The sequence below is a fragment of the Vibrio lentus genome, assembly GCF_030409755.1.
GTDB classification, from domain to species: Bacteria; Pseudomonadota; Gammaproteobacteria; order Enterobacterales; family Vibrionaceae; genus Vibrio; species Vibrio lentus.
In genome coordinates, this window is sequence record NZ_JAUFQE010000002.1 from 2,364,054 (window position 1) to 2,421,724 (window position 57,671).

Annotated in this window: 56 protein-coding genes (2 of these 56 cut by a window edge); 14 read left to right on the forward strand and 42 right to left on the reverse strand. The window is 43.4% G+C overall.

Annotation, left to right across the window (positions count from 1 at the left end):
- Positions 1 to 225, forward strand: partial view of a phosphatase PAP2 family protein gene (locus QWZ07_RS18895; RefSeq protein WP_192852265.1) — the end only. 897 nt of this gene lie to the left of the window's left edge; 225 of the gene's 1,122 nt are visible here — the last part of the coding sequence; its start codon lies off the left edge, out of view; its stop codon occupies positions 223 to 225.
- Here QWZ07_RS18895 and QWZ07_RS18900 read toward each other — a convergent pair.
- Entirely contained in the window at positions 212 to 1,141 is a 930-nt protein-coding gene (locus QWZ07_RS18900; protein ID WP_192852266.1) for a LysR family transcriptional regulator, read from the reverse strand. The genes QWZ07_RS18895 and QWZ07_RS18900 overlap by 14 nt on opposite strands.
- A 100-nt stretch (positions 1,142 to 1,241) precedes the next feature.
- Here QWZ07_RS18900 and chrA point away from each other — a divergent pair, with 100 nt between their 5' ends.
- Positions 1,242 to 2,387 carry a chromate efflux transporter gene (chrA, locus tag QWZ07_RS18905; protein WP_102339866.1) on the forward strand — a complete coding sequence of 382 codons (1,146 nt, stop codon included), beginning with the start codon at positions 1,242 to 1,244 and terminating at the stop codon, positions 2,385 to 2,387.
- A 113-nt stretch (positions 2,388 to 2,500) separates the two neighbouring features.
- On the opposite strand, the gene QWZ07_RS18910 is transcribed toward chrA, so the two are convergent.
- The 14 genes from QWZ07_RS18910 to QWZ07_RS18975 form a co-directional block, all read right to left on the reverse strand.
- Entirely contained in the window at positions 2,501 to 3,517 is a 1,017-nt protein-coding gene (locus tag QWZ07_RS18910; RefSeq protein WP_076668210.1) for a tetratricopeptide repeat protein, read from the reverse strand.
- Positions 3,514 to 4,485, reverse strand: a complete 972-nt coding sequence (locus tag QWZ07_RS18915) for a type II secretion system F family protein (protein WP_017110450.1) — start codon at positions 4,483 to 4,485, stop codon at positions 3,514 to 3,516. The genes QWZ07_RS18910 and QWZ07_RS18915 overlap by 4 nt, the downstream gene beginning before the upstream one ends.
- 3 nt (positions 4,486 to 4,488) lie before the next feature.
- The gene (locus QWZ07_RS18920) at positions 4,489 to 5,454 is read right to left on the reverse strand and encodes a type II secretion system F family protein (RefSeq protein ID WP_017110451.1); all 966 of its coding nucleotides are present in this window, start codon (positions 5,452 to 5,454) and stop codon (positions 4,489 to 4,491) included.
- 10 nt (positions 5,455 to 5,464) lie between these two features.
- Entirely contained in the window at positions 5,465 to 6,916 is a 1,452-nt protein-coding gene (locus QWZ07_RS18925; RefSeq protein ID WP_065676105.1) for a TadA family conjugal transfer-associated ATPase, read from the reverse strand.
- Positions 6,917 to 6,948: 32 nt separating this feature from the next.
- Complete coding sequence (locus QWZ07_RS18930; protein ID WP_017076273.1) at positions 6,949 to 8,163, reverse strand: AAA family ATPase; 1,215 nt, start codon at positions 8,161 to 8,163, stop codon at positions 6,949 to 6,951.
- Between the two features lies 1 nt (position 8,164).
- Entirely contained in the window at positions 8,165 to 8,665 is a 501-nt protein-coding gene (locus tag QWZ07_RS18935; protein WP_017076274.1) for a TadE family protein, read from the reverse strand.
- Complete coding sequence (locus QWZ07_RS18940) at positions 8,665 to 9,093, reverse strand: TadE/TadG family type IV pilus assembly protein (protein WP_065110856.1); 429 nt, start codon at positions 9,091 to 9,093, stop codon at positions 8,665 to 8,667. The genes QWZ07_RS18935 and QWZ07_RS18940 overlap by 1 nt, the downstream gene beginning before the upstream one ends.
- A gap of 2 nt (positions 9,094 to 9,095) precedes the next feature.
- Entirely contained in the window at positions 9,096 to 10,361 is a 1,266-nt protein-coding gene (locus tag QWZ07_RS18945) for a pilus assembly protein TadG-related protein (protein WP_192852267.1), read from the reverse strand.
- A 14-nt stretch (positions 10,362 to 10,375) separates the two neighbouring features.
- Complete coding sequence (locus tag QWZ07_RS18950; protein ID WP_029225220.1) at positions 10,376 to 10,645, reverse strand: hypothetical protein; 270 nt, start codon at positions 10,643 to 10,645, stop codon at positions 10,376 to 10,378.
- Complete coding sequence (locus tag QWZ07_RS18955; protein ID WP_102513058.1) at positions 10,635 to 12,092, reverse strand: type II and III secretion system protein family protein; 1,458 nt, start codon at positions 12,090 to 12,092, stop codon at positions 10,635 to 10,637. The genes QWZ07_RS18950 and QWZ07_RS18955 overlap by 11 nt, the downstream gene beginning before the upstream one ends.
- Before the next feature lie 8 nt (positions 12,093 to 12,100).
- Positions 12,101 to 12,850 (reverse strand): Flp pilus assembly protein CpaB, encoded by a 750-nt coding sequence (gene cpaB, locus QWZ07_RS18960; RefSeq protein ID WP_017076279.1) that lies wholly within the window; start codon positions 12,848 to 12,850, stop codon positions 12,101 to 12,103.
- Entirely contained in the window at positions 12,843 to 14,192 is a 1,350-nt protein-coding gene (locus tag QWZ07_RS18965) for a DUF8689 domain-containing protein (RefSeq protein ID WP_102517678.1), read from the reverse strand. The genes cpaB and QWZ07_RS18965 overlap by 8 nt, the downstream gene beginning before the upstream one ends.
- Positions 14,193 to 14,231: 39 nt before the next feature.
- A complete protein-coding gene (locus QWZ07_RS18970) occupies positions 14,232 to 14,762 on the reverse strand; it encodes an A24 family peptidase (RefSeq protein ID WP_192852268.1) in 531 nt (176 codons plus the stop codon).
- 170 nt (positions 14,763 to 14,932) lie between these two features.
- A complete protein-coding gene (locus tag QWZ07_RS18975) occupies positions 14,933 to 15,121 on the reverse strand; it encodes a Flp family type IVb pilin (protein WP_192852269.1) in 189 nt (62 codons plus the stop codon).
- Positions 15,122 to 15,313: 192 nt separating this feature from the next.
- Between QWZ07_RS18975 and QWZ07_RS18980 the strand changes: the two genes are divergently transcribed.
- Together QWZ07_RS18980 and QWZ07_RS18985 are read left to right on the forward strand one after the other, a co-directional pair.
- Positions 15,314 to 16,057, forward strand: coding sequence for a helix-turn-helix domain-containing protein (locus tag QWZ07_RS18980; protein WP_065103026.1), 744 nt, complete (start codon positions 15,314 to 15,316; stop codon positions 16,055 to 16,057).
- Positions 16,058 to 16,140: 83 nt separating this feature from the next.
- Positions 16,141 to 17,829, forward strand: a complete 1,689-nt coding sequence (locus QWZ07_RS18985; protein ID WP_065110850.1) for an AMP-binding protein — start codon at positions 16,141 to 16,143, stop codon at positions 17,827 to 17,829.
- Between the two features lie 122 nt (positions 17,830 to 17,951).
- On the opposite strand, the gene QWZ07_RS18990 is transcribed toward QWZ07_RS18985, so the two are convergent.
- The 4 genes from QWZ07_RS18990 to QWZ07_RS19005 all read right to left on the reverse strand — a co-directional run bounded on the left by QWZ07_RS18990 (position 17,952) and on the right by QWZ07_RS19005 (position 21,126).
- Entirely contained in the window at positions 17,952 to 19,334 is a 1,383-nt protein-coding gene (locus QWZ07_RS18990; RefSeq protein WP_192852270.1) for a vWA domain-containing protein, read from the reverse strand.
- Between the two features lie 11 nt (positions 19,335 to 19,345).
- Positions 19,346 to 19,903, reverse strand: a complete 558-nt coding sequence (locus QWZ07_RS18995; RefSeq protein ID WP_017108786.1) for a TadE/TadG family type IV pilus assembly protein — start codon at positions 19,901 to 19,903, stop codon at positions 19,346 to 19,348.
- 11 nt (positions 19,904 to 19,914) lie between these two features.
- Positions 19,915 to 20,409, reverse strand: coding sequence for a TadE/TadG family type IV pilus assembly protein (locus QWZ07_RS19000; RefSeq protein ID WP_065103024.1), 495 nt, complete (start codon positions 20,407 to 20,409; stop codon positions 19,915 to 19,917).
- A gap of 525 nt (positions 20,410 to 20,934) precedes the next feature.
- On the reverse strand, positions 20,935 to 21,126 hold the full coding sequence (locus tag QWZ07_RS19005; RefSeq protein WP_192852271.1) for a hypothetical protein: 192 nt from the start codon (positions 21,124 to 21,126) through the stop codon (positions 20,935 to 20,937).
- A 99-nt stretch (positions 21,127 to 21,225) separates the two neighbouring features.
- Between QWZ07_RS19005 and QWZ07_RS19010 the strand changes: the two genes are divergently transcribed.
- Positions 21,226 to 22,131 (forward strand): LysR substrate-binding domain-containing protein, encoded by a 906-nt coding sequence (locus tag QWZ07_RS19010; protein WP_017108783.1) that lies wholly within the window; start codon positions 21,226 to 21,228, stop codon positions 22,129 to 22,131.
- A 56-nt stretch (positions 22,132 to 22,187) separates the two neighbouring features.
- Here the strand turns inward: QWZ07_RS19010 and QWZ07_RS19015 are convergent, their stop codons facing one another.
- On the reverse strand, positions 22,188 to 22,394 hold the full coding sequence (locus QWZ07_RS19015) for a DUF1127 domain-containing protein (protein ID WP_102279507.1): 207 nt from the start codon (positions 22,392 to 22,394) through the stop codon (positions 22,188 to 22,190).
- 103 nt (positions 22,395 to 22,497) lie between these two features.
- On the opposite strand from QWZ07_RS19015, the gene QWZ07_RS19020 reads away from it, so the two are divergent.
- Complete coding sequence (locus tag QWZ07_RS19020; protein ID WP_065110847.1) at positions 22,498 to 23,448, forward strand: LysR substrate-binding domain-containing protein; 951 nt, start codon at positions 22,498 to 22,500, stop codon at positions 23,446 to 23,448.
- Positions 23,449 to 23,493: 45 nt separating this feature from the next.
- A complete protein-coding gene (locus QWZ07_RS19025) occupies positions 23,494 to 23,706 on the forward strand; it encodes a VF530 family protein (RefSeq protein ID WP_017106559.1) in 213 nt (70 codons plus the stop codon).
- A gap of 222 nt (positions 23,707 to 23,928) precedes the next feature.
- Here QWZ07_RS19025 and fusA read toward each other — a convergent pair whose 3' ends face one another.
- Positions 23,929 to 26,016: an elongation factor G gene (gene fusA / locus QWZ07_RS19030; protein WP_017106964.1), complete on the reverse strand. Its 2,088-nt coding sequence runs from the start codon at positions 26,014 to 26,016 to the stop codon at positions 23,929 to 23,931.
- Positions 26,017 to 26,250: 234 nt separating this feature from the next.
- The gene (gene radA / locus QWZ07_RS19035; protein ID WP_017106963.1) at positions 26,251 to 27,633 is read right to left on the reverse strand and encodes a DNA repair protein RadA; all 1,383 of its coding nucleotides are present in this window, start codon (positions 27,631 to 27,633) and stop codon (positions 26,251 to 26,253) included.
- A gap of 161 nt (positions 27,634 to 27,794) precedes the next feature.
- On the opposite strand from radA, the gene QWZ07_RS19040 reads away from it, so the two are divergent.
- Positions 27,795 to 30,143, forward strand: coding sequence for a PilZ domain-containing protein (locus tag QWZ07_RS19040; protein ID WP_192852272.1), 2,349 nt, complete (start codon positions 27,795 to 27,797; stop codon positions 30,141 to 30,143).
- Positions 30,144 to 30,269: 126 nt separating this feature from the next.
- Here the strand turns inward: QWZ07_RS19040 and serB are convergent, their stop codons facing one another.
- On the reverse strand, positions 30,270 to 31,250 hold the full coding sequence (serB, locus tag QWZ07_RS19045; RefSeq protein ID WP_017108778.1) for a phosphoserine phosphatase: 981 nt from the start codon (positions 31,248 to 31,250) through the stop codon (positions 30,270 to 30,272).
- Positions 31,251 to 31,359: 109 nt separating this feature from the next.
- On the opposite strand from serB, the gene QWZ07_RS19050 reads away from it, so the two are divergent.
- On the forward strand, positions 31,360 to 31,971 hold the full coding sequence (locus QWZ07_RS19050) for a YtjB family periplasmic protein (protein WP_017108777.1): 612 nt from the start codon (positions 31,360 to 31,362) through the stop codon (positions 31,969 to 31,971).
- A 219-nt stretch (positions 31,972 to 32,190) separates the two neighbouring features.
- Here QWZ07_RS19050 and deoD read toward each other — a convergent pair whose 3' ends face one another.
- The 7 genes from deoD to QWZ07_RS19085 form a co-directional block, all read right to left on the reverse strand.
- Positions 32,191 to 32,910 (reverse strand): purine-nucleoside phosphorylase, encoded by a 720-nt coding sequence (deoD, locus tag QWZ07_RS19055; RefSeq protein WP_192852273.1) that lies wholly within the window; start codon positions 32,908 to 32,910, stop codon positions 32,191 to 32,193.
- A 63-nt stretch (positions 32,911 to 32,973) separates the two neighbouring features.
- Positions 32,974 to 34,194 carry a phosphopentomutase gene (locus tag QWZ07_RS19060; RefSeq protein ID WP_065111283.1) on the reverse strand — a complete coding sequence of 407 codons (1,221 nt, stop codon included), beginning with the start codon at positions 34,192 to 34,194 and terminating at the stop codon, positions 32,974 to 32,976.
- Between the two features lie 76 nt (positions 34,195 to 34,270).
- Positions 34,271 to 35,599 carry a thymidine phosphorylase gene (deoA, locus tag QWZ07_RS19065; RefSeq protein ID WP_029225893.1) on the reverse strand — a complete coding sequence of 443 codons (1,329 nt, stop codon included), beginning with the start codon at positions 35,597 to 35,599 and terminating at the stop codon, positions 34,271 to 34,273.
- Positions 35,600 to 35,837: 238 nt separating this feature from the next.
- Positions 35,838 to 36,614, reverse strand: coding sequence for a deoxyribose-phosphate aldolase (deoC, locus tag QWZ07_RS19070; protein WP_017080007.1), 777 nt, complete (start codon positions 36,612 to 36,614; stop codon positions 35,838 to 35,840).
- A 520-nt stretch (positions 36,615 to 37,134) separates the two neighbouring features.
- Positions 37,135 to 38,397: a NupC/NupG family nucleoside CNT transporter gene (locus tag QWZ07_RS19075; protein WP_017108773.1), complete on the reverse strand. Its 1,263-nt coding sequence runs from the start codon at positions 38,395 to 38,397 to the stop codon at positions 37,135 to 37,137.
- 204 nt (positions 38,398 to 38,601) lie between these two features.
- The gene (locus QWZ07_RS19080) at positions 38,602 to 39,414 is read right to left on the reverse strand and encodes a TatD family hydrolase (protein WP_192852274.1); all 813 of its coding nucleotides are present in this window, start codon (positions 39,412 to 39,414) and stop codon (positions 38,602 to 38,604) included.
- Complete coding sequence (locus QWZ07_RS19085; protein ID WP_192852275.1) at positions 39,395 to 39,550, reverse strand: DUF5363 family protein; 156 nt, start codon at positions 39,548 to 39,550, stop codon at positions 39,395 to 39,397. Before QWZ07_RS19085 ends, QWZ07_RS19080 begins: the two co-directional genes overlap by 20 nt.
- Before the next feature lie 243 nt (positions 39,551 to 39,793).
- Between QWZ07_RS19085 and QWZ07_RS19090 the strand changes: the two genes are divergently transcribed.
- On the forward strand, positions 39,794 to 41,368 hold the full coding sequence (locus QWZ07_RS19090) for a hypothetical protein (RefSeq protein WP_192852276.1): 1,575 nt from the start codon (positions 39,794 to 39,796) through the stop codon (positions 41,366 to 41,368).
- Positions 41,369 to 41,463: 95 nt separating this feature from the next.
- Positions 41,464 to 42,177 carry a hypothetical protein gene (locus QWZ07_RS19095; protein WP_192852277.1) on the forward strand — a complete coding sequence of 238 codons (714 nt, stop codon included), beginning with the start codon at positions 41,464 to 41,466 and terminating at the stop codon, positions 42,175 to 42,177.
- On the opposite strand, the gene QWZ07_RS19100 is transcribed toward QWZ07_RS19095, so the two are convergent.
- The 6 genes from QWZ07_RS19100 to ubiT form a co-directional block, all read right to left on the reverse strand.
- Positions 42,174 to 43,004 carry a LysR family transcriptional regulator gene (locus QWZ07_RS19100; RefSeq protein ID WP_192852278.1) on the reverse strand — a complete coding sequence of 277 codons (831 nt, stop codon included), beginning with the start codon at positions 43,002 to 43,004 and terminating at the stop codon, positions 42,174 to 42,176. The two genes, QWZ07_RS19095 and QWZ07_RS19100, sit on opposite strands and share 4 nt — an antisense overlap.
- A 106-nt stretch (positions 43,005 to 43,110) precedes the next feature.
- Positions 43,111 to 44,691, reverse strand: coding sequence for a peptide chain release factor 3 (gene prfC / locus QWZ07_RS19105; RefSeq protein WP_012604694.1), 1,581 nt, complete (start codon positions 44,689 to 44,691; stop codon positions 43,111 to 43,113).
- Between the two features lie 171 nt (positions 44,692 to 44,862).
- Complete coding sequence (gene rimI / locus QWZ07_RS19110) at positions 44,863 to 45,318, reverse strand: ribosomal protein S18-alanine N-acetyltransferase (protein ID WP_102559743.1); 456 nt, start codon at positions 45,316 to 45,318, stop codon at positions 44,863 to 44,865.
- Positions 45,311 to 45,709 carry a DNA polymerase III subunit psi gene (locus tag QWZ07_RS19115; RefSeq protein ID WP_192852335.1) on the reverse strand — a complete coding sequence of 133 codons (399 nt, stop codon included), beginning with the start codon at positions 45,707 to 45,709 and terminating at the stop codon, positions 45,311 to 45,313. The genes rimI and QWZ07_RS19115 overlap by 8 nt, the downstream gene beginning before the upstream one ends.
- Before the next feature lie 155 nt (positions 45,710 to 45,864).
- Complete coding sequence (locus QWZ07_RS19120; protein WP_099165241.1) at positions 45,865 to 46,368, reverse strand: GNAT family N-acetyltransferase; 504 nt, start codon at positions 46,366 to 46,368, stop codon at positions 45,865 to 45,867.
- Positions 46,352 to 46,879 (reverse strand): ubiquinone anaerobic biosynthesis accessory factor UbiT, encoded by a 528-nt coding sequence (ubiT, locus tag QWZ07_RS19125; protein WP_065103009.1) that lies wholly within the window; start codon positions 46,877 to 46,879, stop codon positions 46,352 to 46,354. The genes QWZ07_RS19120 and ubiT overlap by 17 nt, the downstream gene beginning before the upstream one ends.
- 257 nt (positions 46,880 to 47,136) lie before the next feature.
- On the opposite strand from ubiT, the gene QWZ07_RS19130 reads away from it, so the two are divergent.
- From QWZ07_RS19130 to QWZ07_RS19140, 3 genes are all read left to right on the forward strand, one after another.
- Positions 47,137 to 49,176, forward strand: a complete 2,040-nt coding sequence (locus tag QWZ07_RS19130) for a bifunctional diguanylate cyclase/phosphodiesterase (RefSeq protein WP_017108765.1) — start codon at positions 47,137 to 47,139, stop codon at positions 49,174 to 49,176.
- A gap of 180 nt (positions 49,177 to 49,356) precedes the next feature.
- Positions 49,357 to 50,370: a ubiquinone anaerobic biosynthesis protein UbiU gene (gene ubiU, locus QWZ07_RS19135; protein ID WP_016784927.1), complete on the forward strand. Its 1,014-nt coding sequence runs from the start codon at positions 49,357 to 49,359 to the stop codon at positions 50,368 to 50,370.
- 18 nt (positions 50,371 to 50,388) lie between these two features.
- Positions 50,389 to 51,267: a U32 family peptidase gene (locus QWZ07_RS19140; RefSeq protein ID WP_017108764.1), complete on the forward strand. Its 879-nt coding sequence runs from the start codon at positions 50,389 to 50,391 to the stop codon at positions 51,265 to 51,267.
- Between the two features lie 85 nt (positions 51,268 to 51,352).
- On the opposite strand, the gene QWZ07_RS19145 is transcribed toward QWZ07_RS19140, so the two are convergent.
- The 6 genes from QWZ07_RS19145 to truB form a co-directional block, all read right to left on the reverse strand.
- Positions 51,353 to 52,690 carry an MATE family efflux transporter gene (locus QWZ07_RS19145; protein WP_192852279.1) on the reverse strand — a complete coding sequence of 446 codons (1,338 nt, stop codon included), beginning with the start codon at positions 52,688 to 52,690 and terminating at the stop codon, positions 51,353 to 51,355.
- Between the two features lie 94 nt (positions 52,691 to 52,784).
- Positions 52,785 to 53,192: a MarR family winged helix-turn-helix transcriptional regulator gene (locus QWZ07_RS19150; RefSeq protein WP_029225890.1), complete on the reverse strand. Its 408-nt coding sequence runs from the start codon at positions 53,190 to 53,192 to the stop codon at positions 52,785 to 52,787.
- A 142-nt stretch (positions 53,193 to 53,334) separates the two neighbouring features.
- Entirely contained in the window at positions 53,335 to 54,258 is a 924-nt protein-coding gene (gene nlpI, locus QWZ07_RS19155) for a lipoprotein NlpI (protein ID WP_192852280.1), read from the reverse strand.
- A 124-nt stretch (positions 54,259 to 54,382) separates the two neighbouring features.
- On the reverse strand, positions 54,383 to 56,503 hold the full coding sequence (gene pnp / locus QWZ07_RS19160; RefSeq protein WP_009847538.1) for a polyribonucleotide nucleotidyltransferase: 2,121 nt from the start codon (positions 56,501 to 56,503) through the stop codon (positions 54,383 to 54,385).
- A gap of 379 nt (positions 56,504 to 56,882) precedes the next feature.
- The gene (gene rpsO / locus QWZ07_RS19165; RefSeq protein ID WP_004734493.1) at positions 56,883 to 57,152 is read right to left on the reverse strand and encodes a 30S ribosomal protein S15; all 270 of its coding nucleotides are present in this window, start codon (positions 57,150 to 57,152) and stop codon (positions 56,883 to 56,885) included.
- Positions 57,153 to 57,370: 218 nt separating this feature from the next.
- Positions 57,371 to 57,671: the end of a tRNA pseudouridine(55) synthase TruB gene (gene truB / locus QWZ07_RS19170; protein WP_102299795.1), read on the reverse strand. Its footprint extends 653 nt past the window's final position; only the last 301 of its 954 coding nucleotides appear in the window; the start codon falls outside the window, past its right edge; the stop codon is at positions 57,371 to 57,373.

Here is a 57,671-nt window from a genome sequence, read left to right on the forward strand (position 1 = left end):
ATGCATGTAACCATATCCGTTCTGATTGCAATGACATCATTCAAATTGAATAAAAAACTCGGTTACATAGCTTGGATTTACGCCTTCTTTATTCAGGTTGGCTCGGTACATTTGGCATGGCATTACGCTGTTGATGGTTATGTGGGTGCAATACTGGTTGTAGCTCTCTGGCATTTGATCGGTTACTTACTCCGAAGGAACACACCCTCAATTACTCGGCAGTAATAACAATCTCAACAGCTTGAGAAATCACTTTTCTCAAGTGAGTATTCTTGTCGTCTAATTGCTTTCCCTTACGATAAACAAGCTGTATATCAAAATCAGGGACGTCTATTGGCGGGGTGACAGCTATCAGTGAACTGTCTATATTAGGGGCGTTTCTAGCGACTAGCTTAGGCACAATACACAATAGCTTTCTTCCACTTATCAATCGTTTTACGGTTAAGAAGTTACTCGATGCGATTGCCACTTTTCTGGTGTAACCCAACTCAGACAATTTAGTATCAACTGTCGTTTTTAAGGCACCACTAGGAGACACTAAGGCGTGCTCCACAGAGACAAATGATTGCAGTGACATAGGCAACTCAATATCCAAAACGGATGCATCAAGCAAACAAACATGCTGCTCGGTGTAGAGAAGTTCTGTGTCATACAATTTAGGCACTTCACCAAAGCTGCCTATCGTAATGTCTAGCTTAGCCTCTTCAAATACCTGCTGGTAATTGGTTCGATTAACGTTAAGAAATGCAACTTGAGAGTTTGGCGAAGCTTGTTTAATAAAATCGAAGATCATTGGGCCAAACATCTGTTCCGCGTAATCGGTAAGTCCGATCTTCCAGCTGCCTTTATAACTATCAACTTCGAACCTTTTGGACAACAGAACTTCAGATTGAATAGTATTAAGCAACGCATCGACGGTGCTTGATAATTCAATCGCTCGTTCGGTCGCTTCCATCTTGCTACCAACTCGTTCAAATAAAGGATCATCAAACAGCTTTCTCAGTCTTTGTAAGCTATGACTCATCGCTGATTGGCTGACATAACAACGTTCAGCTGCCTTGCTTACACTGTTTGTTTTATATAGAGCTTGCAGTGCAATCAATAAGTTAAGGTCAATTCCTTTCCAGTTAAAATCAGCCACAAATCAATCCCATATTATTCATAGTTATAATTAAAACAATTAATTTGAATCATAGTTCAACTCCACCTAAATTACGCTAAACATTTATCTGGAATCGATCATGCTTTCAATTTTTAAAACCTTTTTCTGGCTTGGCTGGATTAGCTTTGGTGGACCTGCGGCACATATTGGCTACTTCCGCAAAACCTTTGTTGAGAAACTGAATTGGTTATCCGACGAAGAGTACGGGCAAATTGTCGCCCTAAGTCAATTTCTGCCGGGTCCAGGCTCAAGTCAGGTTGGCTTCGCGGTTGGTTACAAAAAAGGTGGCTTAACCGGTGCGATTGCCGCATTTGTAGGCTTCACCTCCCCTTCTGTCATCCTAATGTTGATATTGGCCTTAGCGAGCAACCAGTTGTTGGAAGCACCGCTTTTCATTTCAATCATCCACGGACTTAAGCTACTCGCGGTCGTGGTTGTAGCTGACGCCACTTTCGGCATGTACAAAAACTTTTGCCAATCAAAGATAGCAACAGCACTGTGTGTGATCACCGCGATTGTTCTACTTTTGATTCCTGGGATCTGGCCTCAAGTCTTAGTGCTCCTATTTGCAGCAATCATTGGCAGCAAATTCTTAACCTCACAAGACTTAAAAACAACGCCTTCGACACATAAGATAACCATAACGCCGCTTGTTATTTTTGTAGCACTATTGGTTGGTTTACCTCTGTTCAGTGCATATTCTCAAGGCATCGAAGTGTTTGGGTTATTTTACCAAGCAGGCAGCTTAGTCTTCGGTGGCGGTCACGTGGTTCTTCCGCTGCTACAGAATGGTATTGGAGACCAACTGTCTCAAGATACCTTCCTAACAGGCTATGCTGCTGCGCAAGCGGTTCCTGGCCCGATGTTTACGTTAGCGACTTACCTCGGTTATGTGTTAATGCCATCGGCACCGATTACAGGTGCACTGCTCGCAACAATTGCGGTGTTCTTACCGGGCTTCTTATTGCTACTGGGGGTACTGAAGAACTGGCAGGCAATTGCGAGTAAACCTTTGGTGGCTGGTGCTCTTACCGGTGTGAATGCAGCAGTTGTTGGTCTATTACTTGCAGCTCTATACCAACCCATATTCACAAGTGCAGTGAGCAGCGGCATAGACTTCGCTCTGATCATTGTTGGCGTGTGGTTATTGAAAACAATGAAGATGCCGATTGTAGGTTTAGTTGGTACCTTTATCGCAGCCGGTGCGATGCTTAACTATTTATAATTACTTAGATACCAAACTGAGTTACAAATAATAGCCCCTGATAAGGACACTCATCAGGGGCTAATTCATTTGTGCTATTTACCATAAGGAGAGTAACTTTTCATAGAACAACACTATATTGGTGTGCTCGCCTTCATTTCTCTCACCTCGGCTAAGGCTCGATTTAGGTTTTCATTGGCGATTTTGTAATACGAAGGTTTTTTGTCGATGGCTTGTTGAAGGTAAGGAATCGCTTCATCAGGTCGACCTTGAATAATTAAAAAGTAACCAACATTATTCAGAGCTTCCGGCGCATCCATATGACGCATAAACACATTTATGGCTTTTTTCACATCCCCGGATGCCAAATAGATAAGTGCAAGGTTGTTTTGAGCCTTCTCATTATTAGGTTCGATCTCTAAAGCAGAACGCGTGTATTGGTACGCTTCTTTGTAGTTGCCGTACATGTAATGGGAGTAACCCATGTTCAGTAAAGCCTTCACTGAAGTCTTATCGATAGTGAGAGACTTTTTAAAATATTCTTGGGCTATCTGATGTTTACCATCTACATCTTCTAAGACTCCGATTCCCATGTAAGCCAAAGCAGGAGACATACTATCAACCTTCAAACCCGCTACTTCACTTTGACTTAACGCTTGGTAGTTTTTAATCGTGCTACTACTTTTTAAGCGAACTTGGTCTGCATTGATCGCTTTAAAGAAGTAGCTTCGACCTTCATCTGTACGGCGTTGTTTGGTATATAAAACACCTAACTGCTCTAATACTTCAGTATGCGCAGGGTTAAAATCTAATGCCGCCAAATACGCTTTTTCAGCGAGTGCGTAATTACCTCTCGATGAGTGAATTCGACCGATCGTAAATAGCGTTTTATCGTGAAACTCTTGTTCAGGAAAAGACAGAGATCGGATGTACTCATAAAGAGCTAAATCGATGTTGTTATCTCTAAGAGCGACATCACCACGCATGATTGCTTCTTTTTCACTGACCGGCGGATCGTCACTGGTTAAGGTGTCAATTGGCTTCCCCGAATACAATTCGGCATCAAACTGATTGGTTGGCTCATCAGAAGAAGCGCAACCGAGAATTACTAACGGCAGTAAAAGTAAAACCATTCTATTCATTCGCATCATAAACTCGCTCCTGGAGATGTCAGTGCATCCATTACAATCATCATTCCGGGGCCAAGAGCAACGATAAAGAAGCAAGGCCAAATGAACAACAACATGGGAAATAGCATTTTTGTGGGGATTTTCGCTGCAATTTCTTCCGCAGCTTGTTGGCGTTTGTCTCGAAAATCTTCAGTATAGTCACGTAAGGTTTGAGCTAAACTCCCCCCCATTCTTGAAGCATGCGAGAGCAAAGAAACAAGCCCTTCCAACTCACGAAGCCCCGTTCGTTCAACGAGTTGACTCAAAGCATCAGGCATGGTCACACCTGCTTGTATTTTGGCAAATACCGTATCAAGTTCATCGGCAAGTTCGGGTTGTGAAATGTATAACTCGTTAGCGACACGCCCTAGCGCAGCATTAAAACCAAGACCTGATTCAGTACACACCACTAAAAGATCTAAAGCATCAGGAACCCCATTTCTGATTTTTCTCTGCCTCTCTTTTTGCATTTTACTCAATATAAAATTAGGTAAGAATGTGCCGACAAAAATACACGTCACAATCAGCAAATTGTTATAACTATCACCTATGTCTAAATAAAACACTGTGAATGCACAGACAAACCCTATCAAAGTTGAAAGCACTTTGAAGGCATAAAATACAGAAAGTGCGCTTTTTTCATGGTACCCAGCATGCATTAACTTTTCTGAATACGTTTCGTTGTCCTTTTTGTTCCCTCGCCCAATGAATGGCGTCAACGACTCCAAGGTGTTAGTGAAGTCGTAAGGTTTGCGACTACTCGAGTGACTGCTTCCTGAAATTTGCTTTAGTTTTTTATCCAACGGGGAACGAGTACCAACAAAAATAAAGCCAAGGGTAAGAGTCAGTAACATAGTGGTCAGCAAAATCATTCCGTACAACAGAGTTTGACTGCTGATACCGAACTCAGAGAGTGTTTGTTTCCATACTTCTAAATCAAAGAATTCCATAATCTATATCTCGATATTTATAATTTTTCTTATCCACAATGCCCCAATCGCCAACAAAATCACGCCGACACTGACCATAGATATACCTCTAGGATCGCTGTACAAAGGCTCGATGTATTCAGGGTTTACGAATTTAAGACCGAAAAATAGGGCGAAAGGAGAAAGCGTCAGTATCCAAGCAGAAAGTCGACTCTCAGCGGATAGAGTTTTGATCTTTCTTTCTAGCTTAAAGCGGGCTCTTAATACTTCAGATACTTTTTGTAGATTCTCAGAGAGATTCCCCCCCGTTTCTTTCTGCAACATGACAGCACTTGAGAAAGCCAGCATCGATACCGTCGGTACTCTTTCTGTCATTTGTAAAATAGCGAGCCTTAAGTCGTAACCATAGTTCAGTAAGTTATAGGTATTCTTAAACTCAACCCCAATAGGCTCTGGCATCTCTTCGCCAACCTCATTGAAAGACTGGACCAATGGTTGACCGGCTTGTAAGGCCCTCCTGATAATATCCAAGGCCTCTGGTAGCTGTTCTTCAAAGCGTGCCATTCTGTAAGTCACTCGGTTTTGTACAAACAGATAAGCGATGACCCAAACAAAGACAAAAGCGGCAACACAAATGAACCACACCTGATTGAAAACCAAAGCAATCAAAGCCAATAACGTTCCGCACAAAAATACGATTAATAAGAAGCGGCTTAATGTGAGCTTGAGACCTGCTAACTCAAGCATGCGCTTTAGATCGGCAAAGAAAGGAATAACGATCAACTTCCGATCGAGTGGTGATAACTCTTTGTTGTAATGTTCTTTTAAGAGAGACAAGCTCTCTTCATCAATATTTCTTTGCGTCTCTTTTAAGCGACGAGATAACTCTTTGTGCTTGGCTTTTTTCCCGGCAGCTGGCAATAACAAGGCTTGCGAAATAAACAACACTGCGACAAACAATAGGGCCAACGATACAGTTACGTTATCCATAATCGGCTCCTCAACTATGTGATTCGGTAAAGAGCTCAAACGGCAAGTCAAGACCACGCTTAACTAACTGGTCGTGAGACTGAGGAACCACACCGGTTGCAGTGTAATAACCTAAGATATTGCCATTCTCGTCGATACCTTGACGCTGGAAGTGGAAGATCTCAGACATAGTGATAACCTCTCCTTCCATCCCGTTGATCTCTTGGATACTTACCATCCGACGCTTACCGTCTTCTTGTCTCTCCATTTGAACCACTAAATGAATAGCAGAAGCGATCTGTGCTCTGAGGTTTTTCGTTGAAATATTCCAACCCGCCATTGAGAACATATTCTCAACACGGCTTAGTGCATCACGAGGTGTATTCGCGTGAATCGTGGCAAGTGAACCATCATGACCCGTGTTCATCGCCGCTAACATATCAACCGCTTCGCTACCACGCACCTCCCCGACAACAATACGGTCAGGTCGCATACGCAAAGTGTTTTTTACCAGCTCTCGCTGACTAATCTCACCTTTACCCTCAAGGTTTGCTGGGCGTGTTTCTAAACGAATCACGTGTGGCTGTTGCAGTTGTAACTCTGCGGAATCTTCTATGGTAATAATCCGTTTATCTCTAGGAATAAACCCAGAAAAAATATTCAACGTCGTCGTTTTCCCTGAACCTGTACCACCAGAAATAAGGATATTGAGCTCACCTTTTACGGCAGCTTCAATGAACTTTGCCATTTGTGGAGAGGCTGACTTGTATTCCAGCAGATTATCCATGGTTAGGCTGTCTACCGAAAAACGTCGTATAGAAACGGAAGGGCCATCTAAGGCCAAAGGGGGAATAATGGCATTCACTCGTGAACCATCAACTAATCGAGCATCCACCATCGGCGACGCTTCATCAATCCGGCGTCCAACCTGACTAACGATACGATCAATAATGTTTCTTAAGTGACGATCATCTAAAAACGTATACGGTGTTTTTTCTAATTTTCCTCGGCGTTCGACATAAACACTTTTAGGTCCGTTAACCAAAATATCGGACACCGTTTTATCGGCTAATAATGGTTCAAGTGGACCAAGGCCGAATACTTCATCTTCAATTTGCTTGATGACTCGCTTACGCCCCTCAGCACTTAATGCGTGGCTTTGGTCATCCGCCATTAACTGAACGATCGCTTCATGAAGGTCTACTTTGGCGCGCTCTTTATCCAGACTAGAAAGTAGCCCTAAATCTAATGTTTCAAGTAGCTGTTTATGAAAGTAGTGTTTAATCGACAGTTCCTGCTCTAAGACTTTTTTCGCCTCATTCACCGACTTCTCTTGCTCTTCACTCGCCTCTAAACTCTTAGCTTCATGAGATACGTTAGCTACTTTCTGAATGAGGGGCGATACAACGCCGTCTTCCTCTTGGGAAAACTGTTCTACTTTCTTTTCAAACTCCGGATTAATATTTTTTCGTTTAAAGAACATAACGATCCCTCATATATGCTGTAACAAACATGTTATGAAAATATTTTTTTAAGCCAACCTTTCTCTTCTTGTTCTGGCGGAGAAAGGATATGAGACAAATCAATAATCGACCGTGTAATCGAGCTCTTTTTCTTCGATTCAACCAACGGCAAACCTAAATTGGCGCTCTCAAGAGCCACCTTAAAATCATTAGGCATTAAATGGATGTCATGCTTTCCAACGGTTTGTTCTATGTCTGTTAGCTTGATGGTTTGTCGCTTTTCATAACGATTCACAATGATCTCAATTGAGTCCTGCTGCAACCCGTACTCAAACTTGAGCGTTCGAATTAATCGATTACTATTTTTAACCGAAACCAAGGTTTGTTGAGCAACAAGTAACACCTTAGTCGCAGGAGAGATGGCCGATGCAAAAATATGATCCAACCCTCGAGAAAAATCGATAATAATATAGCGATAGAAGCGACGTAATACGGGCAGTAACTTCCCGATTTTCTGAGCATGTTCATAATCATCTGCGTTATTTTCATGCTTGAAACTTAAAACGTGTAACCCTGATGTGTGCTTATTCACCAAGCTACTCAAAGACATCTCATCCAAGTCATTGGAGCTATCGATAGCATCTGAGATGCTGTAGGTCGGCGTGATATTCAAATATTCAGGAATAACACCAAACTGGAGGTCAATATCGAGCAACAGCACCTCATTCGGATGATAACTTGCTATTTCTACGGCAGTATTGAGCGCTAAGGTTGTCGCCCCCATACCACCTTTAGTGTTGATAAATAGGAACACTTCTCCGTAGCTCGAATTTTCGATTTTCTCCGCCGCTGTTTTCTTTAGTAAGGGGAGAAGACCAGAAATAGATATATCGTGAGACAGAAAATCCGAAGCACCGAGTCTTAGCGCTATTTTTAATGACCCATTGTCACTTTCATCACCAAACACAACCAAAGATAAATCATGCTCTTCTAACTGCAGATTGTAGCTTTGCAAATCCACCATTTTCTGAGCCCAGCCACCGCTTGCTTCAACAAAGATTAAATCTGGGGCATCAATATTTTTCACATACTCTTCAGTCATACCTAACAAAGAAAAAGACTCAATATGCACGTTTCGACAACGTTTCAATTGCTGTCTCATATGAGCATGAAAATTCTCATTGTTATAAATCAGCCATACATTCAAGTTAGTTTTAAGGCGAATCGCATCGTCTTCATTAGGTAAAATATCAATTGCTTCGCCCATGCTACTCACCCTGTATTTGTTTCGGACATCTTGTCCTAGTATTTGAATTCGCTCTTATCACACCTAAGTTCTCAGACGGTAAAATTGTCTCAAATGCAGGTGCAGCCAAAAAACCATTCGTTCCTAAAAAGCTTAGGTTACTGATCAGTTGAATGCCATAACCTGTCGCTCTTGCTCGTACAAACTTAATCGCACTCAGGTTTGCTTCCAGATCAGAAGTAATCTCAGCGCCTGCAGCATCCAAATACGCAACCTCCAAATTACTATCACTAAAGCCTAATATGGGTATATCTTCTACAACAACCCCTGCAATATTATCGCGATCCAACACGTAACAAACGGTGGCTAATCTTGCTGCTTTTCTTGTCGCTTCGTTCACTATTTGCAGGGAAAATACATAAGCCCCCAAGGCGACAATCAAAAAAATCAGCAAGAATATCAACCAAGAAACAATCGTAAACTCAATGATGGCTAAACCGTTTTGTTTCTTGATTAACTTCATCAGAAAACCCTCATCACGGACGATACGCTCAAAGGAACCGATAAACTTTCCGATGAAAATGGTATAGATAAAAAGTGCGGAACATAGTTGTAATTAACCGTTACTCGCACGTAACTATCACCAGAAGGAGGGGTAATTGTCACATCAGAAGTGACAAGGCTCGAGAGTATTGCAGTACCGACTGTATTCTTCCCATAAACCACTATATTTTGAATTTCTGCAGTAGGCGCTACTGTTCCACCTTGCGTTCCATAAACCTCAGTAACCGCATAACGGGCCCCATTTTGAACAGATTTGGAGATGATGTTGTAGTGGATTAAAATGTTTCCCAGCTCAAGAACCAACACCAAGAAAAAGAGTAACACCGGTGTCGCAATCATCATTTCAATCGCAGCAAAACCTTGCTGTTTTTTGAATTTACTATTCATAACTACGACCCCTCTCCATCAGGATCCTTATACAACACAATCGTATATGGACCTTCAGTGGATGACTCTGAGCCACTAGCGCCACCAGCGACACTGCAAGAGTGTATAAATTCACCAAACACAGCAGGCGTGCCAGAATTGTTTGTTGGCGCTTTTTGCAATAAGAAGAAACACCCTATTTTCTCTACAGTAAAAGTGGTTACTCCACCACTTTTCCCTGAACAGTCGACCATAGGAATTGGGAGGATACGTCGCCATGCAGTGCCATCGGAAACGCAACCAGAACCGTTATTTGCAATGCATGCGTTTGTAGCGGCCTCATATTGCGCATAGGTATAAGAACCATCAAAGTCTATATCGCCCGTTTTGCTGTCTATCGTAATTTTAGAACTAGGTTCTGCTGTTACGTAATCGGAAGGATAATCTGAACTCGCCAATCCTCCACCGTAATCACCAAAACGAGTGTTCAGCCCTTGACCTGTGGGGCCAACCGTTCCTCCGGGCTTAGTTGTGACATCATCGCCAATCGCAACTGAGTAATCATAGTATCCAGCCAAAGCTTCTCTAACTGTGCTCCCTCCAGATCCAAAGTCCAGCAAGTGGTAGTTACCATTCCCCATCTGAGACAGCTTTTTGTCCCCGACTTTAAGCGCCTGAACACTACCGACTTCATAACCAAATACGTTGGTAATTTCCGCGCCAGTAGTATCGTGATAGCCATCTTCATTTACATCATTATCTGAGGTGCCATCACCAATACACACTCCAATCGGTACAATGTTGTTTACGACTTGTTGACCAGAACTTGGCCCTGCAACAGCGGTTGCAGATACACTTTTGGCCAAGCCAAACATCTGAATAAAGAATTCATCCATATCCAATGAACTGACATTTACTCGCACATAAACATCATCGTCAGCGCCGAACGTTGCCACTCCAACAAAATCTTGCGGATCATTCGAGTACTCTACGGTTACTACTGCAGTCGAAAAATCAAATTCATGATTGCCAGAAGACCCCGCCATTGCATTTAATGTTGATGTAACTTCTGTTGATACCGCAGTCTGATTTTTGCTGTTATCTAAAATCGTCGCTGCTGCTAAAGCCGCTGAATCAACCGCATTCTGTAGGCGAGTTTTATTCACTAGCATATGATTTATATCCACCGCTAAGGCAGATACGGCTAGGAAAACTAACAGCGCAATGGTCACAAATATGACCACCAATCCGCCCTGTTTTTTAGGCATTCTTGATACTTGATACAACATAAAGTACCTCCAAACTAATTAAAGCTCTTTAAAACCTGGCTGCTACTTCCGGAGAGTTCTTCATCACCTTTACCCACATACTTATCGTACCCAGCTTGCATGCGCTCCCCGGTACCATCAGGTAAAACCTGCAAGTTCTCTTGAGTCGCATTAGGGTTATACGTTTGTTCTGCTTGCAGCTTAGCAACCGACTGACCCAAAGGTGCGTCATTCGCGCAACCCGCTAATAGAATGACGAGAAAGACCATCATTGTTCTAATCATATCTATCTCCTTATAAATCATGACCAAATGAACCTTCACTGCCACCATCAGTTGGCGCGATTCCTTTGTCTGAATTTGTATTGCTGCTGTCTTCAGAATCAGAAGGCTCAGCAATGTAAGCACTTCTACCTAATAAGTAATATTCCAGGTCATTAGGATCTACAAAGGCATCAGTTGGCAGCGCGATTTTACTTCTATCCACCGGTTTGGCGAGTCGAGGTGTGACAAGAATAACAAGCTCGGTTTCACCCGATATGTATTCCTGACTATTGAAAAGCTGACCTAAAATCGGCACATCACCAATACCCGGCATTTTGTTACTGACATCTCGTACATTCTCACTCAACAACCCTGCGATACCGATAGTTTGGCCATCAGCAAGCTCAAGCGTAGAAGATGCACTTCGACGTGTGATTGGTGGGATAAAATAAGTCGCATTCGTAGAACCAGGATCGATAGTCAATGAACTGCTGTTAGCTATCTCACTCACATCAACCGCTAGGTTAAGATTGATTTTTTTATCGCTGAGTACGGTAGGTATGAATTTCAACCCGACACCGTATTCCTTGTACTCAATGGTAATTCCATCATCGTCGGGAACAGGAATAGGAAACTCACCACCCGCTAGAAACTCAGCTTTTGAGCCACTCAATGCGGTTAAGTTTGGCTCAGCTAATACCTTAGCCACGCCGTTTTGCTTCGCGACATCAAGAGCAAAAGTAAACAAGGTATTACTATCGATGAAAGAACCTAAAATCCCGTAATCGGTAGAAGTTGGGATATCGAAAATTGGCGTTGCGCCCAATACACCAGCAGGGACTGATGAAGCGCCCCACGAAAAATTAGAACCACTGGTTTGGAAGAAATGGAAGTTAGCATCGAACTTTCTCACTAAGCTTCGCTGAACCTCGGCTACCGTCACTTCAAGCATAACTTGTTGTGCGCCACCAATAGACATCAAGTTGATCACACCCGTTGCGGCTGCTTGCTCACTACCACTCTCTTTAGCATCATCCGCTGCTTGTCCTGCCGCATAAGTTTCGGCAATTCGCATCGCTACATTCATTTTTTGTTGATTACTGATTTGCCCACTTAACAGCAAACGGTTTTGCGCACTATGAACCTCAATCGTCTCATCTGGAAGAAACTCGTATAGCTTTGACTTTAAGCTATTAAGATCATGGGTAACTTCGATGTTAATCGACTCAATCAACTGACCTCGCGAATCCCAAGCCATCAAATTTGTCGCCCCTAATTTTTTACCAATTAAGAACAACTCATTAGATTTCAAAATCACAATATCTAAGACTTCAGGATCACCAAGAGAAACCTTCGCCGCTTTTCCCGACAGCACCACATGCGTAGATTTGTGATGTGGAACCGTGACCGTTTTTCCCGTCTGCAGAGCAGCAACACTGGCTGCCGAAAAACAAATCAGGCTAAAAACACACGCTAATAATATTTTCATATCTCACCTCAATCCTTGACGCGCACACTAGATGTTTCTGTACCTTTGATAATGGTGACACTTGGTCTAGGCACATATCGACGAACCACTTTTTTCTCTACTTCATGTGGATTTCTCAAGGTCAGCTGAATACTACCTTTGCTTTTAGCCGTGAGGAGTTTCTCAGCCTCTTTTGGCGTCATCTCAAGTGTTACCGCACGAACGATAATCGGACTGTTCTCTTTCGTTTTAGCCGTTTGGTCTACAGCCAAAACCTTAATGTCTTTTAATACCGTTTGAGTCGCTGCGGAATTTTTTCCGTAAGAAACAGTATTGAGAATATCAACCTTATTCCCCGGTAATAAGAAACCAGCCACACCAATAACATCATCAACACGTATCGTTACTGCACGTTTATTTTCAGGAATAAGAGCAGCAAGTGTTGACCCTTCTCCTGGCACAGTAAAACGTAACTTATGAAGTACCTCTCCGGCATAAATGGTATTGGCGACTACTTTGCCGAGCAGTTCTGTTTTATCCGAATAGTTGTTTTCATTGATCCAATCAACTTCCATCAACTTGGTTGTTAAATATTGCTCTTCAATTATGGTTCCAGCTTCAATTTCTTGAGATGCCACTACAACCGGATGACGCTCAACTTGCTCGACTTCAATCGTCGGTTGAACTTGATTGTCCATCCATTGTTTAGCGAAAAATACAGCGGCTAAACCGAATACTACGGACAGTAAAAACAGTAGGAAAACTTGACTCTTATTCATTATTCTCTTCCTCGTGTCCATCAGAGGTAAAATAGACTTTCCATGCCATGGCTAGAATGTCGAATGTGATAACGGGTGGGAGTTGCTCAAACGAAAGAATGTCTTTGCTAATACCAACAAGGTCTTTCGGTAAACAAGGGAAAAGCGGTACTTTGTGCAGCGTATGCATTTGAGACAAACGCTCAAAGAAACCATCTTGCAGCTCTATATCTTTATCAACAGTTACGCTCACCCACAGAGCTTCATAATCTTGCTGATTCAGAGGCTTGAATTCTATTTTGTAGCCCAAGCGACGCAGAAAGGCAGGGTCACTGATCTTTTCAGGATTCAAATTGGTAGAAAATGCGAGCGTTAAAACGAATGGCATGGTGATCTGTTGTCCATTCGGTAATGACAGGTGATCAAAGAAGTATTCCATTGGTACGATCCAGCGGTTGAGCAAAGCATCCACCGGCATGGGTTGGCGCCCCAGATCATCAATAACAAAAATGCCGTTATTAGCCATCATTTGTAAAGGTGCTAACCAAACGCGATTGTGCTCGGAGTGATTTACCTCAAGCATATCCATGGTGAGCTCTCCACCCACTTGGATATTAGGACGTTCACAATTGAGCCATCGCTTATCGTATTGATCTCGGAGTGAAACAGTTTGCTCACTACCATTACGATCTAACGGGGTATGATGTTGCGCTGAAAAAACCTTAATAACATTTCCTAGCGCATAAACGGCATAGGGGATAAAAACTGAAGTATGAAGCGCATTTACGATACGAGACGCAACAAAAGTCTTACCTGTACCAGCGTGCCCATACAACAACAGCGCCCTACCCGAGTTTATTGCCGGCCCTAACACGGAGATCATTTTTTGTACGCCGTAAACATCACTCAATGCAGCTTCCACATCAGGGCGAGTAACAAGCTCTGCCCTTAAATCTTGTTGCTCTACAATTTCAGTATATTGTTTGAGAGAAACAGGAACTGGACCTAAATAAGCATCTCGTTTGAACGCAAGGTCGGCCTCTTCTAAGCCTTTTTCTGACAAGGAATAACGCACATGACTATGAGAAGACGACTCCAAAGACAAAGTAGAAGTAGGTTGGAATACTTCGATAAGGGATTTATTTCTGAGTACCGCAAGTCCGTTTTCAACAATATGTGTCACTACACACAAATAGTTAGAAAGTTCCAGCACATCAGATTTAGGGTAAGCGGATAAGTGCTTGAGCAACAAGTTTTCAACAACAACCTCAGGAACACCAAGCATTTCAATGGAAGTCGGAACCACAGGAGCTGATATTTGAGGCTTTAAATTGCTCGGGGAAGGTATCCCTCTCATATCCATATGTCCTCTCCAACACATCGACTAGTGAATTAGTTTGATCTATGTAAAATAACTGTACATCGCTAAACCTATTACAACTGAAGGAGCAAATGGCATGGTTACTTTATTTGAGTAACGAGAATGCACAACAGGTTCACCTTTAATATCAGGTGATATCCCGCTAACTAGCATTAGTTTTTCTTCAAAGTATCGTCTAACTGTCATCTCACTATTATTGGCTCGATTATAAAGTAAATATAATGTTCCTATTATTCCGGCAGCGATGAGTATGTAATAAGACACATCAAGCAATGAGCCCCACCCAATATACAACCCAATAACACCTAATAATTTTACATCCCCTGCAGACATGGCCCTCAGAAAATAAAAAATCAAACCTGAACAGAAAAGAACCACAGCACCTATTAATGACGCAACCAATGCATCTAAAGAAAACCCACTATTTAACACTGATAAAAAGTATAAAAACAAAAATAAAAACAGTACCTTATTTGGTATACGATGTTTCTCAACATCGTATACCGAAACAATAATAAGCAATGCCCAGAACACTAAAGATTCACTTATCATTAATTTAGATACCCGCCACAATAGAAAGAAACTTACTGATTAGAGCAGTTGCTATTCCTGAAAAGATTATCCAAGCGAGGATGACAAGTGAAGCAGCTCCAATGACATATTCCACCACAGTTAATCCTTTCTGACGCCCCACTCTTTTAAGGTTCATTTTTGGTAGGCTCTTATGAGGAGCTAGTCGTACTAATTTGATCAACGATTGTACTTAGTTTCGTTGATAGCGCAGTACCAATACCAGTAAATATTGTCGTTAACCCCAATACGAGCATAGCTGCACCAATTACGTATTCAATGACAGTAAGACCTTCTTCATCATTCATGAATTCTTTACAATTTTTCAAAAACTTACTCATGAGAATCTCTCCTTGATTTACATTACAGGTTTATTTACCTGTAAACTAAATCTAGAGCTGAACAATATATTCGGTTAGGATTTTCTTGCCATTTACTTGCACTTTTTTGTGGTGCTTCTAATCTATTTAATAAATACCATTTTTACATTTATTTCTTACTGTTTATTTTGATATGACACAGGTTCAATACCCATGGAAATAATAACACCACTACTTTCTGATATAGACAGTGATTTCAACTCAATTATTACCAATAAAATTAGTCATTACTTCCCTATTGAGAACTATAAACAAGATATATCTATAATCAGTAACTTAGATGTAAGGTTAGTATTCTATATATTGAATCGAACGGATGAACTTCAACTACTTACAATGGCACTGTCTATTTGTGAAAACCTAAACAAGCGAATAGTCATTATTTGTTCAGGTAAGATACCTAATATCGTGCGAAATCATAAGAATATATTCTTTGTTATCGAAACGAGCAGTAATCATCTGACCAGTAAGTTCGAAGAACTACAGCGTAAAACGCAACATATCTTCGAGCCTCACTTTGATCTCGACCGAGATACCAACAACAATAATCAACTACCTGCAAAGTTGTTTACCTCTGAAGTCGTTAACTTTGTTATGGACAACATCAACAAAGAAATCAGAGAAACCGAGATAGCGGAAAAGTGCCATTGTTCAACAACCTACTTTTCTAAGAAGTTTCATCTACACTTTGGGGTAAGCTTTAGAGACTTTGTATGCGATAAACGAATCCTGTTAGCCAAAAAGTTAATCGAAGCCGATACCGAATCAAAAATCGCTGTTATTTCTTACCAATGTGGATACAAGGATGTGTCGTATTTTTCAAGAATCTTTAAGAAAAGGACCGGAGTAACACCCGCAAGTTACAGACGTGCCTGCACGGATAACAGAAAACGCTAATTTTACTCCCTAAAAGAAAAAATCATGGTACATTTAACATGATTTTAACAAAAATAACTTAGCGAAAAACATGGAGTTAGACAATGATTCAGCCTAACGAGTTTAGCCAAGAAAAAGCAACAGCTCTCCCTACACCCAATGACATGATTCTAAAATGGGCAGAAGAACGCCCAGATGAAGTCTATTTAAAACAAATCATTAACCGCCAATTCGTTGAATTCACTTATAAAGAAGTGGCCGACAAAGCACTAAAACTGGCGTCAGCATTAGAAGGACTCGGAGCCCAACCCGGCGATCGAGTCGCTCTCGTTTCAAAAAACTGTGCAGAGTGGTTTATCTGTGATCTTGCCATGATGTTAGGAGATTTTGTCAGCGTCCCAATCTTTCCAACAGCAGGTGCAGACACCATTCAATACTGTATTGAACACAGTGAAAGTAAGATCGTAATTGCAGGTAAGCTTGATGATCCTGCAGCGACACAAAAAGTACTCGATGATAATCCGAGCTTAGTCAGTATCTCGTTACCCTACGATACTGCGGCGAAGTGCCAACATACTTTTGAGCAGCTCATAGAGACACATGAACCATCCACGAAACGACCTCAGCATCACGATGATAAGCTGATGTCGCTTGTGTATACATCGGGTACATCTGGGTTACCTAAAGGCGCAATGCTTACGTATGGTGCCTTTACATGGTCAGTTCAGAGATTAATCGATCACATTGGTATCCAACCCGGCGACCGTCTGTTTTCTTATCTGCCGCTTGCCCATATCACCGAACGAGTGTACATCTTTGGTTCTTCCGTAATAGGTGGTGTGGTCACTGCGTTCCCTGAATCTTTAGACACGTTTATTGACGATGTAAAAATGCACCGTCCAACTTTGTTTATTTCAGTTCCTCGTTTATGGACTCTATTCCAACAACGAATCCAAGATAAGCTGCCACAGAAAAAACTGAACTTCTTACTTAAAATTCCATTTGTGAATAACATCATTAAGAAGAAACTGGCTGACGGTCTGGGTTTAGACCAAGCTCGCGTTCTCGGCTGTGGTTCAGCGCCAGTATCACCGGCTTTACTCGCATGGTATGAAAGCGTTGGTTTACACATCACCGAGGCATGGGGAATGACAGAGTCTTTCGCCTACAGCACGCTCAACTATCCATTTAGAGCAGACAAAATTGGTAGTGTTGGTAATGCTGGCCCGGGTATCGAGCTCAAAATAGCTGAAGACGAAGAGATTTTGGTTCGAGGTAAAGGGCTATTCTCTGGCTACTACAAAAATGATATTGCAACTCAAGAATCTTTTGATTCAGAGGGTTGGCTACATACGGGTGATATTGGTGATATTGACAGCGAAGGCTATTTAACGATTCGTGGACGTAAGAAAGATACCTTCAAAACCGCTAAAGGTAAGTTTGTTGCTCCCGTTCCAATCGAGAACAAACTCTTTGAATACAGCCGCGTAGAAATGATGTGTTTGATAGGCTTAGGCTTACCAGGCCCTATCCTGCTTGTCGTACCCCATGACTTTCCTAACTTTGATCGAGCTCGTTATGAGAAAACGACCAAGCGTGTTATCGAGAAGATGAACGAACAACTCGCTTCACACGAGAAGATCAAAGGCGTATTAATGATTAAGGAACCTTGGAGTATTGAGAATGGCGTGTTAACACCAACACTTAAGATCAAACGACATATCCTTGAGCAGAAATACCATGAAGTCGGTCATAACTGGCCAAAAGATAAATTGGTGGTTTGGGAAGAGTAACCAACGACAAAAATACACATAGCATTGAGAGGGAGCCAAAAGCTCCCTCTTTTATTTTTCTAATCTCTCGATTAAGCTCCCTTTAACCTATCAATATGCAAAAGTGCTAAACCAGAAAGACGTTACAAAGTTAAACGGATAATCACATCCAACATCTCGTCGAAGCAAGGGCCTAATGCTTCCTCATCGATGGCATGGCAATACACACCTTCTAGTTGAGCAGGGTCATAATCCGCACTTAAATCTGGATCATCCAAAAGCGCACTAGAATTTGCCATTCGTAACAGTAAGTCTTCTCCAAACTCACTATCAGGTCCGGTTGCCGATGTTAATGATGAACCTAACCCCAAGGTAAAGACGTAAATATCTTCTCCTCTTGCAGCCTCAGCAATGTCTTCCACTAAATTACGTGACACACGATTCACTCTGGTGTAAAGATCATTTGCCGAATGACTATCAGGGTCATATTGTGCTACCGGCCGCACCGTATGAGTCGGATTTAAAATATTGAACTCGGTTGCGCTTGAATCATGAGTGGTATAGTAATCGGGCATCTCGCTAATATGGTCATCAATATCACGCCCCTCATAACCTCCACTTAAAGTCGTTGCAATCGAGTCATGTCTCCAAAGCCCTCGAGGTGTACCACTGCTGCCATCACTCGATCGAATAGCTCCCGTATGCGAATCACCGTCCTCAAAATCAAACGTTGTCGCAAAGGTATTTGGTGCTCCATCGGTGAAGAATACGATCACTTTCAAGTTAGCGGGATCGGTAACCGTTCTAAGCTCATTTAAAGCTCGATAGATCCCCTCTGATGCATTGGTATATTGTGCATTAGACGTACTACCAAAATTAAAGCTGTCTATTTCAGATTTGATAGTACTTCGGCTATGGCCACGAGTTGCATTGAATCCCACTGGAACCTCGGCTCCGAAAGCAAATTTAACCAATGAAATTCGATCAAACCCTTCATGGAAATTTTCAACAAATGACTTAGACCTATCAATGACGTCTTGAGTCACATCACCTATGCTGCCAAGTCTCAAGGAAGTTGTGTTATCAATCACTAACACTAGATCGACAGGGCGACGAATAGATTGTGCTGACACGCCAGGGTTAAATGTGTCTAACCCTATTAAAGGTAAAAAGATTGTGGGCACTTGTGCTGTAGCTGAAATATCAATCGAAATATTACCGAATGAATCATAGGAGAAATTGACTGCGCCCAAGCTAGGTGTTGCAGAATAAAAGTCGGCTGGGATATTTGCGGTAAAATATTTTTGAGCAGCAGCACGCCCTGCATCTTCGCCATTGGCAACCGCTCTTGCAGCGGCAATACTGGCAGCATCGACTGCTGCAAATAGTTTCGATTTAACGATATAAGCACGTCCAGCATCAACAGAAAGCCCGACAACTAACAGAATAAAAGGCAGTGCGATGACTGACATCAAAGCCACTAACCCACGACTGTAACGATATCTGATTGGGGTTCCCTTATCCATTTTAACCTCCCTTACATATATGTTGTGTCGCTCAGAATATATTCCTCATCGAAGACTCGACTAAAAATCGGCGAATAGTCATAGAATACTTCTACGCTGTACACGATCTCCCCATCATCAAGCGCAACGGCTAAATTGTTAATGAGTGGAGGATCATCTGCATCCACATCAGAACACTCTCCATCATTTGCCCAATTACTGCAGCTCGACCAAATAGCACTATTTTTACTTAGCCCGTGTTGGTTCCATCGGTATTGGCTTTTAATGTAGGGAGAAGCATCTTCTTGCCCAACGACCTCGGTAATGTAAATGACCCCATCTTGCGTCAAATCCAATGTTCCCGATGTCGTGGCGATGATGTCCATCACTTCTTGAGGGGTGTCAGTATTACTCCGAGAAATAATGTTTCCACCTTCTCGGCTGATACTAATAATGATGTGGTTGGCTTGAATGAGGTGCGTGATATCGACAGCCGCAACAATAAGCAACATAAACAATGGTGCTATTAACGTCATTTCGATTGCCGCAAACCCTTTCTCAGCGGCTTTCTTTATCTGTAAAGGAAACATCCTGTCCCTCCTTAAAAAGCTTCGTTTTTCATTGCCGCACTAACGGTAAATTTAAACTTCCCGTCATCAAGCAAAACATACATATAAGGATTTACAGATGGCCACTCGCAATCAAGATGAATAGAAATAATGTCTCCAGAGCCACCAAAGCCAGTGACTGCGTTGCCATAGACATCTTCAACACGTATGTTTTGGACATCCATCACTTTGTCGAGCAAGCCACTCGAGGATTGAGAAATTTTTTCTAATATTGCCGCCTCGCGACTACTTGATGCGTCAGGATCCAGATCAGAACGACCTGTGATGGCATATCTTGCGCCCTCTCTTGCCGAATGTTGCATGGTCAATTTAACAAACCCATAAATACCAAGATCGACAACCGTTAAGAAAAGCGCAAAAAACAGGCTCACCACAACCGTAAACTCGATAATAGCGATGCCTTTCATTTTTGATTTTAAACTGCTTCGGAAACGGCTACGCTCCGAAACTCTTAAAATAGATTTCATACAGCCCCCACCCTCTCGTCTTTCTATTCACCTTATCTAGCCCAATAGAAAACCTCAGGAGATATAGAAAAACTGAACACTACATATATAGAACTGACAAATGAGTTACACAAGCACTATTCAAATAATCAATTTCAATACTATTAATACGGAGGTGGATTCAAACGGATTTTTATTTAATTTAATTCAATTCAATTGCTTATATAAAATTAAAGAGTCTAATAATACATAGTAATTTAATTTTCATTTATTAATCCCCAAAATAACTGTCTGTTTTATATCCATTAGACAAAGAAAGGAAAAAAACATTACGACGCTTGTTTCTATATAAATCAGAGTTGCAGTCTCAAAAATAAGACAGCATAAATTGAAAAATAAGCATTTAGTTTAGTAGGAATAGGATTTTATAAGTACTCGATGATTAATGGGTAAAGTCAGGCTGGATTAAGCGAGTACAAATGAATATTGTGGCTGAGATAGAACCCGCGAGACTAGCCTTCGCGCTAATGACTACATAAGTCATTGTTATAAATATTTAGTATAATCAGTTGCATCGTTATTTTCATATTCTAACCCTATGTCTTCTTTCACTCGATGACTCAGCTGTTCCGAACATAAAACCTTATTCTGTTTCGCCTTAACTTTACCTACTCTTATCTTCTTATTTTTAAATAACTTAGCACCATAAAATATCGTCCAACTGATTAATACTTCCATAATTACTCTCTTGTATTTGCCATCGTTCTGTCGTTATTATGAAAACAACTTGTTCGATAAGCGAACAACCATTTCTAACAAGAACTATAAGAAGACGTTATGGATAATAGACTACGCCACCTTTCCGGACTTCGTTACTTCGAAGTCGCAGCTCGCTTGAGTAGCTACAGCAAGGCAGCAGAAGAGCTCTTTGTTAGCCAAGCTGCTGTCAGCCAAAAGATCCGTCAGTTAGAGGAACAACTAGAGTGCAAGCTGTTCATCAGGAAAGGGCGTGAAATGGCATTAACTCAAGAGGGGCGGACTCTCTTCCAACATGTGTCAGATGGATTTAAAGAGCTTGTTGTCGGATTGAATAAGATCCAGTCTGAACCCTTGCAAGGCGTTATCGTTGTTCGAAGTCCTCCCTCTTTTGCATCGCGTTGGTTGCTGCCGAGGCTTTGGAAATTCTCAGTCAAGCACCCTGAGATTCCAATCAAGATCCTCACAGGGTGTGACACACCAAATCTAAAACATGGTGAAATTGATGTCGCGATTCGACAAGGGGAAGATCTGTGTGTTGAGCAAGGTTTAGCACTTGAAGTGCTGTTCAACGAACCTCTATATCCGTTTTGCTCTCCCGAGCTCGCCAGTTCTTTGAAATTCACATCACCAGAACAATTACTAAAGTGTTGGTTGATTCAATTTGAGGGTGGCCTTTTCCCTTGGGAGGAATGGTTCAGACAAGCGAACATTCCAATGCAAGACACCGCAGTTCAATGGATGGAGGTGGGAACATTTGATATGGGATTAACGACGGTGATGGCGGGGCATGGGGTTTGCTTAGCAACGGATAGCTTAGCTGGAGACTTTATAGAGCGCGGCCTGCTTGTTAAACCGTTTAATATTGGGATGACACCTGGCGTTCAAGTTAACTTATGTTTTGATCCTAGCTCACCGAGAAAGGAGCGTATTGCGGCGTTTACTGAATGGCTACATGAAGAAGTTTCTGATATCTCAAAGATCTAGCATTGGTTTTGGCGTAACTCCTCCTAAGAAGAAAGAGTTACGTCTGATCATCTGAATCACTCCCAAAATGCTTTTCTCACCTCTTCATTAGCCTGGCCTCGGGTAATACCAACATCTTCAAGTAAATGATCTGACAGTTCAGCTAGGTGCTTTCTCGTTCTACGGTTCTGAAGATACAGCCTAAATTTAGAATAGAATTTCTTAACTGATAATGATGAAAAGAATGCTTGATGACTATTTGTTCCCGCAGTTATTGTATTCATAACCTTTCTCCTATTGATTATCCGCTTTGTTATGGTCAATAATCGACCAACAACGTACTTACGACAAACGATAGATACTGGCATTCAGTTAAGGAAAACTAATGTGAGAGAACGCACCCCACCATTCCAAGGGATCTACTATTTTTATACTGCGGCTGAAACTGGCAGTTTTAAGCTCGCAGCAAAAAAGCTATTTGTCACGGCGGCTGCCGTCAGCCAACAAATTCGCCAACTTGAAGAGTGGTTAGGTGCAGACTTGTTTATTCGTCAGCACCGAAAAATAGTACTCACTCATGAAGGTGAAGTGCTTTACCTGCAAGCTAAGAAAGGCTTTGCCCACATTCAAGATGGTGTGAGGCGAATTAACCAAGACCCAAATCCCACTCAACTGTCTATTTCGACCGTGCCATCATTTGCCCAACACTGGTTGGTACCTAGAATTGGTGACTTTCGCGATCGTCACCCAGATCTATCCATGTTGATTGAACCGACCAACAAGCTCGTGACGTTTGAAGACTCTAATGTCGATGTCTGCGTTCGATATGGTCATGGTAATTATCCAAACATTGAATCGCGTTGGTTAATGGACGAAGTGGTTTACCCTGTCTGCCACCCCATCTACCAAGAGAAGCATGGTATTTATGACATCGACGATCTACACAAAGCAGAGCTAATTGAAGACCGCTGGCCTGATATGGATTGGAATCTATGGTTAGATGTTGTGGGAGCGAAAGCAGGACGCTCATCACTGCAATTTGATGGTTCGCATTTTGTTTTGGAAGGTGCGCTATCCGTTCAAGGTGTCGCACTGGTTAAGCACAGCTTGGTTTATCGGTATTTGCAGGAAAAGAAGCTGGTACGGATAGGTAACATCGCACTTAAGCCCAAATACAATTACTTCCTATGTGCGCCTGCTGGATACTTTCATCGCGAGAAAATCAAACGCTTTGAAGCTTGGATGCAAAGTCAGGTTCAGTTGTTTGGAAATAAAGGTCGAGAAGAGCTTTCTATTATCGAGACAGATTACGAGCTGAAATGGTCTGATAATTCATAAAGCGAAACTGATATACTGAGCTCAAATAAATGGCGAGAACATCTCATGACACAAGAAAATAACCCACTTCACGGTATCACATTGCAGAAGCTACTGACTGAATTGGTTGAGCATTACGGTTGGGAAGAGTTGAGTTACATGGTGAACATCAACTGTTTCAAAAAAGACCCAAGCATTAAATCTAGCTTAAAGTTTTTGCGTAAAACAGACTGGGCTCGTACTAAAGTAGAGCAGATTTACATTGATTTGAAACGCTAGTCCCTCTCTTTTTAGCTCTATCTAAATTTGTCCCGTATCTGCTTAATACGGGACCATATCACCGTATCAATCTCGCATCTCGCATCTCGCATCTCGCATCTCGCATCTCGCATCTCGCATCTCGCATCTCGCATCTCGCATCTCGCAGTATGTTACAAGTAACAAAAAGCCCCGCAAGCTTTCACTTGCGGGGCTTTTTTAGTTAATTTAGAAAAGGGCTAATTACTTACCAGCTTCTTTTTCTGCTTTAACTTTAGCGATTACTTCTTCTGCCACGTTCATTGGACATGGAGAGTACTGTGCGAATTCCATAGAGAATTGGCCACGGCCTGAAGTAATTGTACGTAGGTGACCGATGTAACCAAACATTTCTGAAAGTGGTACGTCAGCTTTAATACGAACGCCAGTTACGCCAGCTTGTTGATCTTTGATCATGCCACGACGACGGTTAAGGTCACCGATAACATCACCAACGTGATCTTCTGGAGTAAATACGTCAACGTTCATGATTGGCTCAAGAAGTTGCGCGCCAGCTTTAGGCATAGATTGACGGAATGCACCTTTCGCTGCGATTTCAAATGCGATTGCAGATGAATCGACTGCGTGGAAACCACCATCGTAAAGTTCAACTTCAACGTCTAGCGTAGGGAAGCCAGCTAGTACGCCGTTTTCCATCATGCCAGCAAAGCCTTTCTCAACAGCAGGCCAGAATTCTTTAGGTACGTTACCGCCAACAACTTTTGAAGAGAACGTAAAGCCAGAACCAGGTTCGCCAGGCTTGATACGGTAATCGATCTTACCGAATTGACCAGAACCACCAGACTGTTTCTTATGCGTGTAGCTATCTTCAATTGCTTGAGTGATAGTTTCACGGTAAGCAACTTGAGGAGCACCAACTGTTAGGTCAACGCCGTAAGTACGCTTAAGGATATCTACCTTGATGTCTAGGTGAAGCTCACCCATACCTTTCAGGATAGTTTCGCCAGTTTCTTCGTCAGTTTCAACTTGGAAAGATGGATCTTCTGCAACCATTTTACCGATCGCGATACCCATTTTCTCAGAACCGCCTTTATCTTTTGGAGATACAGCGATAGAGATTACTGGAGTTGGGAAAACCATTGGCTCAAGCGTTACTTGATCTTTAGGATCACATAGAGTGTGACCTGTTTGCACGTTCTTCATACCAACGATCGCAATGATGTCACCAGCTTGTGCGCTAGTTAGTTCGTTACGGTCATCAGCTTGCATCTCAACCATACGGCCAACACGCTCAGTTTTACCTGTGAATGAGTTAAGAATCGTGTCGCCTTTGTTCAATTTACCAGAGTAAATACGAACGAAAGTTAGAGCACCGAAACGGTCATCCATGATTTTGAATGCAAGAGCTTTAAACGTTTCTTCAGTAGAAACGATAGCGTGCTTACCAGTTTCTTCACCGTTCTCATCCATTAGAGGTTGAGGATCAACTTCAGTTGGAGAAGGTAGGTAATCTACAACAGCGTCAAGAATGATTTGAACACCCTTGTTCTTGAATGCAGAACCACAGTAAGTTGGGAAGAACGCTAGGTCACGAGTACCTTTACGGATACAACGCTTGATGTCTTCGATAGAAGGTTCTTCACCTTCCATGTAAGCTTCCATTAGGTCATCGTCTTGCTCTACAGCAGTTTCGATTAGCTCTTCACGGTATTGCTCTACGTCGTCTACCATGTCCGCAGGAACATCTAGGATTTCGTAGTTTTCAGGAAGACCAGTGTCATCCCAAACGTATGCTTTACGGCTTAGAAGGTCTACAACACCCACGAATTCATCTTCGCGGCCGATTGGTAGAACCATAACTAGAGGAGTTGCGCCTAGAACGTTTTTAACTTGGTCAACAACGTTGTAGAAATCTGCACCCATACGGTCTAGTTTGTTAACGAAGATCAGACGAGATACTTCTGATTCGTTAGCGTAGCGCCAGTTAGTTTCTGATTGTGGTTCAACACCACCAGAACCACAGAATACACCGATACCGCCATCAAGTACTTTAAGAGAACGGTATACTTCAACTGTGAAGTCAACGTGTCCAGGAGTATCGATAACGTTTAGACGGTGACCGTTCCAGAAACAGCTTACAGCTGCTGATTGGATAGTAATTCCGCGCTCAGCTTCCTGTTCCATGAAGTCAGTAGTTGATTCGCCATCATGTACTTCACCAGTCTTGTGGATCTGACCAGTTAGCTTAAGGATACGCTCAGTGGTAGTTGTTTTACCCGCATCAACGTGCGCGAAAATACCAATGTTTCTGTATTTCGATAAATCTGCCATTGTCTTACTCTGTTAATAGGATATAAAATGCGCGCAGAGTATATCACAATCTGTGAGGACTGATAGCTTTGCATGCATTTGGGACTAAAAAACTTTGCCTTTTCGTAACAAAGACGAAAAGGCAATCTGTAGAAACAATCTAAATGATTGTTAGGTTTAGTGCTAACCTAAAGCGCAATTAGCGTTCAAGTTAGACTGATTTTCTGCTGTATAGAGTAGCTGAAGTGAGCTCAATTACAACTCATCAAAAGCATTAATTGCCTCTGATAATTTTTTGACCCCGTGGATCTGCATTCCAGGAATGCCACCCTTAGGCATGTTAGCAGCAGGCACTATCGCCCTCTTAAAACCATGCTTAAACGCTTCATTCAAACGCTCTTGTCCACTTGGTACTGGTCGAATCTCACCCGCTAGGCCTACTTCACCGAACACAACCACATCTTTCGGTAGTGCTCGGTCTCTAAAGCTAGAAAGTAACGCCATCACTAATGCTAGATCTGCGCTGGTTTCGGTTACTTTAACACCACCAACGACATTCACAAACACATCTTGGTCAGCCATTTGTAAGCCGCCATGTTTATGCAGCACTGCTAATAACAATGACAGTCGATTTTGCTCAAGACCAACCGCGACACGACGCGGGTTTGCCAGCTGCGAATAGTCCACCAGCGCTTGGATTTCAACAAGCAATGGACGCGTCCCTTCCCAAACCACCATCACTGAACTGCCTGAGGTTTCTTCTTCACCACGAGACAAGAAAATAGCGGATGGGTTGCTGACTTCTTTAAGGCCTTGGCCTGTCATTGCAAACACACCCAATTCATTGACCGCACCAAAACGGTTCTTGTGACTGCGCAGCGTTCTAAAGCGGCTATCGGTTCCGCCATCTAACAGCACAGAACAGTCAATAATGTGTTCAAGTACCTTGGGGCCAGCCAGAGTACCGTCTTTAGTTACGTGTCCAACTAAGAACACAGCAACGTTATTCTGTTTCGCATAGCGCGTTAGTGCAGTTGCTGACTCACGAACTTGAGCGACACTGCCTGGCGATGATTGAACATCAGCGACATGCATTACTTGAATAGAGTCGATAACCATGATTTTAGGTTGTTCTTTTTCAGCGACCTGACAGATTTTATCAACGTTGGTTTCAGAGAGCATTTTTAAGTGCTCTTTTGGTAAGCCCAATCGAGAGGCACGCATCGCTACCTGCTGTAAGGATTCTTCCCCAGTGACATAGAGAGTCGGTAATTGCGAAGAGAGCTGACACATGGTCTGCAGTAACAGGGTTGATTTACCTGCACCGGGGTTACCACCGATCAGAATCGCAGCGCCAGGAACGACACCGCCACCAAGTACGCGGTCGAGCTCTTTGAAGCCGCTACTAAAGCGAGGGACTTCTTGCAGGTCAATCTCAGAGAGTGTTTGAACCGAAGATTCTGTTGTGCCACCCGCGTAACCACCACTGAGTCGTTCATTACGCGCAACTTGAGGTGAAGCCGCTAGCCTAACTTCTGTAATCGTGTTCCAAGCACCACATGCATTGCACTGTCCTTGCCAACGCGGAAAGTCAGCACCACAGTCATTACACACATAAGCTCGTTTTGCCTTAGCCATAAAACCTCAATAATTTACTCAGTTACACAATGATGTTGTCAATTTGTGACTTATTTGACCGTACGGGTGAAAATAAAAGTTGCAGTCATACCACTTATACTTAAAGATCGATTTAAACTAGTCGATAACATAAACGTACCGTCCATTCTAACAAGAAAAGTATGCAGCAATCTGAAATTCTATCTGTAGCAGAGCGACTCATCCCAGCCTATCACGCTGAGGATTTCGACTTCCTTCTTTCTCAAATGACAGAAGGTGAATCCCCGTCTCTGAAATTACTCGTTAAAATGGAACTGAATCGTATCATGGCTCCGTGTACAAAGAGCATTGATTTACGCGGACGTATTGATAATGAGTGCCGTCAGTTTACGCTCGATGGACGTAAGCACTGGCTTGACGACATTGCGTTAAATGCGTATCAGCGTGGTACCAAAAAATTTAAAGGCTATACCGAAGGCACGTGGGAGTTAGTCATGACCCCACGAACTCAGCCGCTTCGTAATATTGTTAAAACGTCTTCCCAAGACAACAACGACATCACCAGTGCGAATAGCCCTTATGAAGCCGAGGCCATCAACCTAGGCTATGACCTAAAACGTCAAGAAAACAGACTCAAGATCAGTTCACAGGTTGAGATCACCACATCTAAAGGTCAAAGCCTACACGGTGTGACGGTCGACATTTCTCCTTCGGGTGCCAAATTCAAAGTACCAAGTGCCTTTAGATATAACCTTGGCGAAATCATCGAAGTAAAATTCACAGAGCTTGTTGAGAAGTCTTTGGAAACAGACAGCAACGACATAGTGGAATTTCGAGTGCTGGGCATTGACGAGTCTTACGAAAACAATGCCGTTAAGTTCCTGAGAACGATCAAAATTGGCGATTCAAGCCTCGTTGCTCGCTTGCTTGATGAATCTTTGAATAGCTCTAGTAAGAAAACCAGTCACGAGAATCAAGATCGGTTTATTCGAACTCGTACTCGAGGCATCGAACATACTTATCTCAAGCACACCTGTAACCTTCCGCTGTTCTTCAGTGGTAGCGAGCTTAAACTGGCATTGCTAACCGATAACAACCATCCATTATGGCAATACTGGCACGATGAGCGAAACCAGCAAGCACTAGGGACTCTATTTAACGAGCAACGAATGAACCTGCTTGCTAAGCCTGGCGTTAAAGGTACAAGTAACGTCATCTATTCGTTTACTCATGAACATCAAAATAAGACTTTGTTCTATTCGATGATGCTACCCGAAGCCTCTCGTGAACAAAGACAGTTGTTTTGGCACATAGGTGGCAAACGCAGCAGTTGGAAAGCGTTTAAGTTCTCGGTATTCGAACTATCGGATACCGAAAGGCAAGCCTTAGCCAAGCACTCGGATACGTTAGCTCAAAGCTCAGCACAACTGACGCATTGTGGAATCTTGCAAGAGATTGGCGATCACGAAAGCGCCGCCGACTATCTATTGAGTGAAAAACCACGCATTTCAAGCAGTGAACTGAACCGCTTCCGTCACCCGCGCTCTGTAGTGGGCAATATTCAAAGCATCTACTTTGACTCTCAAACTCGCCGTAAAGAACCGAGATACCAATTCAAATCGCCGCTGCAACTGACCTCTCAAGACGGAGCGGCTGCGAATGGAAACACCTTAGACATTTCTAAACGTGGTCTTAGCGTTACCCTTGAACACCCAATGGTTTTGAAGATTAATGACCCTGTGTTGGTGAACTTCAATGAGCTGCAACTCTATGACAAAAAGCTACCGCTCAGTACGGTTCCTTATCATGTTATTCGAGTGAGCCCCAACGGTCGTAATGTGCAATTGGTTATCGCTGAGAACGCCAAAACAATGCGTACCATCGCATTCTTAAATGGCCTGATTGATCAAAACCAAAGCAAGCTGGTTAAGAAAAAAGAGATATTGCCAACCCACTCGCTCCTTGAATCTCTGCATAATATTCTGTTGAGCAAGATGGTCAGTAACCCAATATTCATTGATAAACCAAGCTCAACACTGCGTTGTAAGATCATTGGTGTTAACTTCCCGCTGAACAAGCATCTAGCGCTGCTCGCTAAGCTTGGTCACAACCAAAAGTTTTCACTGGAACCGATTTTCAAAGGCCACTCTAATTCGCTATTGGCGGAGCCACTGAAAAAGATTCAAGGTGCCGAGCCTAAACATCATGATGTGTACATTGCTGCGGTTAAGTTTGGCGACAAGATCCAATCTGTGCACACTAAGTTGGTCAAAGATTTCGCGTCTGCCAAAGAACGCATCTTATTCATTAAGAAAGCACAGCACTTAGGTGATGTGTATGTATTGCGAGTGACAACAGCGCCTATCTTCAATCCTTTGACCAGCTTGTTCCAGTCAGACTTAGAAGAGTTATCTCGAATCAGTATGCATCAAGCGAAAAAGCTAGAGAACGAAATTACCGCTTTTATCGGCTATGGCGAGATAGAAGATATTACCGATGAAGTGTTGATTCGATTAGAGCTGACTCGCTAATCCAAGCCTCTGGACTATCGATCTAAGTCATCCATGTTTCAGAGACAAAAATAAAAAAGCAGGCTCATCGCCTGCTTTTTTGTGTCCGTTGTAAATGCGCTCTTGTTTCGCGCTTAACGAATATGACTAAGGCTTCGCTTGCCAGCTGATTTTTTGCTGCTTAGCTAATACGCCAGACAAGATACACAGCACGCCGCCTAAACCCGCGTAACGCACAGCGGTTTGAGCCTGCTGCTCTACTTTCGGCTTCGCATGGTAGGCAATGCCTAAGCCTGCAGATCGCATCATTACCAAATCATTGGCACCATCACCTACTGCAACGGTGTTGTGCAGTTCCAGCTCATACTCTTCAGCAAGTTCTACCAAGATATCCGCTTTGGTCTGCGCCGAAACAACATCACCTAACACTTCGCCTGTCAGTTTGCCGTTAACGATTTCGAGAGTATTTGACTGAGCATGGTCAAGCTCAAGCGTATCTTTTAAGTAATCAGAGAAGTATGTGAAACCACCAGACGCAATCGCCGTTTTCCAACCCAGCTTATTCAGTGTGTTCACGAGTTCTACTAAGTCAGGCATGAAAGGCAGTGACTGACGAACTTGTTCTAAGATAGCTTCATCAGCACCTTTAAGTGCGCCGACTCGCTGGCGTAAGCTCTGTTCAAAGTCGAGTTCACCTTGCATCGCTCGCTCCGTGATCTCAGAGACTAACTCTCCAACACCCGCTAGCTTTGCTATTTCATCAATACATTCAATTTGAATTGCTGTGGAATCCATATCCATCACAATCAAACCTGGCTTAGATAAGTCTGGGACCTCGCTAAGGCAAGCATAATCAAGCTTTAAGGCCTGTAGGATTTCTTCGTGTGCCGGGGTTAAGTTTCCAGACATCAACGCCACTTCATAATGCCCAACTTTCCACGTATCAAGAATGGTGTTGTAAGTGCCTGTGAAAAAGTCGATGTCATCAAAAGATTGAGGAGACAAGTACTCGCCGAATACAATCCAGTTGGCTTTGGCTTTAGCGAGTTGAGAAGCGAAACGAGTCTCGGGGAGTCGAGTTAATAATGTTGTATGCCTTTTAATCGGCAGATATTTCTGAGCGTCCATGTGTATGATTCCTAATTAACTATGCTAAACGTTAACCTATTGCAATTTGAAAACGCAAGTCTCAATATGTCTTAATCATAACATTTGTTTATTTCAGGCTTCGTGAAACATGAATGAATCATTGTTCTCAATACGTAACGCTTTACGAATGCTAGCCCTCATTTTGTTGGCTACTATGTTCGTTGTAACGATTAAAAATACGGTCGTGATCAGTAAAGGTAACGAGAAAATCCAAGCAAAGCAGCTAGAGACGCTGACTAAATTACTTATCTCGCAGGCCTCGCTTTCAGCCAGTAAAGCGATCACCCAGCAAGATCAAGAACGACTGCTTGAACTGACTAATCAGCTTTCCCAAGATCGACTGGTATTCGATACCACCATCTATGATGCAGAGGGGATTCGACTGGCTTCAAGCGAAAAAGCACTCTCGGTACGCGAAGTTCTGGGCTTAGACACGCCACTTTCAACAGCAAGTATCGGCAGGCAACAATTAGTTGAACCTATCTACTCGCCAGAAAAAACGATCATCGGCTTTATTCGAGTGACTTTTGAAACAGGAAAAATGACGGCGATTTCTGATCACCATTACCGTAAGAGCGATCGTTACATGATCGGCATGGTCTTGATGGGGTTTGTAAGTGGTGTGCTGTTCGTCATGCTCATTCGTAGAAGAAAAACCAAGTCTGGTGAGAACTTACTGCTTAAGAATGCAAACTCATAAGCTCTGTGATAGAGCCTTAGACTTTGGGCTTTTGACCTTGGAATCATGAAATAAAAACCTCGGATTAGGCAACATGATTTATTTCGATTGAAATCACATAGCCTTCAGAATCCAATAAGTAATGCTCAGTAATAAATCATTACCAATAAAAAGCCCCGACGCTCAGGCAGCGACGGGGCTTTTTGTTATCTGTTAGCTTATCAAGCTATAGCAAAACAATTATTCTTGGTCGCCAAGCAGCACTGAGTCGAGAGCAATAATCATCATGTCATTGAAGGTCGTTTGACGTTCATCTGATGTGGTTTGCTCACCGGTTTTGATATGATCAGAAACAGTACAAATCGTCAGAGCTTTTGCGCCGTATTCAGCACACACGCCGTAGATACCTGCTGCTTCCATCTCTACGCCAACAATGCCGTACTTGTCCATCACTTCGAACATCTCTGGATCTGGCGTGTAGAACAGCTCAGCCGAGAACAGGTTGCCGACTTTTACGTCGACACCGCGAGCTTTGGCTGCATCTTCCGCCGCGCGCACCATTTTGTAATCCGCAATAGCCGCAAAGTCATGACCTTTAAAGCGAATACGGTTCACTTTAGAGTCAGTACATGCGCCCATGCCGATCACTACATCACGCACTTTGATATCTTCGCTCACTGCACCACAACTGCCGACACGAATGATCTTCTTTACACCAAAGTCTTTGATCAGCTCAGTCGCGTAAATAGAACAAGATGGAATGCCCATACCATGTCCCATTACCGAAACCTTACGACCTTTATAAGTACCGGTGTAACCAAACATATTACGAACATTACACACCTGAACCACTTCTTCTAAGAAGGTTTCAGCAATGTATTTAGCACGTAGTGGATCGCCTGGCATTAGAACTACGTCAGCGAAATCACCCATTTCAGCATTAATATGTGGAGTAGCCATTGAAAATATCCTTAATCTCAAAAAAAAAGAAGAGAGAGAGGTTTCCCTCTCTCTAGCTAACTATTATAAAAAGCTTGTACCGTATCCCATTGGCGATGTACCAAAGTATGACGCTAAGCTTTGACCGATATCAGCGAAGGTATCGCGACGGCCTAGAGAGCCTGCTGGAACCTTGTTGCCGTAAACAATCACTGGGATATGCTCACGAGTATGGTCTGAACCCGGCCATGTTGGGTCACAACCGTGGTCTGCAGTCAGGATAAGCACGTCATCTTCTTTCATCATATCGATGATTTCATTGATGCGACCATCGAAGTACTCAAGTGCCGCTGCGTAACCGGCAACATCACGGCGGTGACCGTATGCTGAGTCGAAATCAACGAAGTTAGTAAACACGATAGTGTTGTCGCCCGCTTCAGTGATCGCTTCTTTGGTTGCTTCAAATAGCGCCGGGATACCTGTTGCTTTCGTTTTCTGAGTGATACCACAACCTGCGTAGATATCAGAGATCTTACCGATTGAGTGAACGTTGCCGCCCTTCTCATCAACCAGCTTCTGAAGGATAGTTGCCGCTGGCGGCTCCACAGAAAGATCGCGACGGTTACCAGTTCGTTCGAATTGACCTTTACCCGCACCAACAAACGGACGAGCGATAACACGACCAATGTTGTAGTCAGCTAGCTCTTCACGAGCAATCTGACAAAGGTCTAATAGGTTTTGTAGGCCGAATGTCTCTTCATGACATGCGATCTGGAAAACAGAGTCAGCAGAAGTGTAGAAAATTGGCAGGCCAGTCTTCATGTGTTCTTCACCTAGGTTATCTAGGATTTCTGTACCCGATGAGTGGCAGTTACCTAAGAAGTCAGACAAACCAGCACGCTCAAGGATTCGGTCAGTCAGTTCTTTTGGAAAGCTGTTCTCTTTATCGGTGAAGTAGCCCCAGTCAAACAGTACAGGAACACCTGCGATTTCCCAGTGACCTGATGGCGTGTCTTTACCAGAAGACAGCTCAGCAGCGTGACCGTAAGCGCCAATGATCTCAGCGTCTGCATCCATACCAGGAGCAAAGCGACCTGTAGACTCTTTGTGAGCCATCGCTAAACCTAGCTTAGACAGGTTTGGCAGCGTTAGTGGACCTTTACGATCCGCGTTGTCTGCAAGACCTTGATCACAATGGTCAGCAATGTGACCCATTGTATCCGAACCTACATCGCCGAATGTGTCAGCATCTGCTGTTTCACCGATACCGAATGAATCTAAAACTAAAATAAATGCTCTTTTCATTTTCTTCACCAACTTATTGCTCTTTGCACCAGAACTCTGTTTATCGGTATACACGAGGTATACCGATATCTGTTATTTACACGTCTTCAGAACGAATCTGACGGTAAACGTCTGGCGTTGCTGTATATTCTCCGCCCACAGTGATTGCATTTTGTAATGCCGTCGCAGCTTCTTGCCACTGTTGTTCATTGCGAGCATGAATCATTGCTAATGGTTTATCGTCACTTGCTACTTCGCCAAGGCGAATGAAGCTATCAAAACCGACTGCGTAATCAATGCTGTCTGTTGCTACGCGGCGACCACCGCCCATACCAACGACAGCCATACCAATGGCACGCGTATCCATCGCAGATACTACACCGCTTTCGAGTGCGTACACTGGTTTAACAATTTCTGCTTTTTCTAGGTAATTGTCGTAGTTCGTTACGAAATCTGCTGGACCACCAAGGCCCGCGACCATCTTACCGAAGCACTCTGCTGCTTTACCGTTATCCAGTACTGCCATCAGTTTTTCACGCGCTTCATCTGAATCTTTTGCTAGGTTACCCAGCACCAACATTTCCGCGCAAGACGCTAGCGTAATTTCCAACAAGCGTGGGTTGCGGTATTCGCCAGTTAGGAATTGAACCGCTTCACGTACTTCGACTGCGTTACCCGCTGAAGAAGCAAGAACTTGGTTCATGTCCGTTAGAATTGCCGTTGTTTTCGTGCCAGCACCGTTTGCTACTGCAACGATAGATTTCGCTAGTTCTTCAGAAGCTTCGTAAGTCGGCATGAAGGCGCCTGAACCGACTTTTACGTCCATCACTAGAGAATCAAGGCCAGCAGCCAATTTCTTAGAGAGGATTGAAGCGGTGATTAGCGAGATGTTATCGACTGTTGCTGTGATATCACGAGTCGCGTAAACGCGCTTATCAGCCGGTGCTAGATCGCCAGTTTGGCCGATGATCGCCACGCCAGCTTCTTTGGTTACTGCACCAAACACATCGTTGGTAGGTGTAATGTTGTAACCAGGGATAGATTCTAGCTTGTCTAGCGTACCGCCAGTGTGGCCTAAACCACGACCAGAGATCATTGGAACGAAACCGCCACATGCTGCCACCATAGGGCCAAGCATCAGAGAAGTTACGTCACCAACACCACCAGTAGAGTGTTTATCAACGATTGGGCCATCAAAATTCATGTGGCTCCAGTCAATCACCATGCCTGAATCACGCATTGCACATGTTAGTGCGATACGTTCTGGCATCGTCATTTCATTAAAAAAGATAGCCATTGCGAATGCAGCAATTTGGCCTTCAGAAACCGTGTTTTTAGCGACACCTTGGATGAAGAAGTTAATTTCTTCTGTGGTCAGTACTTCGTTATCACGTTTTCTGCGAATAATTTCTTGAGGTAGATACATTAGTGCCTCCCAAACTCTGAGCGAGTATGGTTGTAGGATAAAGAGGTAATATGGAGTGACTTAACGCCACTCCATCAAACAGACTTGTTATTATCAATACTCTAAATATTTGGCGTTGCAGCTAGGCGGCCAGTTAGTTCATTCCTATGAGCATAGAAGCTCTATGTGATTAGGACGGCCGGCGAACCGGTGAACTTACGCAGTCAACAACGCTGCGGCGTCAAATATGACGAGTAAATTAGTATGCTGCTGGATCAGCAGTTTCGTCTGTCACTTCTAATGTATTAAGAAGGTTAGTCAGTAGGCTTGAAGCACCAAAACGGTAGTGCATGTTGTCTGCCCACTCAGCGCCTAGTAGCTCATCAGCCATTGCTAGGTAAGCTTGAGCATCTTCAGCTGTACGAACGCCACCAGCTGGTTTGAAACCAACTGTTTTAGCAACGCCCATGTCACGAATAACTTCAAGCATCATGCGCGCGAACTCAGGAGTCGCGTTTACTGGGACTTTACCTGTTGAAGTCTTGATGAAATCTGCGCCCGCTTCGATACAGATTTGAGAAGCTTTCTTGATCAGTGCTTCTTCTTTAAGCTCACCAGTTTCGATGATCACTTTAAGCGTGATGTCACCACAAGCTGCTTTACATTGTTTAACTAGCTCAAAGCCAACTTCTTCGTTGCCAGCAATAAGAGCACGGTATGGGAATACTACGTCAACTTCGTCTGCGCCGTACGCTACCGCTGCTTTTGTTTCTGCAACAGCAATTTCGATGTCGTCATTACCATGAGGGAAGTTAGTTACAGTCGCAATGCGTACTTCTGGAGTACCTTGCTCACGCAACGCTTTCTTAGCGGCTGGGATAAAGCGAGGGTAAATACAGATTGCAGCGGTGTTGCCAACTGCAGTCTTCGCGTCATGACAAAGCGCCACTACTTTCTCAGTAGTATCGTCGTCATTTAGCGTCGTTAGGTCCATAAGTTTAAGTGCACGTAGAGCTGCTGCTTTTAAATCGCTCATTTCTATCTCCGATCAATATATTCAAATAGTTAACTACTTCGCCATCCATCCAGTATAGATGGATAATTAAAAATGCTCAGTAGCCACAAATGAACGGACTTGGTTCCCTGAAGACTTGATAACTTTCGCTACCAATTGCAATCCTTGTCACCGCACAGTACCAGTTTGGTCTATGGCACAACAAATCAGTCATGTTGTGTCTAACATCTATAGCGTATCGCTAAGTTTGGCTTAATCCCAGAAGAATAACCTTTAGATAAACCCAAGCGGTTACTTTCTTGCCAACAGAGACATCCTATCCCTTAAGCTTATACATTATAGGTATCCATCAATAAATTGTAGTGCTCCTTAGAACGCAAACGGTTTGTATCTCAAAAAAACATTCTAGACCCATTTTCGACTACGAGCATATGTTCATGCTCTTGCAAAAATCATGGGGCCTAAAAACAAAAAAGCCCCGCAGCAATTTCTTGCTACGGGGCGATATTATTATGGCGTCTATATATCGATTTCTAACTAATTAGAAAGACAGGAAGAAGCCAGCAATTGTTGCTGCCATCAGGTTAGATAGAGTACCAGCAATAACCGCTTTAACACCCATACGAGCGATGTCGTGGCGACGGCTTGGTGCAATACCACCTAGGCCACCTAGAAGAATCGCAATTGAAGAAAGGTTTGCGAAACCACATAGAGCGAACGAGATAATTGCTTGAGTCTTAACAGACATTACTTGGCCAGTTGCTTCAACGATTTGAGCGTTCTCACCGATGTATGGTACGAAGTTTAGGTATGCAACGAATTCGTTAACAACTGTCTTCTGACCAATGAAAGAACCAGCGATAGTTGCTTCTTCCCATGGAACACCAATGATGAATGCTAGCGGTGCGAAGATCCAACCTAGAAGAAGTTCTAGAGTTAGGTGTTCCATACCGAACCAACCACCGATGCCACCAAGGATACCGTTGATTAGAGCAATTAGACCGATGAATGCTAATAGCATTGCACCAACGTTAAGAGCTAGTTGTAGACCAACTGATGCGCCACCTGCTGCTGCGTCGATAACGTTAGCTGGTTTGTCATCGCCACCGTCCATTTCGTCAGCGATGTTATCGTCTGGCGTATCTGTTTCAGGCTTGATGATTTTAGCGAATAGTAGACCACCAGGTGCTGCCATGAATGACGCTGCAACTAGGTACTCTAGAGGTACACCCATAGATGCGTAACCTGCTAGTACACCACCAGCTACAGAAGCCAAACCACCACACATTACTGCGAATAGTTCAGAGTTAGTCATTTTAGGAACAAAAGGACGAACAACTAGAGGTGCTTCTGTTTGACCAACGAAAATGTTTGCTGCTGCAGACATAGACTCGGCGCGAGAAGTACCTAGAGCTTTCTGAAGACCACCACCAAGAACTTTGATTACAATTTGCATTACACCAATGTAGTAAAGTACAGAGATAAGTGCAGAGAAGAAAATCAGAGTTGGTAGTACTTGGAAAGCAAAGATGAAACCGATACCGTCAACTGAGAAGTTAACTAGGCTGCCGAATAGGAAACCAGTACCGTCTTTACCGTAGTCGATCACGTTTGCTACACCAGCAGAGAAACCTGCAAGTAGATCACGACCCCAAGGGATGTAAAGTACGAATGCACCAAGTGCGAATTGGATAGCGAAAGCGCCACCCACTGTTCTTAGATTAATAGCTTTGCGGTTGTCAGATAGTAGTACTGCGATTGCAATCAGTGCAACCATTCCGACGAGGCTCATAAACAGGCTCATAGTTTATGACTTCCTTATTAGTTATTTATTGGCGTGTTACAAAATGGGGCTATAAAGCGGAGGCAATTATACTCATGCGACCACTAATAAAGTAATGCCATCCTCACACTTTCGTACAAGATTCATGTACCATTCACACGCAAATGTGAGCCAAATCACAAGCTCAGTGCAATTTACGCAAACGATAAACAAAAACCCTCGATTTTATTCACATATACCGAATGCTCGATGGCTATTTTGCCATATTTGCGCTGCAACCGATTGCTTTGTCTCATTTCTAAGCAAAATAAGTTCATTTAATATCGTAACTAAATATTTGGAATGATTAACATTTCCTTGGTTTCCGTACACAGGCATGTCGGGAGCATCCGTTTCCAACACCAAGCATTCAAGGGGCAGTTTAGCGATGGTTGTGCGCGTTTTTTGCGCTCTTGGGTAAGTGATCGTTCCACCGACGCCAATATAGAAACCGAGCTTGATCCACGCCAAAGCCTGCTGCTCACTCCCCGAAAAGCCGTGAATCACGCCACCCAAAGTGAATTTGTGCTGCTTTATTAGCTCAATAAGTCGGTTGTAAGACTTCCTTCCATGGATGATTAAAGGCAGTTCAAATGCCTTCGCGAGTTCCATTTGTTGGATGAAAAAACGCTCTTGTTTATCTCTATCTACATCAACAAAAAAGTCGAGTCCGCACTCTCCTATCGCAACACATTGGCTCGTTCTTGAAGAGAGTAATTGGCGAAGTTCCGAAAATTGCTCATCCTCCGCTTGCTCTAAAAAGTAAGGATGAAAGCCTAATGCGTAGTAAATATTGGGGTGAGATTGAGCTATTTGATCAAGCTTCCTCCAGTTACTTTGACCAATAGAAGGGATCAGCAGCTTCTCGATGTGTGCTTGTTTCGCCTCTTTAACGTAACCTTCAATACCTTTATCAAGTGCAATACCTTGCTCAAAGATGTCAAAGTCCGCATGGCAATGGGTGTCAAACAGCGGAAATTCACTTAATTCTGGTGTCATCTTCCCTACTCTCTGTTTGTTGTCCTTGAGGATCACGGCGATAAGCCACACAGCTGCGCTTATTTTCAGGCGTTAAGCCAAGCTCTTCGCACCACTTATCGTATTTCTGAATCCAAGCTTTTATCCAACTGAACATACTTACCTCAAGTCTTGCCTCAACATTCAAAAAAATAACACATAAAATAAAACATCAAAACTACACATACAAATTAAACCAAAGCTCAAAATGTAACCTAAAAACCCTAAAAGCATAAATTACATTTATACATCAACACTAGCTGGCTATATTGTTGAAAATCTCACCAAAGCGAATAATAAACGCACTTGCCAAGGAGGCATTGATAGCAAGACGCTCCATTCAATAACGAGATCCTACTTTATGAAAGCATCACTCTTAGCCATTTCAATTTCTAGCGTATTAGCTGCACCTGTTTTTGCTTCTGCGCTTCAAATTGACGTAGAACTAGCAAACCAACAAACACTTCAACTTATTGACGGGCAGATGAACGCTATCGATGCTTCTGTTCAGTATAAATTAAACGAACAATATGCCAATGCCACTCCAGGCACGACGGCTACAGTCGATGACGTAACGTACGAGAAACAATCTAACGGTACTTGGGCTGCAGTTGGTGCGGCTTCTGCTGCATTGGTTGCAGGGTTGTTAAGTAGTTCTTCATCTTCAAGTTCATCTGATGATGGCAACACAATACCAGAGCTTCCTGTTACTACATCAATGGACAGTATCGGCACATGGAAAGTTGCGGATAATGATAGTGGATATCTTGTGCTTATTGCCGGACAAGAGGTTTATGTTGATGCAAGCAATGTGACACTCAACAACGATGGTACAGCAACCATTGTTGTGAACGATCGCAAGCTTACGCTAGGAGTCAATGGAGACGAGCTTTACCGAGTAGATCAAGTTAGCCGTCCGGAACTCGAATCCCCACCAACCTCTGACTCTCCTGTTGATAGTGAAAAAAACCACATACAAATAATTCAAGATGAAGACTCGACCACTCAACAAGGTATTGTTTACCTAAATGGTGAAGCAGTTGCCTCTGCGCATATTGAAAACGGTAACCTAGTAATTAGTAAAGGCTCGGAAAGTATGCCTGTAGCCTTTGATATCGTTCAGTCTGATGAGTCTGGGCATTTTGTACGTCTTCATGTAGGGAGCGACAGAGATGGCCTCTTGATCCACGTTAACCCTAACGGAGTTGTCTCTCAAGCAGATCCAAGCCAGATCGTTCCTCCGGGCAAACCTAGTGACAATGAAAAAAATCATGTTCAAATAGTTCAAGACGAAGACTCGACCACTCAACAAGGTATTGTTTACCTAAATGGTGAAGCAGTTGCCTCTGCGCATATTGAAAACGGTAACCTAGTAATCAGTAAAGGCTCGGAAAGTATGCCTGTAGCCTTTGATATCGTTCAGTCTGATGAGTCTGGGCATTTTGTACGTCTTCATGTAGGGAGCGACAGAGATGGCCTCTTGATCCACGTTAACCCTAACGGAGTTGTCTCTCAAGCAGATCCAAGCCAGATCGTTCCTCCGGGCAAACCTAGTGACAATGAAAAAAATCATGTTCAAATAGTTCAAGACGAAGACTCGACCACTCAACAAGGTATTGTTTACCTAAATGGTGAAGCTGTTGCCTCTGCGCATATTGAAAACGGTAACCTAGTAATCAGTAAAGGCTCGGAAAGTATGCCTGTAGCCTTTGATATCGTTCAATCTGATGAGTCTGGGCATTATGTACGTCTTCATGTGGGAAATGATAGAGATGGCCAATTAATTCATATCAATAACAATGGCGTCATATCAAAACAAAGTCCAAATAACATAAACCACACACAAAAACCAATCGATAATAGTAGACTAAAAAGTATCGACCCAACCAAGCTACAGAAAGCTAAATCAGCAATTCAACAGCGTTTACGCAGCTAATAGTTAGCCTGATTTAACCCGCTCACCCGATAATAGTTACTCCGATTATCGGGTGTTCTACTCACTAGCTAAGGAAAGCGATTCGGAATTTGAATATGAAACGCCTTCTATTAATACTTGCTTCAACCTTCCCTTTTTACTCATCTGCAAATGACACCCTTATTGAATCTATTGAGCGTTTTACTGATATTTTTTCCGTCAGCTTATCTCAAAATCCAGACAATGAGAAAACGGTTGCCACTCTTGATATAAATTATCAAATCAATGATAAGTTGCGTGTTTTTGGAGAAGTTGATACTCAAGAATACTGGCAAGCCGGTGTTGGCTACTCTTTCTGGCAAGGCGATACGTACTACACTGAAAATACGGTAAAAGTCAGTGAGCATGAAATCACAACGGGAATCTTTGCCGCGAAGCTAATCCATGAACAATGGACATTAATCGGAGATCTTAATTACAACTACATGGATAGAGATTTCGATGCTTGTCTTCCAAACTTATGCGTGGAATATAGAGCCTCTGATACATTCGATTATAGCGCTGGCGCTCTGTGGAGCCCGATTCAATATGCTGATTTTCTTTACAAATTCAACCAAGAAATCGGATTCAAAAAAGATACCCAGGACTTTTACATTAAAGATGATATCGCTATAGGGCCTGGATATATCAGAAATGAAACTAGAACCAACATCCACTATCACGAGGTAGCTATATTCCTTAACTTGAAGTATGTAAAACCGTCCGTGACCTACACGATATACCCTGAAAATAAAAACTATGTGGAATTCGGTTTAGCCTTCGATTTCTAACTATTTAATAAGTGTTTAAGCTGATCTCGCAACTCTTGATGCTGCCCATTAGTTTGATACTTCTTGTGATAGAAAAACTCAAACTCCACAGGACGCATTGAGAATGGAGGCTCATGAATTTGTAAACCTATGGTTTTAGCCAAATGGATCATGCTAACCGGAACCGCAGCAATATAGTCAGTTCCTTTTACAGCTAAGATCAAGTTAGTTAGATTTCGAACTTCAATTGCCACATCACGTGTGAAGCTCTTTTCGGAAAGAAAGTCGACTATTTGAGTATCTTGTCGAAGTAACTTCAAGGTTACATGCCGTGCTTCAAGAAACTCATCCATCGAAATCTTCTCACCAAATTGACTGTTCTCAGGATCACTCATAAGAAGCAATCGATCAGTAGTTGCAAATTCAGACGCTAAACTTGACTGTTTAGGTAAACCAGTATCGACCACTAAATCTACTCGGTTGAGTCGGATATCCTCGACAACATTCTCTACAGAAATTGGGGATTCAACCAGCTGAACACCATTGAGCATGGGCATTTTGTGGAGCAGATTCGCAGGCATATAAACCGTAAAATCACGTTTTCTTGATACTGCTCCTTCCATCAACTCTAAAGCATCAGATAATTGACCAGCCAGTTTGTGAGCCATTGAAGTTGGTTCTATTGAACGCCCAACTCTTACGAACAACGCATAACCTACGACCGCTTCAAACCTCTTGATTGCAGCACTAACCGCAGGTTGAGTTAACTCTAACGATTCAGCAGCTTTGGTTATCGATCTTTGTTGATATACAGAGAGAAATGGCTTTACTAAATTGAGATCAAACACGCTTTACTCCATCAAAACGGTGTACTCTTAGTGTAACAAAAAAGCCGAATGCTAGGAGCAATTCGGCTTTAATATTATCCAACAATGTTATCTAGAGCTGTCCCGATTAGTGCTCGCGCGTCGCTCGGAATTGAACTTCTGGGAAACGTTCAGAAGCTAGGTTCAAATTCACCATAGTCGGTGCAATGTAAGACAGGTTATCACCACCATCTAACGCTAGGTTAGCTTGGCTCTTACGTTTGAACTCTTCTAGTTTCTTAGCGTCATCACATTCAACCCAACGTGCAGTTGCAACGTTCACACCTTCGTAAATCGCTTCAACGTTGTATTCCGCTTTCAAGCGCGCTACAACCACATCAAACTGAAGTACACCAACCGCACCAACGATCAGATCGTTATTTTGCAAAGGACGGAAGACTTGAACCGCGCCCTCTTCAGAAAGCTGAACCAAGCCTTTTAGAAGTTGCTTCTGCTTCAGTGGATCGCGCAAGCGGATACGACGGAATAGCTCAGGCGCAAAGTTAGGAATACCTGCGAACTTCAAGCTTTCGCCTTGAGTAAAGGTATCGCCAATCTGGATTGTGCCGTGGTTATGCAGACCAATGATGTCACCAGCGTATGCTTTTTCAGCACGCGCACGGTCACCCGCCATGAAGGTTACTGCATCTGAGATACTCACGTTCTTACCAGTACGAACATGGTTCATCTTCATACCTTGGTCGTAAGTACCCGATACGATACGCATGAATGCGATACGGTCACGGTGTTTTGGATCCATGTTTGCTTGGATCTTAAAGACGAAACCAGAGAACTTCTCTTCAGTAGCTTCAACATCACGCTCATTCGCTTGACGCGTTTGAGGTGCTGGAGCCCATCGAGTTAGGCCATCAAGCATGTGGTCAACACCGAAGTTACCCAATGCAGTACCGAAGTAAACCGGAGTCAACTCGCCAGCAAGGAACAGTTCGTGATCAAACTCAGGACATGCGCCAATAACCAATTCAAGCTCTTCACGAACGCTGCTCGCCAGATCTTCGCCAACAGCTTCGTCTAGTTCAGGGTTATCTAGACCTTTGATGATACGAACTTCTTGGATCTCATGGCCATGGCCAGATTCATACAAGATCGTTTCATCACGGTGAATGTGGTAAACGCCTTTAAACTCTTTACCACAACCGATAGGCCAAGAGATTGGAGCACAAGCCATACCTAGCTCGCTTTCCACTTCATCTAGCACTTCCATTGGGTCACGAACATCACGGTCAAGTTTGTTCATAAACGTTACGATTGGTGTATCACGTAGACGTGTTACTTCCATCAGTTTACGAGTACGATCTTCGACACCTTTTGCGGCATCGATAACCATCAAACAAGAGTCAACCGCTGTTAGTGTACGGTACGTATCTTCCGAGAAATCTTCGTGTCCTGGAGTATCGAGTAGGTTTACTAGGCAATCGTTGTATGGGAATTGCATTACAGACGTAGTTACCGAGATACCACGTTCTTTTTCCATCTCCATCCAGTCAGATTTAGCGTGCTGGTTAGAGCCACGGCCTTTTACGGTACCCGCTTTTTGAATCGCGTTTCCGAATAAAAGAACTTTTTCAGTAATCGTGGTTTTACCCGCATCCGGGTGAGAGATAATTGCAAACGTTCTACGTTTGCTCACTTCTTGTTGGAAAGACATAGTCGCCCTTTGCTGATCTAAAGCGTAAAAAGGGCAAGTAGATAATACTTGCCCTTGAATTCTGTGTGCGGATTATACAGAAAGCGTATCACTTTCTAAAGGGTCAGTTTACACCCTATTTTGAGACTAATTCTGTGGTTAGTTATTTAGTCGGCTAAAAACGTAACATGACTAGCTAAAAGACATGAAAAGATAGCTCATAATGATCGCATCTTCGTTGCCTTGCTTAGTTGGGTAATAGTTACGACGACGGTCAACTTCATTAAAGCCAGCCTTCTCGTAAAGATTAAACGCATTCACATTACTTTCGCGAACTTCCAGCCAAGCACTTTCAGCGTCAGCTTGTTCACACATATCGAGAAAGTGCTCAACCAAAGCTTTGCCGTAACCTTTACCTTGCTGCTTGGGGTCAACTGCTATCGTCAGCAAAGTCACTTCACCGACAATGTTCTGAGCATAGAAATAGCCGACAACCTCTCCGTCCACCTCTAAAACACGGTGGCAGCCTCCACGGCTACTAAGATCACGAATCATGTTTTCAGACCAAGGATGAGAATGCGCGGTCTGCTCTATCTGCCAAATAGCGTCGAGGTGTTGTTCTGAAGTGGGTAATAATTGATTAGTCATAAGCACAAATTTGTTGCCATAAGTCGCGGCGATGTTGGTTATTACCGTTAATGTCAGACAGTAATGGAGATTGAAGTGTTTTTGCCTTCAGTTCATGGGCAGAGTCACAACCAGCAAACCATACCCATTCAACCGAACCTAAATCCACAGCAGACAAGTGTTGCGGTTGAAGGTGTAAAGCTTGAGATAAGTCGAGCTTGATACTTTTAAGTACGCGTTCAAACATCACGGCGAGATCTTCCTGAGGTTTTTCAGCAGAAACCAATAGTAACTTGCAGTCGCTCGATAGCGGAATCAATTCAGATTCGTAGCCAGCCAAGCGCTCTGGATGACTAAGCTCCCATTGGCTAATGCCCATCTCTTGCAGGTATTGTGCGTGTGTTTGTGACATATCTAGCGGTGTAACCTTAGGTTTATTGGTATTGGTCTTGTTAGAGCGAACTGAAAAGAAGCTCATTGGGGCTGATACTAACAAAAAATAAAGGAGCATCAAGCTCCTTTATTTAGACTAAATCAGTTTGCATCATATTGCTTAGTGAATAAGACCTATAAGTCGTTAAACTCAGGGCTATAAGCAATCTTACCTGAATGGCCAGCAAGTACGCCGTCGACTAACTCGATAGCTTGGAAGGCACCTTCAGGTACATCCCAAATGCAGCTAAAGCCAAACTCACTTGCGGCTTTAAAACCAAAACGACCGTAGTAAGCAGGATCACCGAGCACAACACAGGCTGGGTATCCAAAATCAACCAAAGTAGAGAAAGCTTCTTCAACCAAGGATTTTGCGATGCCTTGGTTTCGGCACTCTGCTTTTACCGCTAAAGGAGCCAGGCCTTGCCAGTTATGGTCTTCGCCATCAAGCGTCACAGGGCTAAACATCAGGTGACCAACCACCTCACCATCTTCTGAACAAGCCACCAGCGACAAGGTTAAATGACTATTCTCACGTAAGCTCATAACCAAATTAGCTTCTGCATCCGTTTCAAAAACAGATTTCAATAAACGATCAATGACAAGTATATCTGCCGGTGCTTCAGTTCGAATAAGCATTCATTACCTCACTTTGTGTATCTGGGGATTGTACTCCCTTCTGCACAAAATCAGCTAATTGATTTAACAAAGTTTTCATAGGAGTCGGCAATAAGTCCAAATCTACGCTATCCATCAAGTTTTTGACCTCTAAACCGAGCTCAGTATCCCCCTCAATCGACAGTCGACGCTGGAAGAAAAGCGTATCTGGGTCTTCTTTACGCCCTGCAATAAGCACAAGATCATTAAGGTTACCGCTAAAGCTTACATCTTCAGAAACCTCTTTATCAGCTACAACTAGTTGCTCATTTTGGTAGCTAATACACCAACTTAATCCCATATCCTTGATCGAAACTTTAAGCCACTTATCTTCAAGGAACTCAAAGTCACCGTCTTCTAGAGCTTCTTTGAATACACTTTTCAGCGCTTCCAATAAGGCTCTTTTTTGTACTGTTTTAGGCAATAACTGGACTGGAGATCGCAAAATTGATGCGGCATTTTGAACTAGTTGAGTGCGAATCTTGTTTATCACGTGACTTATCCGTAACTTTGTCAATAATATGGAATGCATCATAAATGATGTTAAAAACTCAGTTACTGTTATGTATCAAATTTACTCCTCTTTGATACTCGACCTTTAATATCCTGAAAATCACAGTTATAGTAACTCAGGTAATGAGAATTACAGCGAATCGCTGCGCTCACAGGTAGATACCAATAATTACACACAAGTAATAAGTATTTATCTATAGTGAATATTCAAGCTCTTGGAGAATTGGTAGTACTTTGATGCCTCCCCAGCAACTACAACATTGGTTTACTCAGTTAACTGCGAACAGTCCGTTCTTTTTTGCAGTTCTTGATGCTCAACATAATTACCTTATGGTTAATGAGCGTTACTGTGATATTGCTGGTTTAACTCAAACTGAGCTTACAGGCATGAATGATCGCCAAACCTTAGGCGAGCAATTCTACCAACATCTAAAGCCGTATTATGAGCGCGCATTCAATGGTGAAGCGATTGAAGCAGAAGTCACTCTCAACGAGACTGACCTCGACACTAGCCTTCATTTCAGCCTTGCCCCTCTCACTAACGGCAACAAAACCGATTACATCGTCTTTCACGCCTTTGACACCTCAGAAAATCAAGTCCTCGTTCGCTCCCTAGAAGAATCTGAAGCGAAGTTCCACAAGCTTTCTCAACTGCTACCTGACGGACTGCTTTTGGTTGAGAACGACTATATTTTGTCATCTAACCCTGCAGCAGCAAGATTACTTGGTTTCAACTCACCATCAGAGTTGCTAGGTGAAGAGCTAGGCCGTCTGTTTATCGATGAACAAACCAAAACTGTCTTTAATAATAGGCTGAGTTCTATTATTTCCGAGTCGGGTTTGGTTTGTTTAACAGGCGCTCGATGTGGCTTTGAACGTAAGGTTCAACTTCATATCGACTCGACCGCGGTGCTAGGAAACAGTACACAATTAGTACTTATCCAAGATGCACAGGAAACAGCAAAACAGTTTACTCCGGCAAACAGTGAAGATGCCTATATTGATGCGCTCACCAAACTCTACAATCGAGTAGGATTTACCAAGCGCCTTGAGCAATTCATTCACAACAATACACCCGTTGTGATGCTCTACTTAGACATTGATAACTTCAAGAATATCAATGACTCCTTAGGTCACCACATCGGTGATAAGGTCATCAAAGAAGTCGCATCTCGCCTAAAACGCCTACTTCCTCGTCAAGCGGTAGTCGGCCACCTTGGCGGAGATGAGTTTGGTATCATCCTGCCAGAGCCGGAACATCAACGAACACCTGAAGCCTTATCTGAAAAGATCATCGCTCTGATCAATCAACCCTTCGATCTTCACCATTTCAGTAAACGCTTAGCTTGTTCTATTGGCAGCGTGAGCTTTCCTCAAGATGGTACAGACGCACGTATCCTGCTGCAAAACGCCGATACCGCGATGTATGAAGCCAAAGATCGTGGTCGTAATCGTCTGATTAAGTTCAACGAACAGATGAACAAAGAAGCACGTATGCGACTGTGGCTTGAGATAGAGCTGCAAAAAGCACTGCAACAAAATGGACTCGAGGTTTGGTATCAGCCGAAAGTGAATGCCCGTGATTTCACCATCAACGGCGCAGAAGCTCTGGTTCGTTGGAAGCACCCTGTTGAAGGCTACATCAGCCCTGCCGCATTCATCCCAGTAGCGGAACGTGCAGGTCTTATCGAACAGCTTGGTCGTGTGGTAATGCGTGAAGTATTTGCGACGGTTAAGCGTTGGAAGATGCAAGGTATCCTGCCTGGGCGAGTGGCGATCAACTTGTCTCCAGAACAGTTTGGTAACCCAAAGCTGATTGATTACGTTGAAAAGCTACTCCGTTCAACAGAGCTTGACCCAAGCGCGATTACTTTTGAGCTGACAGAAAGTGCTGTGATGAGTGACAGCGAACACACGCTACAAATGCTAAACGCTATCAAGAAACTCGGATTCGCCTTGTCCATCGATGACTTTGGTACAGGCTATTCATCGCTGTCTTACCTAGCTCGCTTCCCTATTGATGAGCTCAAGATTGACCGTGCATTTATCTCTGATATCGACACTCTGCCGAAACAAATTACAGTAATCGAAAACATCATCAACCTTGGTAAATCTCTCGATTTAACTGTGGTTGCAGAAGGTGTCGAAACCAGTGAGCAAGCGACGCTTCTATCAAACCTCAACTGTAGCTCCATTCAAGGTTTCCACTTCTATCGTCCTCAACCAAAACAAGACGTCGAAGAGCTGTTCGCACAAAACCGCCGTCATAAGAACTAATTAGAAGATTCGAATACGTCATCCTCTAAAAGCTTAACCAACACATAAAACGGCTACTCGTCAGTACCTCAAACGGAGTAAAAGCAGATTTATCCATCTAAACCTGCCTTACATCAATTCCGTCATTCATAATTCTTCATAAAATGCTCGCTTCAATTTCATTCTACTGGTAGTGAGCAAATGGAACTCTTATGCCCAGCGGGTAACTTACCTGCTTTGAAAACCGCCATTGATTGCGGTGCGGATGCTGTCTATATCGGATTCAAAGACGATACCAATGCCCGACACTTTGCAGGCCTAAACTTTGCGGGTAAAAAGCTCGATCGTGCCGTGCAATACGTGCATGACCGCAACAAGAAAATTCACGTTGCCTTAAACACTTTTGCTCACCCAAATGGCTTCGAACGTTGGACCAATGCCGTAGACAACGCGGCAGCACTGGGTGTTGATGCGCTGATCATCGCGGATATTGCGGTTCTTGAATACGCAGCAAATAAATACCCAGATTTAGAACTGCACCTATCAGTACAAGCTTCTGCGACCAATGCAGCTGCGATCGATTTCTACCACAAGAACTTCAATGTAAAGCGTGTGGTATTGCCGCGCGTATTGTCGATTCATCAGGTCAAACAGCTTTCTCGTAACATCACCTCTGACGTTGACCTTGAAGTATTCGCTTTCGGTAGTTTATGCATCATGGCTGAAGGCCGTTGCTACCTCTCTTCATACATGACCGGTGAATCCCCTAACACGGTAGGCGCTTGTTCTCCGGCGAAATATGTACGCTGGCAAGAAACAGAAACCGGCCTAGAGTCGCGCTTGAATGAAATCTTGATTGATAAGTACGTAGCAGGCGAAAACGCGGGCTACCCAACACTGTGTAAAGGTCGCTTTGAAGCGGACATCGATGGCGAACGCAAGCGCTACCATGCACTTGAAGAGCCAACGAGCCTTAATACGCTATCAATGCTGCCAGAGCTATTCGCAGCAAATGTTGCTTCAGTGAAGATTGAAGGTCGTCAGCGTAGCCCTGCTTATGTAGAACAAGTGACTCGTACGTGGCGTGCGGCCATTGATCGCTACTTAGCGAATCCAGAACAATACCAAGTAGAACAAGCTTGGAATGCGACACTGGCGAACGTATCTGAAGGCACACAAACCACTCTTGGTGCTTACCACCGCAAATGGCAATAGCGCCAAATGGAGAACTCAATGAAATACGCATTAGGCCCTCTACTCTACTTTTGGCCAAAACAGGACGTTGAAAGCTTCTATGAGCAAGCAAAATCTAGCTCTGCCGACATCATCTACCTTGGTGAAGCCGTGTGTTCAAAGCGTCGTGAGATGAAAGCCAAACACTGGATGGACATTGCCAAAGAGCTGTCTGCTTCAGGTAAGCAAGTGGTGCTATCGACGATGGCGTTGTTGGAAGCGCCAAGCGAAGTCAACATCATGAAGAAGTACATTGATAATGGTGACTTCGCGATTGAAGCCAACGACGTATCGGCTATTCAATTAGCCAGCGAAAGCAAAGTACCGTTCGTGGTTGGCCCTGCGGTTAACACCTACAATGCACGCACGCTGAACCTGTTTTTGAAGCAAGGTATGACGCGCTGGTGTATGCCTGTTGAGCTTTCTCGTGAATGGCTGAGTAACGTCATGACACAATGTGAAGAGCTTAATATTCGTAATAAGTTCGAAGTCGAAGTGTTTAGCCACGGCTACTTACCGCTTGCTTACTCGGCACGCTGCTTTACCGCTCGCGCTGAAAACAAAGCCAAAGACGATTGCGAAACCTGCTGCATCAAATATCCAACAGGTCTCCAAGTCGATAGCCAAGAAGGTCAGTCGGTCTTTAACCTTAACGGCATCCAAACCCAATCGGGTTACTGCTACAACCTAGTCAATGACTTGCCGAGCATGCATGACTTGGTCGACGTGGTTCGTTTGAGCCCATTAGGTATCGATACCTTCTCTGAGCTCAACAACTTCAAAGCCAATGAGCATGGCCAAAAGCCAATGACCATTGAAAACCGTCAATGTAACGGATACTGGCACCAACTTGCAGGTTTAGAAGTTAAGAACATCTAACTCCTCTCGTTGAGCCAGTCAGTCATGGATACAAAAAAGGCCTAGCATTCGCTAGACCTTTTTCATTCAGCTCAATAAAAACGACCTACGCCGTCGCGGTTTCCAGCGGCGCAGCATCGAGCTTCTTTACGTCTTTGTAGAGCATAATCATAACAACTACGCTTAACGCGATATTGGACAATGGATACGCTATCCAGATCCCCGGCACACCGTACAACTTAGGCATAATGTACAAGAAAGGCAGTTGGATAAGCATGTTACCTATCGTCACAAACATCGCCTTACTGCCCTTGTTCACCGCTTGATAGTAAGCACCCGCTACCACTAAGAAACCATCAAGCGCCAATGCAAACATGTGTAGTCGAATACCTAACACAGTGTACTCAACTAGCTGAGGTTCATCTGAGTTAAAGACGGAAACAAACTCACGTGGGAACGCATTCAACAACAACACAAACGCCACACCAATCAAGACAGAGCTCACCATCGCAATCTTCAGTAACTTACGAATATTCGCTTGATTGCGAGCGCCATGGTTGTAACTGACTAAAGGCTGCATACCATTTGCGATGCCTTCCGCTGTGAGGTAATAAACCGTCACGATGTAGCCCAAAATAGCGTAAGCACCAATCATCAACTGGTCGCCATACTGGGAGAACAAGGCATTATGCAGCGCCACCATCATCGAACCATACGCATACATAAAGAAGCTTGATGTACCGATAGCGAAGATTTCAGGAATTACCGATAACTTCAATCTCAGTTCATTCCAACGTAAACGCAAGTTTGCTCGACGTGAAAAGAAGTAAGCCAGACCCAGGCCTGTTACCACAAACTGAGCCATTGCAGTTGCCAATGCAGCACCCTTCAACTCCCAACCAAACTGAGCGATAAACAGGTAATCCAATACAATATTGATCACCGCACCAACAATCATCAGTATGGTGGCCAAGTTCGGGCTGTCATCGTTACGCAGTAAAAATGGCATCGCAATAGAGCCTAAGGTAAAGACACTTGCACCAATTAGGATATGTAAGTACTGCAGGCCAAGCTCATACACTCGACCTTCCGCGCCCTGCCAAAGCAAAAAGTTATCGGCAAACAGAAACAACAATCCAGAGACAATTGGCGTTATCGCCAACAGCAAGGTTAAACCCGTTGCTAAAATCTGCTTGGCACCTTTGGGGTCTTTTTCGCCTTGGCGAATCGAGACAAGGGCACCCGTACCCACGCCCACCAGCATACCAATGCCGAGAATCGACCCAATAACAGGCCACGCGACGTTAATACCCGCAAGTCCATCAGCACCGACATAACGGCCGATAAAGATGCCATCTACCACTTGGTAAAGGCCGTTCACTAACATAGCCGCTACGGTAGGAATTGTGTATCGCCAGAATTGACGACTAATTGAGTTACTCATTTCTTACTCTACTTTCTTTCATCTATTGAGCCGCACTAAAATGAGATACGACTCTAAAAATTAGTTAACAAGGCTAACTAAATATTTAAACTAATTACTTCAACGCTTTATCTAACAGTTGATTCAACAGTTGGGATTCTTGCTCAGATAAACGGCTCTCAAGCGTTTGTGCCATCACCTGATAAATCTTACTTTCTTCTTCCAAACCAATTTCAGCTTTCTTGGTTAAAATGACCAACTTAGAGCGTGCATCCTCAAGCGAGGCTTGGCGCTCTACGAGTCCTTTTCTTTCTAGCCTTTGAACCATAGTCGTGGCAGAAGGTTTTGTCACCTGCATCTCAATAGCAAGGTCTGTTAGCCGAATAGGCTCTGGTGAAGCTTGAATGACCTTCAAATAATCGTACTCATTAAAGCTCAGCTGGCAGATAGGATCTTCATTCACTTGAGTGCGCCATATCTTAGAAGCAAAGCGTTCAATTTTTTCTAGATTCTGATCCAACATAGATTTCCAACCACAGAATTTACATTTAGTTAGCAAGGCTAACTATTTTAATATTGTTTGATTTTAAAGCAACCAAAAACTAAACAACGCGCATAAAAAAACCGCTGACTGGCAGCGGTTTTTAATATTCTTACTATGTAACTTACTTAGCGTTAGCTTCTTCTTCGGCAGCGGCCAACTTAGCTTGTGCTAAATGTTCAGCCTTAAGCGTACTAAAAATACGGCTTAACTCTAAGAAAGAGTAACGGTGTTCTACGTATTCATACACGTTAAAAGAAACCGCTAATTTGTACAAAGAGATAGCATTCGCGTAATCACCATTCATGTGGTGACGCTTAGCAAGGTAGAAGTACGTTTCAGTTAGGCGTTGAGCTAGGAGCGTGTTGTCACGAGTCCCCGTTAGGATAGCTTTGAACGCCTGCTCTTCGGTAATATCGTCAAGCATGATCGCAACTAATACCCAGCCCCACTGTTCATCACGACTCTCGTAACGCTTTTGTAAATCAAGCTTGGCTTGTTCTGGCGTGAGTTCATGCTGAATGATGTAAAGCCACAGAGCGCGAAACGGATCGCTAGGAGCATCAGCGTAGTGCTTCATCATCTCTTCATTGGCTAAGTCATAGCGCTCACCATAGTAGAGTGCGATAGAACGATTTCGTTCTGCATATGAGTTTGCAGGATCAAGCTCTAACGTAGAATCAAAAGATTCATAAGCGGCATCAAACTCCCCTACTTGCGTAAAGTAAACACCCAAAAGGTTGAAGATATCAGGTTGAGCGGGGTTCAATGAAAGAGACTGATTGAAATCAAGACGTGCTAAATCACGCAGGCCAACGCTGTCGTAGTAGTTACCACGCTCGAACAACATTTTAGCTCGAACTTCATCGTTCAAGTCTGGGCGTTGTAATAACTGACTAAGGCGCGCTATTTGCACTTCTTGCTGAACACTTGGTTGAAGCGGCACAGCCATTGGTGGATAAACCCAACGTGAGGTGTTATCTGATGTTGTCGCACAACCAGTTAGTACAAGCAGTAAACACATACTCGCGGTTTGAAACCATTTCACAAATAATTACTCCTGTTATGACCGCAATAAAAAAGGGGAGCGATATGCTCCCCTTTATAACATGCTTTTTTACCAATGGGTTAGAAATCACTAAAAAGCGACAGTCCCATTAATAGGCTAAGAATTACTCAGCAGCAGGTGCTTCGCCTTCAGCTGGCGTTTCAACTGCTTCTTTCATGCTTAGGCGTACACGGCCTTGACGGTCAATTTCAAGAACCTTAACAGGAACTTCTTGACCTTCAGTTAGGTAGTCAGACACTTTCTCAACACGCTTGTCAGCGATTTGAGAGATGTGTACTAGACCATCTTTACCTGGAAGGATAGTAACGAATGCACCGAAGTCAGCTAGACGAGCAACTTTACCTTGGTAAATGCGGCCAACTTCAACTTCAGCAGTGATCTCTTCGATACGACGGATAGCTTCTTTAGCAGCTGCGCCTTCAGTAGCAGCAATCTTGATTGTGCCATCGTCTTCGATTTCGATTGTAGTACCTGTTTCTTCACAAAGAGCACGGATAACTGCGCCGCCTTTACCGATAACATCTTTGATCTTATCAGAGCTGATTTTCATTGTGTGGATACGTGGAGCGAATTCAGAGATATCTTCACGAGCACCAGAGATAGCTTCATCCATTACAGAAAGGATGTGCTTACGTGCACCTTGCGCTTGGTTAAGTGCAATTTGCATGATCTCTTTAGTGATACCTTCGATCTTGATGTCCATTTGAAGTGCAGTGATACCAGCGTTAGTACCTGCTACTTTAAAGTCCATGTCACCTAGGTGATCTTCGTCGCCAAGGATGTCAGAAAGAACAACGAAATCGTCGCCTTCTTTAACAAGACCCATTGCGATACCCGCAACAGAAGCTTTGATTGGAACACCAGCATCCATAAGTGCTAGAGATGTACCACATACAGAAGCCATTGAAGAAGAACCGTTAGATTCTGTGATTTCCGATACAACACGAACTGTGTATGGGAATTCGTCAACAGAAGGCATTACAGCTTGGATACCACGTTTAGCAAGCTTACCGTGACCAATTTCACGACGCTTAGGAGAACCAACGAAACCAGTCTCACCTACACAGTATGGAGGGAAGTTGTAGTGTAGAAGGAAGTTGTCTTTCTTCTCACCCATTAGGCTGTCGATGATTTGTGCATCACGTTGTGTACCAAGCGTTGCAGTAACAAGTGCTTGAGTTTCACCACGAGTGAATAGAGAAGAACCGTGTGTACGTGGAAGAACACCAGTACGTACGTCTAGCGCACGAACCATGTCTTTTTCACGGCCATCGATACGTGGGTTACCAGCAATGATGCGGCTACGCACTACGTTTTTCTCTAGAGAACCAAGCATGCCGCGGATTTCGCGCTCATCTAGGTTTTCGTCTTGTGCAATCAGAGCTTCAACAGTGTCGTTCTTGATTGCGCCAACTTGCTCGTAACGAGCCATTTTCTCAGTGATCTGGTACGCGTCAGATAGACGAGTTTCAGCTTGCTCAGCAACTTTAGCTTTAAGCTCAGTGTTAACTGCTGGCGCTTCCCAGTTCCAAGATGGAGTTGCAACTTCAGCTGCAAATTCGTTGATCGCTTTGATTACAACTTGTTGTTGGTCGTGACCGTAAACAACAGCTGAAAGCATTTCTTCTTCAGATAGGTTATCTGCTTCAGATTCAACCATAAGTACTGCGCCTTCTGTACCAGACACAACTAGGTCTAGTTTAGAGTTTTCAAGCTCAGTATTTGATGGGTTAAGAACAAGTTCGCCGTCGATGTGACCAACACGTGCAGCACCGATAGGACCATTGAATGGAGCACCAGAGATAGCAAGCGCAGCAGACGTTGCGATCATAGTGATCATGTCTGGGTTTACGTCAGGGTTGATAGAAACAACCGTAGCGATAACTTGAACTTCGTTTTTAAACGCACTTGGGAAAAGTGGACGAATTGGACGGTCAATCAGACGAGCTGTTAGCGTTTCGCCTTCAGAAGGACGACCTTCACGCTTGAAGAAACCACCAGGGATTTTACCCGCAGCGTATGTACGCTCTTGGTAGTTAACTGTTAGAGGGAAGAAATCTTGGCCTGCAACAGCTTCTTTCTTAGCAACAACAGAAACGAATACTGATGTATCGTCCATAGTCGCCATTACAGCAGCAGTAGCTTGACGTGCCATTACGCCCGTTTCTAGAGTAACGGTGTGGTTACCGTACTGGAACGATTTTACAACTGGTTTTTCAAACATTGTATATCCTTAGCTCTAAAGTCATGACTTTAGATTAAGTGAAGATTGACTCAAGATATTACCAATCGCGACTAGTGAAAAGAGACTTGGGAATGATGCTTCTTTGTATGAGTTCATACGCCGAATTAAGACCAAATCCGCCTTTGAATAGTCGCGACCTATTGGCCGACATCTGTGACTGTAACGTCTTGAGAGGTTGATTGCCCAGCGTTGAAAACGCATAGGCGGGCGTAGTATAAACTATTTTTATTAGGAGAGATATTTCCTATCAGAAAAAGCCAGATGATATTCTGTGCATCCGGCCAAACATTTTCTTACAGACACAAAAAAAGGAGCATAAATGCTCCTTTTCTTCAAACTGTCTTTGCAGACATCGCTATTAGCGACGTAGGCCTAGACGCTTGATTAGGTCTTGGTAACGAGTAAGGTTTTTGCCTTTCAAGTAATCAAGAAGCTTACGACGGCTAGAAACCATACGTAATAGACCACGACGGCTGTGGTGATCGTGTTTGTGCGCTTTGAAGTGACCTTGTAGGTGGTTGATAGAAGCAGTAAGTAGTGCTACTTGTACTTCTGGTGAACCTGTGTCGCCTTCAGATTGTGCGTATTCTGCAACGATTGCTGCTTTAGTTTCTGCATTCAGAGACATAAATCTCTCCTGATAAGAGTAAGTTTATATTTGTAGCAGCCAATCTCTGATTCAGCCGCTACGCGAGCCGAGGATTATAGGGAAGTTTACGAGTTGGTGCAATAACAATCGAACTGATGAAAAACGAAAAAAGCGAACCATTAAAATTAAGGGCTCGCTTTCTAATTTATTTACTCGTCTTTCACGACTCAGCGCTAAGATCCGATTCTGTGTAAGCGTTACGCTTGTGGCTCTTCATCTCTGAAAACAACCAAACGTTTCGGTGCAACTCGGCCATCTTCAGCAATTTGAGCAACGCCGACAAACAGCTTCTCTTCGCCGCTTGTCATGCGAACCGTTCCTTCCGTTGGCGCACCAGCAACCTGAACTGGCATACCGTGCTGGACAAGATCAGTCAGTTCCGCATTCAAGTTAACTTCAGGTAAGTCTTCTACAGCCGTGTCCATTGGCATTAGCAATGGATCAAGCAACTCTTTAGGTGCAATTTCTTGCGCTTGTGCTTGCTCTAGAATTTCGTTC

What these genes read in the sequence shown, in the direction of transcription:
- chrA (WP_102339866.1), top strand. Translation starts at nt 1,242, where the DNA reads ATGCTTTCAATTTTTAAAACCTTTTTCTGGCTTGGCTGGATTAGCTTT.
- QWZ07_RS18910 (WP_076668210.1), bottom strand. Translation starts at nt 3,517, where the DNA reads ATGATGCGAATGAATAGAATGGTTTTACTTTTACTGCCGTTAGTAATT.
- QWZ07_RS18915 (WP_017110450.1), bottom strand. Translation starts at nt 4,485, where the DNA reads ATGGAATTCTTTGATTTAGAAGTATGGAAACAAACACTCTCTGAGTTC.
- QWZ07_RS18920 (WP_017110451.1), bottom strand. Translation starts at nt 5,454, where the DNA reads ATGGATAACGTAACTGTATCGTTGGCCCTATTGTTTGTCGCAGTGTTG.
- QWZ07_RS18925 (WP_065676105.1), bottom strand. Translation starts at nt 6,916, where the DNA reads ATGTTCTTTAAACGAAAAAATATTAATCCGGAGTTTGAAAAGAAAGTA.
- QWZ07_RS18930 (WP_017076273.1), bottom strand. Translation starts at nt 8,163, where the DNA reads ATGGGCGAAGCAATTGATATTTTACCTAATGAAGACGATGCGATTCGC.
- QWZ07_RS18935 (WP_017076274.1), bottom strand. Translation starts at nt 8,665, where the DNA reads ATGAAGTTAATCAAGAAACAAAACGGTTTAGCCATCATTGAGTTTACG.
- QWZ07_RS18940 (WP_065110856.1), bottom strand. Translation starts at nt 9,093, where the DNA reads ATGAATAGTAAATTCAAAAAACAGCAAGGTTTTGCTGCGATTGAAATG.
- QWZ07_RS18945 (WP_192852267.1), bottom strand. Translation starts at nt 10,361, where the DNA reads ATGTTGTATCAAGTATCAAGAATGCCTAAAAAACAGGGCGGATTGGTG.
- QWZ07_RS18950 (WP_029225220.1), bottom strand. Translation starts at nt 10,645, where the DNA reads ATGATTTATAAGGAGATAGATATGATTAGAACAATGATGGTCTTTCTC.
- QWZ07_RS18955 (WP_102513058.1), bottom strand. Translation starts at nt 12,092, where the DNA reads ATGAAAATATTATTAGCGTGTGTTTTTAGCCTGATTTGTTTTTCGGCA.
- cpaB (WP_017076279.1), bottom strand. Translation starts at nt 12,850, where the DNA reads ATGAATAAGAGTCAAGTTTTCCTACTGTTTTTACTGTCCGTAGTATTC.
- QWZ07_RS18965 (WP_102517678.1), bottom strand. Translation starts at nt 14,192, where the DNA reads ATGGATATGAGAGGGATACCTTCCCCGAGCAATTTAAAGCCTCAAATA.
- QWZ07_RS18970 (WP_192852268.1), bottom strand. Translation starts at nt 14,762, where the DNA reads ATGATAAGTGAATCTTTAGTGTTCTGGGCATTGCTTATTATTGTTTCG.
- QWZ07_RS18975 (WP_192852269.1), bottom strand. Translation starts at nt 15,121, where the DNA reads ATGAGTAAGTTTTTGAAAAATTGTAAAGAATTCATGAATGATGAAGAA.
- QWZ07_RS18980 (WP_065103026.1), top strand. Translation starts at nt 15,314, where the DNA reads ATGGAAATAATAACACCACTACTTTCTGATATAGACAGTGATTTCAAC.
- QWZ07_RS18985 (WP_065110850.1), top strand. Translation starts at nt 16,141, where the DNA reads ATGATTCAGCCTAACGAGTTTAGCCAAGAAAAAGCAACAGCTCTCCCT.
- QWZ07_RS18990 (WP_192852270.1), bottom strand. Translation starts at nt 19,334, where the DNA reads ATGGATAAGGGAACCCCAATCAGATATCGTTACAGTCGTGGGTTAGTG.
- QWZ07_RS18995 (WP_017108786.1), bottom strand. Translation starts at nt 19,903, where the DNA reads ATGTTTCCTTTACAGATAAAGAAAGCCGCTGAGAAAGGGTTTGCGGCA.
- QWZ07_RS19000 (WP_065103024.1), bottom strand. Translation starts at nt 20,409, where the DNA reads ATGAAATCTATTTTAAGAGTTTCGGAGCGTAGCCGTTTCCGAAGCAGT.
- QWZ07_RS19005 (WP_192852271.1), bottom strand. Translation starts at nt 21,126, where the DNA reads ATGGAAGTATTAATCAGTTGGACGATATTTTATGGTGCTAAGTTATTT.
- QWZ07_RS19010 (WP_017108783.1), top strand. Translation starts at nt 21,226, where the DNA reads ATGGATAATAGACTACGCCACCTTTCCGGACTTCGTTACTTCGAAGTC.
- QWZ07_RS19015 (WP_102279507.1), bottom strand. Translation starts at nt 22,394, where the DNA reads ATGAATACAATAACTGCGGGAACAAATAGTCATCAAGCATTCTTTTCA.
- QWZ07_RS19025 (WP_017106559.1), top strand. Translation starts at nt 23,494, where the DNA reads ATGACACAAGAAAATAACCCACTTCACGGTATCACATTGCAGAAGCTA.
- fusA (WP_017106964.1), bottom strand. Translation starts at nt 26,016, where the DNA reads ATGGCAGATTTATCGAAATACAGAAACATTGGTATTTTCGCGCACGTT.
- radA (WP_017106963.1), bottom strand. Translation starts at nt 27,633, where the DNA reads ATGGCTAAGGCAAAACGAGCTTATGTGTGTAATGACTGTGGTGCTGAC.
- QWZ07_RS19040 (WP_192852272.1), top strand. Translation starts at nt 27,795, where the DNA reads ATGCAGCAATCTGAAATTCTATCTGTAGCAGAGCGACTCATCCCAGCC.
- serB (WP_017108778.1), bottom strand. Translation starts at nt 31,250, where the DNA reads ATGGACGCTCAGAAATATCTGCCGATTAAAAGGCATACAACATTATTA.
- QWZ07_RS19050 (WP_017108777.1), top strand. Translation starts at nt 31,360, where the DNA reads ATGAATGAATCATTGTTCTCAATACGTAACGCTTTACGAATGCTAGCC.
- deoD (WP_192852273.1), bottom strand. Translation starts at nt 32,910, where the DNA reads ATGGCTACTCCACATATTAATGCTGAAATGGGTGATTTCGCTGACGTA.
- QWZ07_RS19060 (WP_065111283.1), bottom strand. Translation starts at nt 34,194, where the DNA reads ATGAAAAGAGCATTTATTTTAGTTTTAGATTCATTCGGTATCGGTGAA.
- deoA (WP_029225893.1), bottom strand. Translation starts at nt 35,599, where the DNA reads ATGTATCTACCTCAAGAAATTATTCGCAGAAAACGTGATAACGAAGTA.
- deoC (WP_017080007.1), bottom strand. Translation starts at nt 36,614, where the DNA reads ATGAGCGATTTAAAAGCAGCAGCTCTACGTGCACTTAAACTTATGGAC.
- QWZ07_RS19075 (WP_017108773.1), bottom strand. Translation starts at nt 38,397, where the DNA reads ATGAGCCTGTTTATGAGCCTCGTCGGAATGGTTGCACTGATTGCAATC.
- QWZ07_RS19080 (WP_192852274.1), bottom strand. Translation starts at nt 39,414, where the DNA reads ATGACACCAGAATTAAGTGAATTTCCGCTGTTTGACACCCATTGCCAT.
- QWZ07_RS19085 (WP_192852275.1), bottom strand. Translation starts at nt 39,550, where the DNA reads ATGTTCAGTTGGATAAAAGCTTGGATTCAGAAATACGATAAGTGGTGC.
- QWZ07_RS19090 (WP_192852276.1), top strand. Translation starts at nt 39,794, where the DNA reads ATGAAAGCATCACTCTTAGCCATTTCAATTTCTAGCGTATTAGCTGCA.
- QWZ07_RS19095 (WP_192852277.1), top strand. Translation starts at nt 41,464, where the DNA reads ATGAAACGCCTTCTATTAATACTTGCTTCAACCTTCCCTTTTTACTCA.
- prfC (WP_012604694.1), bottom strand. Translation starts at nt 44,691, where the DNA reads ATGTCTTTCCAACAAGAAGTGAGCAAACGTAGAACGTTTGCAATTATC.
- rimI (WP_102559743.1), bottom strand. Translation starts at nt 45,318, where the DNA reads ATGACTAATCAATTATTACCCACTTCAGAACAACACCTCGACGCTATT.
- QWZ07_RS19115 (WP_192852335.1), bottom strand. Translation starts at nt 45,709, where the DNA reads ATGTCACAAACACACGCACAATACCTGCAAGAGATGGGCATTAGCCAA.
- QWZ07_RS19120 (WP_099165241.1), bottom strand. Translation starts at nt 46,368, where the DNA reads ATGCTTATTCGAACTGAAGCACCGGCAGATATACTTGTCATTGATCGT.
- QWZ07_RS19130 (WP_017108765.1), top strand. Translation starts at nt 47,137, where the DNA reads ATGCCTCCCCAGCAACTACAACATTGGTTTACTCAGTTAACTGCGAAC.
- ubiU (WP_016784927.1), top strand. Translation starts at nt 49,357, where the DNA reads ATGGAACTCTTATGCCCAGCGGGTAACTTACCTGCTTTGAAAACCGCC.
- QWZ07_RS19140 (WP_017108764.1), top strand. Translation starts at nt 50,389, where the DNA reads ATGAAATACGCATTAGGCCCTCTACTCTACTTTTGGCCAAAACAGGAC.
- QWZ07_RS19145 (WP_192852279.1), bottom strand. Translation starts at nt 52,690, where the DNA reads ATGAGTAACTCAATTAGTCGTCAATTCTGGCGATACACAATTCCTACC.
- QWZ07_RS19150 (WP_029225890.1), bottom strand. Translation starts at nt 53,192, where the DNA reads ATGTTGGATCAGAATCTAGAAAAAATTGAACGCTTTGCTTCTAAGATA.
- pnp (WP_009847538.1), bottom strand. Translation starts at nt 56,503, where the DNA reads ATGTTTGAAAAACCAGTTGTAAAATCGTTCCAGTACGGTAACCACACC.
- rpsO (WP_004734493.1), bottom strand. Translation starts at nt 57,152, where the DNA reads ATGTCTCTGAATGCAGAAACTAAAGCAGCAATCGTTGCAGAATACGCA.